The 57,671-nt window shown below is 45.9% G+C and carries 46 protein-coding genes (1 of these 46 running past the window's edge); 17 read left to right on the plus strand and 29 right to left on the minus strand.

Features of this window, described 5'->3' with window-relative positions:
- Positions 1-178 precede the first annotated feature (178 nt).
- The gene (locus LZZ85_RS20550) at positions 179-1,150 is read right to left on the minus strand and encodes an aldo/keto reductase (RefSeq protein ID WP_237875238.1); all 972 of its coding nucleotides are present in this window, start codon (positions 1,148-1,150) and stop codon (positions 179-181) included.
- A 213-nt stretch (positions 1,151-1,363) separates the two neighbouring features.
- On the opposite strand from LZZ85_RS20550, the gene LZZ85_RS20555 reads away from it, so the two are divergent.
- Positions 1,364-2,905: a S10 family peptidase gene (locus LZZ85_RS20555; RefSeq protein WP_237875239.1), complete on the plus strand. Its 1,542-nt coding sequence runs from the start codon at positions 1,364-1,366 to the stop codon at positions 2,903-2,905.
- A gap of 243 nt (positions 2,906-3,148) precedes the next feature.
- Here LZZ85_RS20555 and LZZ85_RS20560 read toward each other — a convergent pair whose 3' ends face one another.
- On the minus strand, positions 3,149-5,116 hold the full coding sequence (locus LZZ85_RS20560; protein ID WP_237875240.1) for a sialate O-acetylesterase: 1,968 nt from the start codon (positions 5,114-5,116) through the stop codon (positions 3,149-3,151).
- Positions 5,117-5,270: 154 nt separating this feature from the next.
- On the opposite strand from LZZ85_RS20560, the gene LZZ85_RS20565 reads away from it, so the two are divergent.
- Positions 5,271-5,705 (plus strand): NUDIX domain-containing protein, encoded by a 435-nt coding sequence (locus tag LZZ85_RS20565; RefSeq protein ID WP_237875241.1) that lies wholly within the window; start codon positions 5,271-5,273, stop codon positions 5,703-5,705.
- A gap of 55 nt (positions 5,706-5,760) precedes the next feature.
- A complete protein-coding gene (locus LZZ85_RS20570) occupies positions 5,761-6,612 on the plus strand; it encodes a polysaccharide deacetylase family protein (protein WP_237875242.1) in 852 nt (283 codons plus the stop codon).
- Positions 6,613-6,692: 80 nt separating this feature from the next.
- Here LZZ85_RS20570 and LZZ85_RS20575 read toward each other — a convergent pair whose 3' ends face one another.
- The 7 genes from LZZ85_RS20575 to LZZ85_RS20605 all read right to left on the minus strand — a co-directional run bounded on the left by LZZ85_RS20575 (position 6,693) and on the right by LZZ85_RS20605 (position 18,326).
- Entirely contained in the window at positions 6,693-9,692 is a 3,000-nt protein-coding gene (locus LZZ85_RS20575; RefSeq protein ID WP_237875243.1) for a triple tyrosine motif-containing protein, read from the minus strand.
- Positions 9,693-9,900: 208 nt separating this feature from the next.
- The gene (locus tag LZZ85_RS20580) at positions 9,901-11,418 is read right to left on the minus strand and encodes a RagB/SusD family nutrient uptake outer membrane protein (RefSeq protein ID WP_237875244.1); all 1,518 of its coding nucleotides are present in this window, start codon (positions 11,416-11,418) and stop codon (positions 9,901-9,903) included.
- 19 nt (positions 11,419-11,437) lie between these two features.
- On the minus strand, positions 11,438-14,608 hold the full coding sequence (locus tag LZZ85_RS20585; protein ID WP_237875245.1) for a SusC/RagA family TonB-linked outer membrane protein: 3,171 nt from the start codon (positions 14,606-14,608) through the stop codon (positions 11,438-11,440).
- Between the two features lie 481 nt (positions 14,609-15,089).
- Positions 15,090-15,659 (minus strand): DNA-3-methyladenine glycosylase I, encoded by a 570-nt coding sequence (locus tag LZZ85_RS20590; protein ID WP_237875246.1) that lies wholly within the window; start codon positions 15,657-15,659, stop codon positions 15,090-15,092.
- A 127-nt stretch (positions 15,660-15,786) separates the two neighbouring features.
- Entirely contained in the window at positions 15,787-16,686 is a 900-nt protein-coding gene (locus LZZ85_RS20595; protein ID WP_237875247.1) for an ROK family protein, read from the minus strand.
- A gap of 180 nt (positions 16,687-16,866) precedes the next feature.
- On the minus strand, positions 16,867-17,232 hold the full coding sequence (locus LZZ85_RS20600; protein WP_237875248.1) for a VOC family protein: 366 nt from the start codon (positions 17,230-17,232) through the stop codon (positions 16,867-16,869).
- A gap of 110 nt (positions 17,233-17,342) precedes the next feature.
- Positions 17,343-18,326 carry a pectinesterase family protein gene (locus LZZ85_RS20605; RefSeq protein ID WP_237875249.1) on the minus strand — a complete coding sequence of 328 codons (984 nt, stop codon included), beginning with the start codon at positions 18,324-18,326 and terminating at the stop codon, positions 17,343-17,345.
- 294 nt (positions 18,327-18,620) lie between these two features.
- Here LZZ85_RS20605 and LZZ85_RS20610 point away from each other — a divergent pair, with 294 nt between their 5' ends.
- The 4 genes from LZZ85_RS20610 (at position 18,621) to LZZ85_RS20625 (ending at position 25,302) form a co-directional block, all read left to right on the plus strand.
- On the plus strand, positions 18,621-21,668 hold the full coding sequence (locus LZZ85_RS20610) for a glycoside hydrolase family 2 protein (RefSeq protein WP_237875250.1): 3,048 nt from the start codon (positions 18,621-18,623) through the stop codon (positions 21,666-21,668).
- A 301-nt stretch (positions 21,669-21,969) separates the two neighbouring features.
- Positions 21,970-22,308, plus strand: a complete 339-nt coding sequence (locus LZZ85_RS20615; protein WP_237875251.1) for a hypothetical protein — start codon at positions 21,970-21,972, stop codon at positions 22,306-22,308.
- A gap of 64 nt (positions 22,309-22,372) precedes the next feature.
- Positions 22,373-24,700: a TonB-dependent receptor gene (locus LZZ85_RS20620; RefSeq protein WP_237875252.1), complete on the plus strand. Its 2,328-nt coding sequence runs from the start codon at positions 22,373-22,375 to the stop codon at positions 24,698-24,700.
- A 32-nt stretch (positions 24,701-24,732) separates the two neighbouring features.
- Positions 24,733-25,302, plus strand: a complete 570-nt coding sequence (locus tag LZZ85_RS20625) for a hypothetical protein (protein ID WP_237875253.1) — start codon at positions 24,733-24,735, stop codon at positions 25,300-25,302.
- A gap of 105 nt (positions 25,303-25,407) precedes the next feature.
- Here LZZ85_RS20625 and LZZ85_RS20630 read toward each other — a convergent pair whose 3' ends face one another.
- The 9 genes from LZZ85_RS20630 to LZZ85_RS20670 all read right to left on the minus strand — a co-directional run bounded on the left by LZZ85_RS20630 (position 25,408) and on the right by LZZ85_RS20670 (position 34,496).
- Entirely contained in the window at positions 25,408-26,583 is a 1,176-nt protein-coding gene (locus LZZ85_RS20630; protein WP_237875254.1) for a BamA/TamA family outer membrane protein, read from the minus strand.
- 56 nt (positions 26,584-26,639) lie between these two features.
- Positions 26,640-27,170: a hypothetical protein gene (locus LZZ85_RS20635; protein WP_237875255.1), complete on the minus strand. Its 531-nt coding sequence runs from the start codon at positions 27,168-27,170 to the stop codon at positions 26,640-26,642.
- A gap of 53 nt (positions 27,171-27,223) precedes the next feature.
- Complete coding sequence (locus LZZ85_RS20640) at positions 27,224-27,577, minus strand: TlpA family protein disulfide reductase (protein WP_237875256.1); 354 nt, start codon at positions 27,575-27,577, stop codon at positions 27,224-27,226.
- 168 nt (positions 27,578-27,745) lie between these two features.
- A complete protein-coding gene (locus LZZ85_RS20645) occupies positions 27,746-29,248 on the minus strand; it encodes a DUF4394 domain-containing protein (protein WP_237875257.1) in 1,503 nt (500 codons plus the stop codon).
- A gap of 395 nt (positions 29,249-29,643) precedes the next feature.
- Positions 29,644-31,680 (minus strand): 5'/3'-nucleotidase SurE, encoded by a 2,037-nt coding sequence (locus LZZ85_RS20650; protein ID WP_237875258.1) that lies wholly within the window; start codon positions 31,678-31,680, stop codon positions 29,644-29,646.
- An 88-nt stretch (positions 31,681-31,768) separates the two neighbouring features.
- Positions 31,769-32,650, minus strand: coding sequence for a LytR/AlgR family response regulator transcription factor (locus LZZ85_RS20655; RefSeq protein ID WP_237875259.1), 882 nt, complete (start codon positions 32,648-32,650; stop codon positions 31,769-31,771).
- Between the two features lie 89 nt (positions 32,651-32,739).
- The gene (locus LZZ85_RS20660) at positions 32,740-33,192 is read right to left on the minus strand and encodes a hypothetical protein (protein WP_237875260.1); all 453 of its coding nucleotides are present in this window, start codon (positions 33,190-33,192) and stop codon (positions 32,740-32,742) included.
- Between the two features lie 39 nt (positions 33,193-33,231).
- Positions 33,232-33,825: a M23 family metallopeptidase gene (locus tag LZZ85_RS20665; RefSeq protein ID WP_237875261.1), complete on the minus strand. Its 594-nt coding sequence runs from the start codon at positions 33,823-33,825 to the stop codon at positions 33,232-33,234.
- A 209-nt stretch (positions 33,826-34,034) separates the two neighbouring features.
- A complete protein-coding gene (locus LZZ85_RS20670; RefSeq protein WP_237875262.1) occupies positions 34,035-34,496 on the minus strand; it encodes a hypothetical protein in 462 nt (153 codons plus the stop codon).
- Positions 34,497-34,612: 116 nt separating this feature from the next.
- Here LZZ85_RS20670 and LZZ85_RS20675 point away from each other — a divergent pair, with 116 nt between their 5' ends.
- Both LZZ85_RS20675 and LZZ85_RS20680 read left to right on the plus strand, forming a co-directional pair.
- The gene (locus LZZ85_RS20675; RefSeq protein WP_237875263.1) at positions 34,613-35,212 is read left to right on the plus strand and encodes a hypothetical protein; all 600 of its coding nucleotides are present in this window, start codon (positions 34,613-34,615) and stop codon (positions 35,210-35,212) included.
- 107 nt (positions 35,213-35,319) lie between these two features.
- Positions 35,320-36,129 carry a CHAD domain-containing protein gene (locus tag LZZ85_RS20680; protein ID WP_237875264.1) on the plus strand — a complete coding sequence of 270 codons (810 nt, stop codon included), beginning with the start codon at positions 35,320-35,322 and terminating at the stop codon, positions 36,127-36,129.
- A gap of 120 nt (positions 36,130-36,249) precedes the next feature.
- On the opposite strand, the gene LZZ85_RS20685 is transcribed toward LZZ85_RS20680, so the two are convergent.
- The 4 genes from LZZ85_RS20685 to LZZ85_RS20700 all read right to left on the minus strand — a co-directional run bounded on the left by LZZ85_RS20685 (position 36,250) and on the right by LZZ85_RS20700 (position 40,572).
- Complete coding sequence (locus LZZ85_RS20685) at positions 36,250-37,728, minus strand: TolC family protein (protein WP_237875265.1); 1,479 nt, start codon at positions 37,726-37,728, stop codon at positions 36,250-36,252.
- An 80-nt stretch (positions 37,729-37,808) separates the two neighbouring features.
- Positions 37,809-39,152, minus strand: a complete 1,344-nt coding sequence (locus LZZ85_RS20690; RefSeq protein WP_237875266.1) for an HlyD family secretion protein — start codon at positions 39,150-39,152, stop codon at positions 37,809-37,811.
- Positions 39,139-40,140, minus strand: coding sequence for an ABC transporter transmembrane domain-containing protein (locus LZZ85_RS20695; protein WP_237875267.1), 1,002 nt, complete (start codon positions 40,138-40,140; stop codon positions 39,139-39,141). Before LZZ85_RS20695 ends, LZZ85_RS20690 begins: the two co-directional genes overlap by 14 nt.
- Positions 40,141-40,221: 81 nt before the next feature.
- A complete protein-coding gene (locus LZZ85_RS20700; RefSeq protein ID WP_237875268.1) occupies positions 40,222-40,572 on the minus strand; it encodes a hypothetical protein in 351 nt (116 codons plus the stop codon).
- A gap of 387 nt (positions 40,573-40,959) precedes the next feature.
- Here LZZ85_RS20700 and LZZ85_RS20705 point away from each other — a divergent pair, with 387 nt between their 5' ends.
- The 3 genes from LZZ85_RS20705 to LZZ85_RS20715 all read left to right on the plus strand — a co-directional run bounded on the left by LZZ85_RS20705 (position 40,960) and on the right by LZZ85_RS20715 (position 44,218).
- Entirely contained in the window at positions 40,960-41,301 is a 342-nt protein-coding gene (locus LZZ85_RS20705; RefSeq protein WP_237875269.1) for a HopJ type III effector protein, read from the plus strand.
- A gap of 135 nt (positions 41,302-41,436) precedes the next feature.
- On the plus strand, positions 41,437-43,488 hold the full coding sequence (locus LZZ85_RS20710) for a glycoside hydrolase domain-containing protein (protein WP_237875270.1): 2,052 nt from the start codon (positions 41,437-41,439) through the stop codon (positions 43,486-43,488).
- 118 nt (positions 43,489-43,606) lie between these two features.
- Entirely contained in the window at positions 43,607-44,218 is a 612-nt protein-coding gene (locus tag LZZ85_RS20715; RefSeq protein ID WP_237875271.1) for a hypothetical protein, read from the plus strand.
- 11 nt (positions 44,219-44,229) lie between these two features.
- Here LZZ85_RS20715 and LZZ85_RS20720 read toward each other — a convergent pair whose 3' ends face one another.
- Positions 44,230-44,802, minus strand: coding sequence for a hypothetical protein (locus LZZ85_RS20720; protein WP_237875272.1), 573 nt, complete (start codon positions 44,800-44,802; stop codon positions 44,230-44,232).
- 175 nt (positions 44,803-44,977) lie between these two features.
- Between LZZ85_RS20720 and LZZ85_RS20725 the strand changes: the two genes are divergently transcribed.
- A complete protein-coding gene (locus LZZ85_RS20725; protein ID WP_237875273.1) occupies positions 44,978-45,526 on the plus strand; it encodes a nuclear transport factor 2 family protein in 549 nt (182 codons plus the stop codon).
- Between the two features lie 107 nt (positions 45,527-45,633).
- On the opposite strand, the gene LZZ85_RS20730 is transcribed toward LZZ85_RS20725, so the two are convergent.
- The 4 genes from LZZ85_RS20730 to LZZ85_RS20745 form a co-directional block, all read right to left on the minus strand.
- Complete coding sequence (locus LZZ85_RS20730) at positions 45,634-46,077, minus strand: hypothetical protein (protein ID WP_237875274.1); 444 nt, start codon at positions 46,075-46,077, stop codon at positions 45,634-45,636.
- Between the two features lie 27 nt (positions 46,078-46,104).
- Entirely contained in the window at positions 46,105-46,872 is a 768-nt protein-coding gene (locus LZZ85_RS20735; protein ID WP_237875275.1) for a methyltransferase domain-containing protein, read from the minus strand.
- Positions 46,873-46,895: 23 nt separating this feature from the next.
- On the minus strand, positions 46,896-47,702 hold the full coding sequence (locus LZZ85_RS20740; protein ID WP_237875276.1) for a helix-turn-helix domain-containing protein: 807 nt from the start codon (positions 47,700-47,702) through the stop codon (positions 46,896-46,898).
- 140 nt (positions 47,703-47,842) lie between these two features.
- Positions 47,843-48,838, minus strand: a complete 996-nt coding sequence (locus tag LZZ85_RS20745) for an SDR family NAD(P)-dependent oxidoreductase (RefSeq protein WP_237875277.1) — start codon at positions 48,836-48,838, stop codon at positions 47,843-47,845.
- A 269-nt stretch (positions 48,839-49,107) separates the two neighbouring features.
- Here LZZ85_RS20745 and LZZ85_RS20750 point away from each other — a divergent pair, with 269 nt between their 5' ends.
- Both LZZ85_RS20750 and LZZ85_RS20755 read left to right on the plus strand, forming a co-directional pair.
- The gene (locus LZZ85_RS20750; RefSeq protein WP_237875278.1) at positions 49,108-50,895 is read left to right on the plus strand and encodes a metallophosphoesterase; all 1,788 of its coding nucleotides are present in this window, start codon (positions 49,108-49,110) and stop codon (positions 50,893-50,895) included.
- A gap of 237 nt (positions 50,896-51,132) precedes the next feature.
- The gene (locus LZZ85_RS20755; protein ID WP_237875279.1) at positions 51,133-52,008 is read left to right on the plus strand and encodes a ChaN family lipoprotein; all 876 of its coding nucleotides are present in this window, start codon (positions 51,133-51,135) and stop codon (positions 52,006-52,008) included.
- Between the two features lie 137 nt (positions 52,009-52,145).
- Here LZZ85_RS20755 and LZZ85_RS20760 read toward each other — a convergent pair whose 3' ends face one another.
- Complete coding sequence (locus tag LZZ85_RS20760; protein WP_237875280.1) at positions 52,146-52,580, minus strand: response regulator; 435 nt, start codon at positions 52,578-52,580, stop codon at positions 52,146-52,148.
- Between the two features lie 636 nt (positions 52,581-53,216).
- Here LZZ85_RS20760 and LZZ85_RS20765 point away from each other — a divergent pair.
- Together LZZ85_RS20765 and LZZ85_RS20770 are read left to right on the plus strand one after the other, a co-directional pair.
- On the plus strand, positions 53,217-54,530 hold the full coding sequence (locus LZZ85_RS20765; RefSeq protein WP_237875281.1) for an AAA family ATPase: 1,314 nt from the start codon (positions 53,217-53,219) through the stop codon (positions 54,528-54,530).
- A gap of 1 nt (position 54,531) precedes the next feature.
- Positions 54,532-55,788, plus strand: coding sequence for a tetratricopeptide repeat protein (locus tag LZZ85_RS20770; protein ID WP_237875282.1), 1,257 nt, complete (start codon positions 54,532-54,534; stop codon positions 55,786-55,788).
- 112 nt (positions 55,789-55,900) lie between these two features.
- On the opposite strand, the gene LZZ85_RS20775 is transcribed toward LZZ85_RS20770, so the two are convergent.
- On the minus strand, positions 55,901-57,671 hold the 3' portion of the coding sequence (locus tag LZZ85_RS20775) for a M13 family metallopeptidase (protein WP_237875283.1). The gene runs 248 nt beyond the window's last position; the window shows 1,771 of its 2,019 coding nt (coding positions 249-2,019); its start codon lies off the right edge, out of view; it ends in the stop codon at positions 55,901-55,903.

The raw sequence follows: 57,671 nt of genomic DNA on the forward strand, positions 1-57,671 counted from the left end.
CCCGCCGCCTTCCTTCGGGGCTACTAACTAAACGACATTGACTTTAATATACTCAACTTTCCTGGAGCTGTGCTGATTGACCCATTTACGATTCTGGCGGCTAAAACCAAACCGCGACGGAATGTCTATCCGTAAGCTAAAGTGTCCGATGTATGCCTTGCCGGCAAGCGTTCTGTTGTTATTGAGACCATTCCGTCGGTGTTCTGTCCCAACGATGTGCCTTCAACTCCTGCAGCAAAGAAGAGTTCAACCCCTTTCCATCACTGGCGGCCATGTTGGGTTCTACATTTTTGATGCTTCGCATGCCGGGAATGGTGGTGGCTATATCAGGATTGCTCAATATAAAACGCAATGCCATTTCAGGCATCGTCATTCCCTGCGGAATGACCGGTCTCAAAGCATCGGCATGATCAACACTCTGGTAAAGATTTTCGGGCACAAAGTAAGTCGACCTCCAGTCGTCAGAGGGAAATGTGGTTTGCCTGGTGAATGTGCCGGTCAATGTTCCTTCATCAAACGGAACACGTGCGATCACTCCGATATTGTTCTCGCGGCAGAGCGGTAAGAGATTGTCTTCGGGGGCCTGGTCGAAAATATTATAGATCACCTGGATCCCGTCGATCAAACCGGTGCGGATCGTCTCGAGACAGTTATCCGGCTCCCAGCGATTTACACTCAATCCCCATGCCTGCACTTTTCCCTGGCTGGTAAGTTTCGTGATAGCTTCTTTCCATTCATCCTGATCAGCCCAGCTATCTTCCCAAACATGGAATTGCTGAAGGTCGATGGCCTCAACGCCCAGATTTCTAAGACTTTTTTCCGTGTATTCAATAATATAATCAGCGGGGAAAACATCTTTCAGTAAAAAACTTCTCTGAGAGGGCCACTTACGGTTCTTCGGAGGGATCTTTGTTGCAACGTACAGTTTTTTTTCAGGATGCCGGAGAAGGGTTTTATTCAGTATTTCTTCGCTTAATCCGTCACCATAAGCCCAGGCTGTATCAAAGAAATTACAGCCAAGTTCAATAGCGCGATCCAGTGCGGCATTCACTTGCTTTTCTTCCGAGCCGGTCCATCCGGCCATTCCCCACATACCATAACCCACTTCACTTACCTTCCACCCGGTTCTGCCAAATGTTCTGTATTGCATGTTTGTGTTTTGATAAAGGTACGGAGGAAAGGACGACGGACCGCAAGGAACGGACAGCAGATCAGTTGTTATGAACCCTAAGGCAATACTAGATAAAACAGCCATTCGTTCTTTTGACCATGATAACTTATTTCTCATGATCATCTGCTATCCATCTTCCCCGGTCCATCCCAAAAATTTCCTATCTTGTCGCTCCAGTTACAACTAACAATTATGAGACAAATTCTTCTTTCCCTTTCTCTTTCCACTCTCACAGTGGCCGGCGCAATTGCGCAGGCTCCGAGAGGAGGAGGTGGTGCAGGTGATGCACCTGTAAAAAATGATCTGCCCGTTTCGCCAAGCCGGAAGCTTTTACTTGATTCAGCGATTACGACCAAGCACGAGGTAACGATCAAAGGACAGCGTATTCCTTATACTGCACAGGCAGGATCGATGCCCGTGTGGGACGAAGAAGGCCGTCCGGCAGCAGGTGTATTCTATACCTATTTTGAGCGTGATGATGTCAGCAACAGGGCAAGCCGCCCATTGGTGATCTCATTCAATGGTGGTCCGGGTACTGCCTCCGTATGGATGCAGATCGGGTATACAGGGCCACGCTTACTGAACATCGATGACGAAGGATATCCTGTAATGCCCTATGGTTTGAAAGATAACCCGCATTCTATCCTCGATGTTGCAGACATCGTTTATGTAGATCCGGTGAATACAGGGTACTCCCGGCCGGCAAGTAAAGATATTCCGACTTCACGCTTTTTTGGAGTGAATGAAGATATCCGATACCTGGCCGAATGGATCAATACGTTTGTAACCCGCAAAGGCCGTTGGGCATCTCCCAAATTTTTGATCGGTGAGAGTTATGGCACGACGCGTGTATCAGGTCTCGCTCTTGAATTACAGAGTGCACACTGGATGTATTTCAATGGGGTAATACTCGTATCGCCGACAGAACTCGGCATCGACCGCAGTGGTCCCGTTGATGCAGCACTAAAGCTTCCTTATTTCGCGGCAACAGCCTGGTATCACAAAAAACTACCGGCAGACCTGCAACAAAAAAAACTCACCGCAGTCCTTCCTGAAGTGGAAGATTTCACGATCAATGAGCTGCTGCCTGCCCTGTCAAAAGGCGGCTCACTTACAGAAGCACAACGCAAAACCATTGCTCAGAAAATTGCGCGCTACAGCGGTTTGAAAGAGCAAACGGTGAATGAAAACAACCTGGATGTTTCGACCAACCTGTTCTGGAAAGACCTCTTACGTGATCAGGGCTATACGGTTGGCCGTCTTGATTCAAGATATAAAGGTATTGATAAACAAAACGGGGGAACGGGTCCTGATTACAATGCAGAACTGACATCCTGGCTACAGGCATTCACTCCTGCGATCAATATCTATCTTCGGGATGAACTGAAGTATAAAACGGATCTGAAGTATTACATGTTCGGCCCGGTCCGTCCATGGAATAATAACGGAGATCGTACGGGCGAAAACCTGCGGCAGGCAATGGCGTCGAACCCTTACCTGCATTTACTGGTTCAATCAGGATACTATGATGGCGCTTGTGACTACTTCAATGCAAAGTATAATATGTGGCAGCTTGACCCCAGTGGCCGTTTGAATTCCCGGATGAAATGGGAAGGCTACGAGAGCGGTCACATGATGTATTTGAGAAAAGTAGACCTGGCTTCGTCAAACGAAAATCTGAGAAAGTTCATAGCAGAAGCAACTCCTGAAAAAGGACAGCCGGCAAAGTATTGATGCTATTTTTTTTGATAGCAGAAACGGGAGCGAATGCTCCCGTTTTTTTTATTCCCTGTTTCTTTGAAAACTTTATTAATAGTTGCTGGCGGTTGGCGGATCCGAACAGACACAAAAACAATTTACCCGATCAGCCAGGTCTAATAATCAATTTGCCAGCATCAATGTCCATTCAAAAAATGTCGGCCCCAATCACTACGAGCAGGCAGGATCTGTAACAAAATCTGCTGCTACGTTTTCCTGTTACTGTATAGTATATTTAACAGCCTCTGTGATCCCTTTCCAGTTATCGGTTCTGAACGGACCGGCGGGAAATCCTTCTTTATTATATAGATTATCATCGACCGCGTCATCAGCCCAGCCAAACCTAACGGCCACAGGTTGTCTTACGTTCGGGCTTTTAACGATAACTTTATTGCCTTCGATCGTTGCCGTGGCAAAATAGAACTTCTGGTCGGCACCGGCGATCTCAAAACCTTTTACATAGCCATACTTATCTTTTGCCATCAGCCCATTGTCTGCATGAGAAAAAGTAAGCACTACCCGATCGCCTTCTGTTTTGAATGACTGGTATACGGGTCCGCTGAATGCGTTTCCTTTGTTGTAGGTCTGATTCAATGCGATAGCAGCAAGACGTTTTCCTACATCCTGTTTGTTCTTCGGATGAATATCTTTTGTATCTCCTATGTCTGTAGTTACAGCCATACCTGTATTGGGAAGCGACAATGTCTGCAATTGCGCTTCGCGAAGTTCGGCCCAGCCACTTCCTTTTTCGCTATCTCCATTGTTCGCGCGGAAGCTGGCCAGTTGAACGAAATAAAAAGGGAAATCCCCAAGTTTCCATCTTTGTCTCCAATCCGTGATCATGAGGGGGAATGACTTCCGGTACTCATAAGAACGTCCCGCATTTGTCTCGCCCTGGTACCAGATCGCACCCCGGACCGTGTACGGAATAAGCGGATTGATCATTCCGTTAAACAAAAGTGTTGGATAACTATTAGGCGTAACACCAGCCTGCTCCTGGCTGATCTTTTCAATGCGATAAGTCCATTTACCCTTCAGCGGAATAACATTGCTGCCGATCGTCAGTTTCAGATCTGCGGCATCTCCATAAATGCCACCACCGCCGCCGCCATCTGTTACACGTACGGCGATCACGTTCTTTCCGGCTGTTAAGATCCCCGCTGGAATTTCGTAAACACGCTTTGCATTGTATAAAGCAGTGGAGCCGATCAGTTTTCCATTCAGATATGTTTCATCTTTATCATCGATCATTGCGAGTTCGATCACTGCTTTTTTCCCGGCGTCTTCGGCACTGATCTCGATCGTCTTTCTCAACCAAACGATTCCATCGAGTTCACCGGGCTCCTGTTCTTCCCAGACACCGGGTGCATTTAACGTGCCCCAGTTATTGTCGTTGAAAGAAGGTTGATTCCAGGTTTTGATCTCCCCGGGATTCGCCGGCCCTCCCTGCAACTTATTCAGCTTAGCCGTTGCCTGTGTTGCTCTTGCGCGTTGAAGTTCTGTCAGATCGACCTTTGGCATACGGTTGATCATTTCTTTGAATTCAGGGCTGTTTTCATAGGCTTCACGACTCGTCCATGTCTCCACCATTGTTCCACCCCAGGTCGTATTGATAAGCCCTACAGGCACTTTCAATTCATTGTACAAATCGCGGGCGAAGAAGTAAGCGACAGCAGAAAAAGCAGGAGCGTTAGCAGAATTACACACTTTCCATCCATCACCTTCCACATCAGCTTGTGGCTCGAGAGATACTTTTTTCGGAACGGCAAACTGCCTGATCTGAGGATAATTTGCATTTGCAATTTCCTGCTGATAGTTATTGATAAGGCCCCAGCCGCCGATTGGCATTTCCATATTAGACTGACCGGAGCAGATCCATACTTCCCCTATCAGCACATCATTTACTGTGATGGTATTTTTCCCTTTGACGGTAAGCGTGAAAGGCCCGCCAGCAGACTCGGCCGCAAGTGTAACAGTCCATTTTCCCGCTTTATCGGTTACCGCTGCTTTTGATTGTTTATTCAGGATTACTGAAACCTTTTCTTTGGGATCAGCCCAACCCCAAACAGTAATTGTTTTATCTCTTTGCAGAACCATTCCATCTGTAAATAGCTTTGGAAGTGTCACAGTCGCCTGGGAGATCACTGTGATCAATACTGAAAGTGACAAGCATGTAATTTTTTTCATCGTCAAGATTTTAGAATAGGTCGGTTGTAAGCACTTATCTGATCCGCCAATACAAGAAAGGAAAGATACTCATTTTAGTCAAATCCGCACAAACCCGGGGGATCGGCCAGTCTGAACATTTCATTAACTTTACTTCTCATCATTTTTCCTGGATATGTCACAACAAATATTACCCGCCGTTGCCGCTGCTATCTTTAATAATAAAGGAGAAGTTCTTTTGCAAAGAAGAAAAGATGTTGACCAATGGTGTGTTATCAGCGGTCATGTTGAATTCGGGGAAACCGTCGAACAGGCGATACTCAGAGAGATCAAAGAAGAGACCGACACCGATGCTCAGATCACGAGGTTCATTGGTGTTTACTCATCGCCTGAATCACAAACCTATCATTATACAGGGAGAACGGTCCAGTATATCACCACCTATTTCGAAGCTCATTTAAACGGATGTATCGCAACAGGTTTTTCAAACAATGAAACACATGAACTTCGTTTCTTTAAACCAGACGAGATCCCCGGAGAAATGGCACTTATCAATAAAAACTGGCTGACCGATGCCCTGGATAACAACAATACCGTTTTCCTCCGGTAAGGGTATCACTTGATCACACTGATAACGGACCGACAAACTTAAAAGATCAGATACAATGTCTTCAAAAAAAAGCATGCTGCTTGCAGCCACCACTTTCCTCAGCCTTGCGTTGTTCGCCCAGCAGCCTGCCCGCCTGATCATCCGCGGCGATGACATGGGATTTTCGCACAGCGGTAACCTTGCGCTGATCAAAGCATTTAAACAAGGTATCGAACGTTCAGTGGAAGTGATAGTCCCGTCTCCGTGGTTCCCGGAAGCCGTGAAAATGCTTGAAGCAAATCCCGGTATTGACGTGGGTATACATCTTACACTAAGCAGTGAATGGGAAAACATAAAATGGAGACCAGTATCCATTTGCCCAAGCCTGACTGATTCAGACGGATATTTCCAACCAATGATCTGGCCAAATAAAAACTATCCCGGAAGATCGCTTTCTGAAAACAAGTGGACGATCACAGATATCGAAAAAGAATTCCGTGCACAGATAGAACTGGCGATCCGGAAGATCCCACGGATCAGTCATATTTCCACTCACATGAATTGCGCCGGCATTACACCGGAAGTGAGTGCGCTGGCAAAGAGACTGGCTGAAGAGTATAACATCGACATTGATCTCAGGGAACTCGGTGTAACTTATGTTGGCTTTGACGGACCGCATAAAACACTTGTTGAAAAGAAGAAGAGTTTTATCAGTATGCTGAATAAACTGGAAGCGGGAAAAACATACCTGTTTCTTGAACATCCCGGCTTAAATGATGCAGAGTTGCAGGCGATCTATCATATCGGATATGAGGATGTGGCAGCGGACCGACAGGGCGTTACAGACTTATGGACAGATCCCTCAATTATGACCCTGATCAAAAGCAGGAAGATCGAACTGATCTCCTATAGAGACTTGAAGAAATAATGTACCATGCAAAGTGGTATTGCCAGGTAAACGCAGCGACGCACGGAGATCTTCGCACCCATCACATCCCTGCGATATTTCTACGCCGGATCGCCCCCGGAACTATTTCCACCAACTTTCTCAAGGTATTCCAGCAAGCTTACCTCATTCGGAAGCTCCAGCTTCTTTCTCAACCGGTACCGGCTGCTTTCCACTCCTCTGACTGACAGGTTGAGCAGGTCTGCAATTTCCTTAGTGGACAAACTCAATCTAAGGTATGCACACAGCTTCAGGTCTGCCGGGGTCAGGGAGGGGAACTTTTCTTTAAGTATCTTAAGAAAATCATTGTTCACCCGATCGAAATACACCGTAAATCTTTCCCAATCGTCATCCATTTCCAGCTGATCATTGATGACTTTTATGATCCGCCGGACATTCTTTTCTTTCTTATCGTGATCCGCCTCCGATTGCACTTTGATGATCTCATCTTTGATCCTGTTCAGCAATTCTTTCTTCTGCAAAAGGCTCATTGTATTCGAAGCAAGCTCAGCATGATTATGTTCGATCTCCGCTTCGAGCTTAATATTCTTCAACCGGATGATCTCTTTCTCATTCATGTCCAACTCATGCTGATGCTTATCCTTCAAACGCTGTTGGGATTCTTTGAATTCCTGCTGTTGTGCTTTTTGCCTGGCGGCTGCCTGCGCAATATACTTCCGCTGCTGTCGCTTGTAGAACCAGTATATCGCCGCAATGATCAGTAACGCATATAGAAGATAAGCCAACACCGTTCTGTACCACGGTGGTGATACTGTAAAACTGAACCTGTTCATTGCTGACTCAGGAACCCAGCTGCTTTTCGCCTTCACCTCAAACACATAGTCACCCGGAGGCAGATTGGTGTACGACCGTTCCGTTTTCCTGGACCAGGGCGAAAACTCCTCTTCATAACCAGCAAGACGATAACTATACTCAACAGTTCCACCATAGAAAGGGGCAGAAAAATCAAAGTGTACAGAGTTCCACTTATAACTCAACTCCCGCGCAAGTGTGTACGCCTGGGCTGTATTCTGCGTATCGCAATCCATCTGATATCCACCAAACAAAACGCTGTCCTTCTGGAAGGAAGAAGTCACTCCCCTCAATAATACACGCAGTTGTTTATGGGAATTGGTGTAACGTTCATAGTCGATATGATAAAGCCCGATATAACCTGAAACAAGAATATTGTTCTTATTGATCGGATAAATAAACTCTTCATCATTTCCCAGTACGTGATTATTCAATTCCGGGAAATATACTATAGTGGGTTTAGCAGGCTGCGACATATCGATCACACCAGGCCTTTTATCCTGGATAAACCAGATATTACCACTCGCATCCTCGCGCAGATAGGAGACATATGCTGATGGGAAGAACTGGTTAAAGAAAGACGAGACCGAAAACTTTTTAGTCCTGATATCATATTCATACACCCCCTTTCTCGTAAGAAGCGTCATCTTATTTCGGACTTTGAATAAATGATTATGTCCGTCCGATAAAATATGATCGACATCCTTATACGGCGTATTCGTGATGCCTCCGGTGTCGGTGAGATTGATCTTATACAATCCCAGATAAGGATGCACGACCCATATTTCATCACCGATCGTTACAGTGTATTTAGCCGATTCAAACAAAGTCTGTTTGAATGTACTGGAAAATCTCCCATTTGAGTAATCATACAAATTGATCCCGCTATAGGTACTGCCGATCATTCTTGGGCTGGGCTGCTTCTCTCCTACCGGGTGAAAAGACCAGAAGCCGGTGGTGGTATCGATCGGAATACATTCATTATTGATCACCCGAAAACATCCGTCATTTTTACCCATTAACAGCTGACCATTCACAACAGAAAGTCCCCACACGATGCCGTTGCTATTCCTGACAAGGGAAAAGTCGCCCTTCATCATCCCACTGCCAGCAGCCGGAGAAAGCGGCATGCTGTATAACCCGACATTTGTTCCTACAAACAGACGTCCGTCAAAAACCATGGCGCTGTAACCAGGGCTTTTATTTTCGTAATTGGGATTCAGATGATTGATGGCGCTGTTATTGATGATCAGGTCGATCCCGTTCTCCAGCCCAAGCCATATATTCTGTTCACGGTCTACAAATGCGTTATTGATCGTATTGGTTTGAAGGCCCTCTTTCTTGGTGATCTGCTGGAGAATGTTTCCCTTGCTATCGATGATGTAGTACCCTCCAAGCTTTGTTCCGATGATCGTTCTTCCTGTATCGATCGCTGCGGAAGTATGGATCAGATCGCTGGACATTTTTGTAACAGAAGGATGGTCAAATTTCGAAAAGCTGTTTGCATCCATCAGGTAGATCCCTGTACGTACTGTTGCTACCATTGTCTTATCTGAACCATAATCAGATACAGATCTGATGATCATTTTATTTCTCGAGAAATCATAATCGGTTTTATATGGCCGCCATTGTCCGCCGGCAAACATCATCAGGCCATTTTCATATTGCTGGGCAAGTAATACGCCACGGCTTGTTCCCAAAAAACGCCAGTCAATGCTTTTAAATGCAAAGATCTTGTTGTTTGTATAGCGGAAGATGCGTTTGCTGGACCGGAAGAAAATATCATTCTCATATTTCACCACGTGCCATACATCTGTAAAATCATCCTCACCGGGAGGTATCAGGCCTTTCAAGGAACGGTAAGCCATAGAGCCTTTCCCATCGAAATAGAAATAGCCGATCTCCTGCTGACCACCCACATATATTCTATCACCATCAACCAATACAGCGCGGACCATACTACGGTTAGGCAATGAATACAATTTCCAGTAAGTACCATCATAAACGAGGAGTCCATCGTTATTGGCAAAATACATCAGGCCATTGCTGCCCTGCGCCATCACACGGTTCTGCGTGCCTGCGTCATAAGTATTCTTGGTAAAATTGATGATCTCGGGTACAAGTACTGTATTCTGTGAAGATGCACACACAGCAATGTTCAATAACAGCAGCAGGAGGATTGCTTTGGAAAGCAGCCGCTGTTTCATTCTCTCATAAAACATATCGTTCAAAAAAAATAGTCGCCTCATTCAGCTTCTTTGTATATGGCAATACAAATAATAATATAAAAAGATACGGAATGGAATTCATTCCGGAACATTTCAGGGGAATCAGGTGTCGATCAGGGCATGAAGATAAAAAAACAAAAGCTGCCGCGTAGAAACGCGGCAACTTGATTTTAACGATTGCTATAACTGCTTACAGATAGATTGTCTTGCAATCATTCCAGGGAAAAAATTACCAACCTGGGTTTTGTTTGAGCTTCGTGTTATTCAGTTCATTTTGAGGAATAGGGAAAAGTTCATGACGGCCTGCAACGAATCCTTTAGAAGCCAGCACAGTAGCGGCTTTACCCCAGCGGCGGAGATCCAGCCAACGCTGGCCTTCACCGGCAAGTTCAAGACGGCGTTCGAGTTCGAGATTGTCCTGCGTAAGCGCTACCTCAGGCAGACCAACGCGGGCACGGACAGCATTGAACAGCTTGTATGCCCTGCTGCCAGGTGCAACAGAAGCTCCGGCACGCATCAGCGCTTCAGCTTCTAACATAAAGGCATCCGCCAGACGCATTTCATACACATTCTGCCCGAAATTCAATTCGGGAGTGGTAGGCGCACGGTTGGCTACCCGCGCGATATACTTGTTAAGGAATACTCCTGTGTTGTTATAACCCGCCGTGTAATTGGCTTCCCCCGCCGCTTTGAGGCTGTCCATATCCATTGCGGTAGCATTTCTTCTTGGATCATTTCTGATGATATTGAAAAATGCCCGGGTGAACACGAGGAAGCTATAACCCGAAAAGTAATCAGGAGCAGTAGGTTTGAGTGAAGAATATCCCCTTGGACCTGTGATAATGCAAAGAAGATTTCCTTCGCTTGCGCCAGCATCACCCCATCCCCCGTTCGACAGGGCACTGTGCGCAAACTCAATGATGGACTCTGAATTGAACTTATTGTTGGTTTTCCATAAATCAGCAAAATTGGGCAACAGCTTATAGCCATATACAGATGCCGCTACTCCGGGATCAGTTCCGTTTACCGTAGCAAACTGATCTGCTGCCGGCTGCCATTTCTCCTGATAAAGCAATACTTTACCCAGCAAAGCCTGTGCGGCACCTTTCGTCAGGCGGCCTCCTTCTGTTGCGATCGGAACAGTGTTAGGCAGGTCCGGGATCGCTTCATTCAAATCTTTCTCAACGTAGGTATAGATCTTATCCGGCGTCGTTTGTTCAATATTGAACATATCCTTTACTTCCACGATGCCTTCAATGAGCGGAACGTTCTTAAAAAATGTTACAAGGTCAAAATAAAATGCAGCCCGCATGGTTTTTGTTTCTGCAATAAACCTTGCCTTCTTTGCCGCATCCATTTGTATATTCCCAATAACAGATAATAACACGTTTGCGCGATAGATCCCTGAATAACTCCGATTCCAGATATACCCCTGCGGGCCAACGTTGGCATTGTGTGTATACGTAGACATCACCTGCAGATCGTTGATATCTGTCGGACCACCACCACCGGCAAGCTGATCATCACCAGCCACATCCATGATCGCGATCTTATCATACAATCCGCCGGCCTGAAATCCGAACCGGTCATACACCGAAACAAGGGCAGCAAAAGCATCTGCTTCTGTTTTATAATAACTATCGAATGGAACACGCTCCTGCGGGTTTACATCAAGCTCCTTCTTGCAACCATTCAGTAAAGGAATACTGAAAGCAAGCAGGGCGGTATATAAGAATTTATGTTTCATGATTGAATTTTTAGGTTGATTAGAATCCAAGGTTTAATCCGAAAATGATTGACTTGGGCTGAACGTATGAACCACGATCAATACCAAACTGTGCACCACCGCCGGAGTCCGGGCTCACACCGATCTCAGGATCGAAACCGGAGTAACCTGTGAAGGTGAACAGGTTCTCTGCCATCAGGTATACACGCAGGCGGCTCATGCCGATACGTCCGATCACACTTTTCGGAAGATTGTAACCAATCTGCAAGGTGCGCACTTTGAAAAACGTTCCATTTTCCAGGTAGAGATTGGTCAGCCTTGAATAGTTACCATTCGGATCTCCATTTACAATACGCGGTAGGCTTGCACCGGTATTGGTGGCAGTCCATGCGTCAAGATATTTTGTCTGATAGTTTGCTGCTGCGATATCAAGTCTTCTCAAACCCTGGAAGACCTGGTTCCCGCCAGAGCCACTGCCAAATACGCTGAAGTCAAAATTCTTATAGCCAAGATTAATGGTCAGACCATAGCTCACGGTCGGGTTAGGATTTCCCAGGTACATACGGTCGTCTCCGTTGATCACGTTGTCATCGGTACGGTTCGCAAATTTCAGGTCACCTGGTTTTGCATTTGGCTGAAGTTTGGTGGTCTTATCAGCACCAAGATGCGCATCTACTTCCGCCTGTGACTGGAAAATGCCCAGGATCTGGTAACCGAAGAACCGCTGATACGGTGTATTCAAGGCAGTACGTGTCAGGTTACCCATTGTCTGGAAGGTCGCACTGTTGTCTTCGATGAAAGTTTGACCAGGCAACAGTTTCGTTACTTTATTCTGATAGAAGGAAACGTTTCCATTCACACTGAAATTAAAATCGCCGATGCGCTTGCGGTAACCGAGTTCGATCTCAAGACCTTTGTTCTCCACATCATTATTATTCTGGGCGAAGCTTCCATAACCAACATAACCAGGAATGGAAGGGTTTTGAAGAATACCCGTTGTTTTCTTTTTGTATACGTCAACAGTCAGGCTGAGGTTATTGAAGAAGATCGCATCAAAACCGATGTCCAGCTGACTGGTTTCTTCCCATTTAAGATCAGGGTTTGCAGGCGCACCCGGGCTGTAACCAATATTCACCACATCGGTTGTTCCGAAGGTATAGTTACGCTGACCGCCGGCAACGATCAATGGTACGAATGCGAAGTCCGCAATACCGCCATCATTACCGGTAACACCATAGCTACCGCGGATCTTCAGGCTGGTAAGTACATTGCTTTTAGGGAACCATGATTCCATTGTCGGAACCCAGCCCACTGATACAGATGGGAAATATCCGAATTTGTTATTTGAACCGAAGCGGGATGAGCCGTCACGACGCATCAGGGCCGTCAACAGATACTTATCGTCATAGTTATATTGCAGCCTGGTGAAAAGCGAATTGATCCGGTGGTCAGTTCCGTCTGAACCGCTGCTGGTCTGTCTGTTTGCAGGAAGTGCATTAAAACGGAAAGATGCTTCATCAAATGTCCGGGCAGGTATGTTCTGATAAACAACGGTTGCACCGCGGGCATTTCCATCCTTGTACTCTCCCCAGCCTGCTAGCAACGTAACATTGTGCTTGTTGAATACACGGTTATAAGACACCGTGTTCTCAATATTCCAGTTCACAACATAAGTTGTGCTGCGGTTAAGGCTTGACTGGTTGATAGCGGTGGCCGTGTTATAGAAAGCTACCGGCGTAAAGTTCTCACTGCCATAGAAGGCCAGCTTGCTACCAACGGTAGAGCGGATCATAAGGCCTTTTACAGGAGTGAGTTCAAGGAATGCATTACCAACGAAGTTGTGGTCCCATCCATAGTTCCCCAGCCTGTTCTGAATTACAGCAAGCGGGTTTTTCATTTCCTGTAGTACATAAGGAGAGATGCCATAAAGTTGTCCGGCAGGGTTTCTTGTAGCAGCGGCGAGGTTGGTCGCACTGGCTGGAACATAAGGTGCCTGGGCAACCGGGTCTGTGATGATGGTCGGTGTGGTCGGATCAAGGTTGATCGCTGAGCTGATAATACCGCCAAACTCGCGGTTAACTTCACCGATCCCGCTATTACGTGCATTACTATAACCAATATTCTCACCAAAGCTGATCCATTTAGCCGGTTTGAAAACGGTATTGATCCGGATATTTGTCCTGCGCCATTTTGAGATCGGCGTTGCTACCACACCCTGGATGGAATTGTATCCGAATGAAGTGAAGTAGCTCATTTTTTCTGAACCACCACTTACGCTGAACTCCTGGTTATATTTGGATGCACTGGTATTAAAGATCTCATCCTGCCAGTCCGTTCCTTTACCAAACGCATCAGGATTGGCAAAAGCAGGAGCCTGACCAGCTGCTACCAATGCCTGGTTACGCAGGGTTGCATACTGCGTGCCGTTCAGCAGGTCGATTCTTTTGCTGGGTCTTTGTATACCATAAAAACCGGAGTAGTTGATCTTGGGAGCACCGGCTTTTCCTTTTTTAGTAGTGATCAGGATAACGCCGGCAGCCGCGCGTGTACCATAGATTGCCGCGGAAGCTCCGTCTTTGAGCACTTCGATAGACTCAATATCATCCTGGTTGAGATAGCCGATCCCGCCATTATCTATTACCACACCATCGATGACCCAGAGCGGCTCATTTTTTCCATTACCAAAAGAGGTGAAACCGCGCATACGTACGGTAGATGCCGCACCTGGCTGACCTGAATTGGAAGAAATGGTAAGTCCTGAAGTGCGGCCCTGCAGGGCTTGCTCCACCCGGGTGATCGGCTGATTCTCAAGGTCAGACGCTTTTACACTGGAAATGGCGCCCGTTACCACACTTTTCTTTTGGGTACCATACCCGACCACTACCACCTCGTCCAGTGAGGCGGCAGCCGTATTGTCCAGCTTTACGCTGACAATCCCGGATGAAGGGATATCCAGCTCCTGTGTGGAATAACCAATATAAGATATAACGAGTTTTTTAGCGGTCGATGGAACAGTCAAACGGAAGTTACCCGAAGCATCCGTGGTGGTTGCATCGGATGTCCCCTTTACAGAAACAGTCGCGCCCTCCAGCGCCTGACCAGTAACTGACGTGATTGTTCCGGAGACCGACCGGCTCTGGGCCGCAACCCCGAGATAGATGAGTTGAAGTAGTAGCATCGCGAAAAGTCGATGCTGAAGAATTTTCTTCATGACAAGCAGTTTTAATCGTTTTGGGTTAATAGGGAAGTAGGCAGTTGACAGAAGTGAATCTAGGTTCACCCCGCACTTTTTTCAAAAAAGCCCCTACTGCATCACTACTGCATTTGAAAAAAAGTGTATAAGCCTAAAAAAGTGCATGGATAATACAATATTTATCAATGACTTAACGGCATGTTTTTAAGTAATCAAAAAAAGGCAGGTTTTGCGGCTTTTTGCCACTACTGCATGATTTAAACCGATTACTTCGGGAACGTTTCCGGAACCAATCGGTACCATACATAAAAAAGGAAGTTGATAAGATGGATAAAGTAGAGGGAAAATTCTAAACCAGGACGGGAAGCAGGGATTTACGAAAACGTTTTCTTTTACCGGCGCAGAAGTGCTGCAAAGCACGGCGAATAAAATGCAGCGGGCGCTAAGGGATCTTACCGCCCGCTTCGATACGTCTACCCTAATTGATTTTAAGACTGTGTTAAGCCGAACGTCCGGCTCTTTGTTTCGCATTCCAAAGCGGTTTTGCCTTTAGTACTTTCTTGTGCACAGGGCAGTCTTCTGAATGCGCTCCTTTCAGGTAGCCCGCGCTCATCAGGAATTCATTCACGATCTCGCCTCCGGTGAACCGGAAGGTTTTTTTGAACAGTTTAACCCACTCATCCTTTGTTTTCGGATGATGGTGCTCTATCCATTTTTCAAAAGATCCAAATTCTTTCTGGATTCCAAGGATCGTTTTCGCGTTCTCTATTGCCGCGTTGATCTTTAACCGGTTCCGGATAATCCCTGCATCAGCCATCAGCCGCTCCCGGTCTTTTTCCGTGTACCCCGCCACCTTCTTTATATTGAAGTTGTGATATGCTTTCCGGAAGCCCGCCTCCTTTTTCAGGATCGTCTCCCAGCTCAGCCCCGCCTGGTTGATCTCCATGATCAGCCGGCCAAAAAGTTCATTATCATCATGGATGGGGAACCCGTAATGTTCATCATGATAAGGTTTATGGATCGCTTTCTTCTCGTCTGTCATCCCGATGATCGCGTTACAGTAAGACATGCTATTGGTTTAATTATATATATAAGAAATGAAACCCGGCCTCAGTATCCGGAAAGAAGATCAGCCCGGTCTCCCATGACCTGTTCCTGTTTGCTTTCATGCGAAGGTCGCGGATCAGGCGTCCCTCCTACCAGTTGGCAAGGTCGCCCGCTTTTGTATACGCATGCCAGCTGCCTACAGCACCAAGCAGGGAAGCTTCTTCGCCAAGTGATGAAAGATGGATCTTTACTGATCGGTCATGACCATCTATTGCAGGCTCCAGTACTCCTTTGAAAAGGTCATAGGCTTTGGAGATATTTCCTCCGATCACAATAGCTGAAGGTGATTCGCGGCGAATGAACTCCAGCAGGAATTCCGAAAGATTCTTTCCGAATTCATTGAATACGGCCTGAGCGTTTTCCTGCTGTCCAGCCTGGATCGCTATATCCTTCACTCCATTTACGCGTTGACCCGTCAGCTCCTCAAAACGTTTCAGGAACCAACGGGTCGATAAAAAATCTTCCGCTATTCTATCCTTGAACGGCAGATCCCACAGATCTGCACTAAAAGCACGTCCCTTATTGTAAACAGCAGAGCCAAGTCCTGTGCCCAGCGTAATACCGATCACCTTTTCATCATGATAGCTTCTTGCATTACCCGCAAATACTTCACCATGCAAAAAACACGCTGCATCATTATCCATATAGATCGATGAAGGAGGCAATTGCAATGCTTCACCCAGCAGCTCCTTCACGTTCAAACCAAATAACTTCTCGTATTTAGCCTGCCCCTGTATCCCGGAAATACCTTTGACATAATCAAATGGACCGGGCATTGCCAGGCAGACCTGCTCTATGTTGACATCGTGCTCCGACTGCCGGATGCATTTACTCCAGGTATCCATGATCTCTGCTACCCCGCCCCCGGCATTGATCGACAAGCGCGCAAGTGTGGATGATACGATCTTTCTTTCAGAAATATCAATTAAAGCTGCAGTGATATGCGAGCCTCCGATGTCTACGCCCGTTACAAATTGCCCTTCCTTCATTAAAGAAATTTTATTCGGTGTTCTACCGCAAAAACAGTCGTTGTTTCTACCCCACCGCAAATTTGCGGGCTCAGGTCGAGAATGCAAAACTTTATCAGGGAAAATGCCGCTCACTGGCGATGGACCTGAAAGTTACAGAAGGGCGATAATCCATATTAGAGTGCATCATGCACAACAAGATCATTTTTTGAACTCTCCAAAATGCCACAAAATACCAGACGGATCATGCAGGAAACATTCCCGTCCCCAGGAATCTTCGCGCACCGGCAGCAGACGAACATTTTCATATTTTGAAGGAAGATCGAGCGCAACCAGTTCGTTCCACTGCTTATCGACATCTTCCACTTCCCAAAAAAGCATGGTATTATCTACCCAATCCTTTACATATGCATTCTGAAGATAAAAGCCGAAACCCTGCGAACTGAAATAAGAGAGATGGGGATCGATGACAACTTCTGTAAGCCCAAGATCGCGATAGAAACTGCGGCTGGTAGCAAAATCTTTCGCCCCTACAAAAGGACGAATGGAGTTGACTTTTGTCTGCATAAAAGATTCGGTTCAGCGGTTAAAATTAATTGAACGTGTTCCTGAAGCACAAAGGTCAAGCCAGAACAGATCTGTTCGTAACATAGACATATTAAGTTTTCTGAACCGTCTTATTTCGCCGAAGGAAATGATTGGAACGGATCCCAATCACCCAGGATATTCGCAAGCGTGTACTGCGCTTTTACAGAATCGGATAATTGCTTCGCCCAGGGAACACGCCTGCCGGTTGCGCTTCCTTCACCGGTATTGCCCGCCTCTGCGTAGAAAGTTGTTTTCTCATTTGCAATGTTACCCCAATTATTCCACCCTTTCCCTTCTACGATCTTACCGATCTTACAATCGATGAATACCGTCTTCGCATATGGACGCCATGGACGACCCAGCAAAAATGAACCAGCCGCGCCACTTCCGGTCAATTCGCAATGACGGAATACATATCCATGTTTGCGGCTCTCCGGCGTGGAAGCAGCGGTGAAGTAACCGGAATTCTTTCCAAACAAGACACAACTGTCAAACAAGGCAGTCGAGGAACCGAATATAAAATCGACCGTTCCTTCTATATAACAATGATTGTAGTACTGCCGGCTTTCTTTTCCATAAGTGTATAATGTATCCTGGAATCCAAGGAAACGGCAATGGTGAAACTGAACCTTGTCGCCTGCCACAAATACCGCCACTGCCTGGCCGACCGGACCGGAGGTATTCTGGAAAGTGATATCTCTGAACGAAATGTTGATGCCATAAATATAGAATCCCGAAGAGCCTGAAGTTCCCATCTCTTCTCCAAACCGGTTCTTTTTGCTGGCGTAATCATCATTTGTAATAAATACACCTTCACTCGATTCCCCTTCAAACCGGATATTCTGCTTGCTTTCAGGGAGAACGATCTTCTCTTTATAGGTTCCTTTTTTTATCAGGATGGTGGTAGGTACTTTTCTGAAGTTGGGGACCGCATTAATAGCAGCCTGGACTGAGGTGAAGTCTCCACTTCCATCAGCAGCAACAACAAAATCATACGCAACAGTAGAATCACCGGATCTGAAGGACGTGGTCATGCCCGCGAGCAACAGGCAAACGATCGTTATAAATTTCATACCCAAATTTAACGTACCGGATACTCCGTAAAAGCAACAAAGACCAGAAGGCTAAAAAAAATCATGCAATCGTTCCCGGCCATTGAAACACCAACGGATCACGCAGCCGGGATCGATTGCGCAAAATCATTTTCATCGCCAGTTTTTTTGATGTACTTATGCTTCCGGCAATTAACGATCGCAGCCTGTTGACGTATGAAACCTACAACACTTCATTCATGTGCGAATCTGCACACCACCCAAAACTCTATACCCGAATACGCTACACCGCATTTGTTTATCGATACATCCTGCATGAAAAAAATCCTTTTCACCATAGGCATCCTCGTGTTTCTATTACCATTTCACACCTTCGGCCAGAATGGAAGAACAGAGACTGATATCTCCCAGCTCAACTGGAAACTCCTGCCCGATACGGAAGCTAAATGGTTAGACGACACCCTGTATACGCCACCGGTCAATCTTGAAAAATTAAGCACCAATTATCCGACTGGTGGCTGGGATGAGCTAAAGAAACAGAAAGCAATATCCGTTACACTACCGGCCACCGTAGAACAATACTTCTGGGGAACCAACGGCAATAGCTTTGGTGTGTCGGGGAATTACGTTGGCGTCTCCTGGTTCTATACAGACCTGGATATTCCTGCTTCTATGCAGGGTAAACGTGTGACATTGCAATTTCAGGCCGTAAGATTTCGTGCAGAGATCTACGTAAACAGGAAACTGGCAGGATATGATCTTGTCAACAGCACTCCATTTGAAACAGATATTTCCAGATATGTAAACTACGGCAGCAGCAACGAGATCGCGATCCGCATCACAGATCCGAATGGGAATTTCGACTGGCGGGATTCGCAAACATTTATGTGGGGGAAATACCGGACCAATCCTACACATGGTTTTGGCGGCATCACTGGGAAAGTAAAACTTGTAAGCACTGATCAGGTTTATACATCCGATATCTATATAAAAAACAAGCCGGTTGTCAATGAAGTTGACGCAGTCATAACTCTCAATAACACAACAACAGCCAACGCTAAGGGATCGCTTTCGCTTGTTGTGAAGGAAATAAAGTCCGGAGGAAAGCAGGTTTATCAGAAAACCTTCCCCAATATTTCCCTCAAACCAGGCGAACAAACACGAACGCACACTATCAAGATCAACAACGCATTGCTTTGGGACACTGATAACCCCAACCTTTATACGATCGAAGCGCGCTGGCAGTCTGACAGCGCAACAGATCTTGCCAGCAGACGCTTTGGCTTTCGCTGGTTTGAAATAAAAGACATTAGGGGAGATAAACAGTTTTACCTGAACAATAAAAGAATTGTCGCCATCACCTCAATCTCATGGGGATTCTGGCCGGTAAATGGAATTGCACCTTCCGATGAACTGGCGAGAAAACAAGTTGAAGACGCAAAGCGTTTAGGGATGAACATGCTGAACTTCCATCGCACCATCGGCAACGAAAACGTACTTGATTATGCAGACGAATTCGGATTGTTGTATTACGAAGAGCCCGGTGGCAACCAGTTTCCGGCAAACCAGTTCAACCCGGCAGATGAGAAGGGAAAGCTACAAGCCGATTTTTATTTTGCGGCAAGAAATGAAAAACTGTTCAGGATGATCCGGCGTGACAGGAGCCATCCTTCACTTGTCATCTACAACATGCATAATGAACGTGGCGCTCAACCGCAGCAACAGGACAGTGCGCAAATGCTGGCAGCTCATCAATTGGATGAAACGCGGATCATCACCTATAACTCGTCCAATGGCGATATCAGGCAGGGCCCGGATACACGTTTCAAACTACACCTCCTCCCCTATGACCATACTTTCAGGGATTACGGATGGTTCGATCAGCATCATGCAGGCGGACCAGGTACATACCATGATAACCTTTACAAAAAGCCCACCGAATACGCTAAATATTTTGATCACAAAGACGAGATCATCTATTATGGAGAAGAAGGTGCGATCGGAACTCCTCCCCGGCTCCAACTGATCCGGGAAGACATTTTGAAAAGAGGAAAAAACATCGGATGGGAAACGGATGCTTATCTGAAATGGTATGATGCTTACAATGATTTCATCCATACAAAAGGTTTTACCAAAGCATTCCCAAATGTCGACAGCCTGACGAAGGCCATGGGCAATGTTGCTTACTATTACCAGGGAAGAGTGATCGAGAACGTACATATCAGCAATCTTATTGACGGCTACGCGATCAACGGATGGGAAAGTATGAAACTGGAAAACCATTCCGGCATCGTTGACAATTATCGAAACCTTAAAGGAGACCCTGACCTGATCGCCCGGTATAACCAGCCGTTGTATGTTTCTGTTAAGCTCAACAGGAAAGTTATGGCAACAGGCGATACCTCCACTGCGGATTTCTTTATTGTAAACAGGAAAGAACTGAAAGGAAAATTCCTGCTGAAAATAAAGGCCGTTGATCAAAACGGGAATACCTTGATCAGCAAAACTGAGATCGTCTCTGTGACCGGAGGAACCACGTACGGTGAACTTTTACTGAAAAGCATCGCCATTCCGGCCACCAGCGAAGGATACACAACGGTGAGTGCAGCGCTATATAAAAATGATCAATTGCTAGCCTCAGGCGCTGATAAACTTTACGCAGTCGCCTTCAATATGAAAGACCTGCCTGGAAAAGGAATGATCGCTGACACAAGTGGTATTCTCGCTAACTATTTCCGTTCCATCAATCTTCAAACCGCGGAATATAAAACAGGCAGGCCGGAAGGAAAATATCTGATCATCGGCGCCTTTCAGCCACAGCAAACAGGAAATCCGCTGGTAACAGATATCCTGGAGTGGGTTAACGAGGGCAACACATTGATCGTTGTGAGCAACACTGAAGCATGGGCAGCACATCTCGCAAAAAAAGAAGTGATCGATTACAGGGGAAGCCAGACAATGGGCACCACCTGGTATGGCGGCAATTTCTTTTCAAAACAGCATGAATTATTCGAAGGATTGCCGCAGGCACAGGTGTTTAACTGGGAATATCAGTGCTTCGCCACGTATAATAAAAGCCGTGTCGGTTTACGGATCTTAAATGGAGATCCTGTAGTGGCAGCGGTTTCTGATCATAAGCCGGAAGTATATTCCGCTTTGTCCATTATCCCACACGGGAGAGGTAAGATCATTATTTCTACACTGGATATTTTTTCCTGCCTGAAAGACGTGAAAGTAAACCGCCTGCCGGAGGGTGATGGAGAAAACGCATCGATGAGCACGTTCAACAATGCACAAACGAATAAGGCAAATGTGGTTGGACAGCAATTACTGATCAACATGATCCGGCTTGCCGGGAAATAAGGGAGACCAGGTGAGAGCAGTTCACCGTTGTCCGTTGGCCGTTGACCGATGGCCGCATTTGGATGAAAGCTTTGCTGATAAAGTATAGGGTATTGCGACGGAGAGCCTATGTATTTCAGCCATCGGTCATCGGCCATCGGTCAACGGACAACGGTCAACGGACAACGGACAACGTTCATCGAGCTACTACACGAAGACTTCTTACCTAAACAACATTGCATTAAAAACCGGTGAGACCTCCAAATAAAACTTGCCTGTAACACCGAATCCCCTAAATTTGCGACATTGTTGCAATTAGATCTTGCGTAAAAATCAGACCATACGGGCAATTCTGGGCAGTTTCCTGCTGCTGATCTTCCTCACGGGCATCACGCCAAAAAGGTACTGGCATGACCTGCTGGCGGATCACTCAGACGTCCTCGCTTCGGTAAATCAAAGCGATGAGCTCCAGATCAACCAGGCCGGGTTTAATTGCGATTGCAATACACTGGTTGCTACATCGCCTTTTACAGAAACGATCGAAACATTCCTGGAGATCCCTTTCCTGGTTCATGAGCAACATCATCTCGTTTCCGCATCTCAGCTTTATCATTCCGATCTTACTTATTATTCACTTCGCGGTCCGCCTGCAATTGTATAAACTATTGGGTTAAGCGAAAGCCTCGTTGTGCTTTTGCCATTCTGTTTATTCAATCCTTAAGAGAGTGAAACGTCTATTCGCAGTGGCAGCATTGATTGTTGCCCCATTCCTACTGGTTGCCCAACCGTGCAACCTGTCTTTTTCCGGTCATGTTGAAGATGCCAGTACAAAAGAAATGCTCGCCTCGGCTGTCGTTTCCATACGCGGCACATCGTATCAAACGATCACGAACGAACGTGGTGATTTTCGTTTTAATGGCCTCTGCGTGGGAAGATACTCGGTTGTGATCAGTCATGTGAACTGCGATTCAGTGATCCGGGAGGTCGATCTCCAGAAAGATCTTCATCTCGATATCTTTCTTCCGCACGCCTTGAAAACACTGGGAGAAGTAGTCGTTGAAGCAAGAAAAGGAACGCCAAATACAGGATTTAAAAAAGAACTATCCGGTCAGCAACTCGAAGAGACCCGGGGTCTCTCTCTTGCAGAAGCATTAAGCAAAATGAATGGTGTAACGATGCTGCAAACCGGGTCCACCATTTCAAAACCTGTGATACACGGTTTGCACAGCAGCCGGATCCTGATGATCAATAATGGTGTAAGGCAGGAAGGGCAGCAATGGGGAAATGAACATGCCCCGGAGATCGATCCTTTTATTGCCAACAGGCTGACCGTGATCAAAGGCGTTGATGAACTGAAATATGGCTCTGATGCAATCGCCGGGGTGATACTCGTTGAGCCACGTACGCTTCGCGTCTCGCCAGGTTACAATGCAGAATTCAATACCGGTTATTCAACCAATAATCGACAGATGGTCGTCTCGGGCATCTGGGAACAACAATTGAAAAGTCTTCCCGCATTTACTTATCGGATCCAGGGAACGTTCAAAAAAGGCGCCAACGCTGCAACCCCGGATTATCGTTTGAATAACACTGGTTCTGAAGAACGTAACTTCTCTATCACCACAGGATGGCGCAGACAAAATTTTCAAACCGAACTTTTTTACAGCCAGTTCGCAACTAAGCTTGGCATCTTCAGAGGGTCACATATCGGCAATCTCACCGATCTGCAACACGCGATCGATGCCCCCAAACCTGCGGATGTTTTTACCGGAGAGAATACTTACAGGATCGACAGACCTTATCAGCAGGTGATGCATCAACTGATCAAATCAAGATCAACATTACGCACAGGTCAGCATAAATTCAATCTTTCTGTTGCAGGTCAGTTCAACCAGCGGAAGGAATTTGATATCGTCCGCAGTAGCACGAATGATCGCCCGCAATTAGATCTTTCTATCTATACCATCTCTGAAGACCTGAACTGGGAACACCCCCGGAAAAATAATCTGACGGGAACAGCAGGGATTGCCATGTCTCAACAACAGAACCGGTATAGCGGACGGTATTTTATCCCAAACTATGAAGCTTATACGTTTGGCGGTTACTGGATAGAAAAATGGAGCCGCCATAAATGGGAGCTTCAGGCGGGTGTGCGTTACGACTATAAAATGATCGAAACCAGAAGGCTGAAGTTCAACGGAGATACACTTGACCATGATTTTAGCTTCTCCACGCTGGCTTCTTCTTTGAACGCAAATTATAAAGCTTCCTCCAATTGGGATTTGAATCTCGGAATAAGCTTTTCCAGCCGCGCACCTTACGTAAATGAGTTGTTGAGTGATGGCCTTCATCATGGTACTGCCAACTATGAAAAAGGCGATATCAATCTAAAACCAGAACGGTCAGTTTCGCTTTCTTCCGGTATACGCTTTCACAATAATGAAAACACGTTTCACGCGGATGTATTGCTCCATGCAAACCTTATAAAAGATTTTATCTATCAGCAGCCAGTACCGGGCAGTCCGGTACTAACCATTGCAGGTGCATTTCCACTGCTCGAATATCAGCAAACAAACGCAATGCTTACAGGTGTTGACCTTTCCACATCATGGATGCCTGCAAAAGCTATTCAATTCAATACAAAACTGGCTATCCTCTACGGCTATAACCGAACTACCCGTGACTGGCTGATACTAATGCCGGCAAACAGGCTGAGTGGTGAGATCAGCTATTCGTTTGCAGACAGAGGCGCTTTCACGGGTAACTATATTTCTGCTGAATGGATTGGTGTGGACAGGCAACGCCGCACACCAGACGAAACAAATGGCAAACAGGATTACAAAGCACCGCCAGCTGCCTATCAATTGGTGAATCTGCAGGCGTCGACCACCTTTCAACTGGGCGGCTGGCCTTTTACATTGGGTGCGGGAGTCCGCAATTTGTTCAACACACGCTACCGTGACTATCTCAACAGTATGCGTTATTTCACAGATGAGATGGGGCGCAATGTCAGTCTTCGCCTGAAGATCAGCTTTGAAAAAAGCGCACACTGACATATTCATTCGTAATCACTAAAAACAAATAAATGAAAGCACAACTGACAAAGATCGCCTTTGCGGCGTTTCTCACGACCGGCCTTTTAACTGCCTGCAGCAAGGATGATGATATCGTGGAAGAGAACCACGAAGAAGTGATCACCACGCTGAAACTCACGTTTACGCCCGTGGGCGGTGGCACCGCAACGAACTTCCAGTTCAGAGACCCGGACGGTCCGGGTGGCGCAGCTCCCACTCAGGACGAGATCGTACTTGCTCCATCTAAAACTTACACAGTAGCCGTGCAGTTGTTGAATGAAACCCATACGCCTGCTGAAGACATCACAGAAGAAGTAGAAGCCGAAGCTGATGCTCATCGTTTCTACTATCAGCCATCCGCTGGCAGTAACATCACTGTAAACAATCTGAATAATGATGCGAATGGTATACCCCTGGGTCTTACAAGCACATGGACCACTGCAGCAGCAGCCAATGGCACCGTTAAAATAACGCTTCGACACTACCCTGGCAACCCTCCCGCCAAAGCAGCAGCTGATGCAGTTGACAGTAATAAATCAGGAACGGATGTGGAGGTGACGTTTGTTGCGAAAGTGCAATAAAAGTAAAAATTCAAAAGTAAAAAGTAAAAAATATTACCCCTTGGGCAGAACACTGTTCTGCATGTTGGGTAATCTTTTTACTTTTTACTTTTGAATTTTTACTTTCTAAAAAGCTTCTCCGCTATAGATATAAAAACTGGACCCTTCTGTAGTGAATCCGAGATCAAATCGCAGGTAGATATCTTTTTTCGGGAATAGCAGGTAGCGTAACCCTACTCCTCCTGAGTAACGTACATTTCTTGCATGGATATGATTCAGTTTTGGAGCCACTACTGCAGCGCCACCAAAAACGGCAGCTCCAATTCTTTTTGAAAAGGATAAGGGCAGCATCCTGAATTCAGCCTGCGTACCGACAAGATTCCTGTCCCGGAAACGTCCCTGGTAATAGCCCCGCATCCCCATATCCCCGCCCATTAAAGCCATCTGGTTAAAAGGTACTTCACCGTGCAAAAATGTTGCGTACATCTGCCATGCAAATACGTTGCGCTTGCTCACGCGGTGAAATGAACGGAGATCAGCATTGATACTGTTGAACCTGTACTTACTCCCCCAGCCCGGCGAATACTGAAGAAACGCCAGCTCCGCAAAAAGCCCCTCGCGAACATTCAGGACATTATGACGATTGTCATACACAACAGCAACACCCAGGCCCAGGTTGGTAGAGCCATTACTCCCTGTGGGCAACTCATGCGGATCCTGGTCAGGTTGTTTGAAATTCACATCAGACAAGAGCTGGAAATCAACTTCAGGTCCGATAAAGAAATTGGGTTTTATCTTACGTAAGATCCTTTGCCGGAAAATGATATTATTGGCATCCACAACGGCATAGTTATGCGGCTTTGTCTCCGATCCGATCCCATAATAAAAAAGGGGAAACCGCTGCAGCCTTGTTCTTCCCAGGAAGAACCATTTATCCTTATCTCCGTAGATGGCGTTATCGATCCATAGTCCATATTGAGAGTTGAACGTAAAAAAAGCAAAAGCCTGTATCTCGCTCAACCTGTTTGCAGGATCTTGTTTTGCGCGGAATAGTTTTAATATAGATGCACCCAGTTCAATTCCTGTTTCAGGGGCATAAGCGAACGAAGGATAATAAGTCAAACTGGGCTGGTTATCTGCAGCAGTATCATTAAAGATCCTGTTCACCTGCCTCATGAGAAAGTTAGGACGCTTTTGAGCGGGCGTTTCATCCTGCGCAACGGCAGTATCATTGAAACAGACTGCCAGCAGAAGCAGGCTGCTGATCTTTGCGAAGAAAGGTTTCTTAAGGGTTTGGTTCACGGAGTGAAGGTAGGCCTTGCGATGGAAATTCAGCGCGGAAATAACCGATTTGTGCACTAAACTTTTCCGGCCTGCACAAGGGTTTCCAGATGGGCCAGCCTGCCCTCAAGCCGTTCCCTGAGTTTTCTGTCAATGATCATAAACTCAATACTTTCCGCTTTGTATCTGATTCGTATTACTATGGGATAGTAATTCAATGACCGCTCTTTTCTCATAATCATTTCGGCAACTTGCCTCGTTTCTATGTCCACATACCGGGAAACGGCAAAAGGTGTAAGAAAATGGAGACGGGTGATCTCTCCAGTATTTTCCACCTCAGTAAGATATCGAGTATCATCCCTTAAGAAAAGTACAAAGGCATAAAAGCTGAACAGGCCCACAAACATGATCAGGCCATTTAAGAACTCCATGTCAAGATATAATACAGCTGCGAAAAGAACAATAAAGACGCGAAGGAACGATCCCAGGACTGCTTTTATTTTTACAGTGAATAGCTTGCTGCTAAACCTTGTCCCTAAAAACACGGAAATCAGCAGTGACAGTGCCAGGTAGCCCAGTGCAGAAAATAAATAGCCCCAGTAACTCATAAGGAAAAAAATTAAGACACTCCGATAGTTATCTTATCAGGAAACAACTCTCTTCATTTTAACAGATCCGACAGCAATTTATCCAGGGCACTCATATCTTCCTCAAACCGGCCAATTATCTTACCCGATCTATCTACAAGGATCTTTGTGGGATAAGAACTGATACCATAGGGAACGGACGGATCTGTTGGCGTATTTCTTCCCGGTAACACCTGTTTCCATGGCAACTTATCATCCACAATGGCTTTTCTCCACGCATCCTGCGTGTTATCATCAGCGGCGACGCCAACGATCTCTAACCCTTTATTCCGGTATTTTTCATAAAGATCTATCATATGCGGATGGCCTTTTCTGCAAGGCAAACACCAGCTACCCCAGAAATCGATCAATACATAACTGCTACTCAATTTAATGTTTGGCCTACAAAGCACTTCCAATATAAAACTATTCTCTGGAAAGACATTGTAAAATGAACTGTACAATGCACAAAAAAACGTACCGGAAGAGCTGAATTATTTCTTTAACAAAAAATAGTTCAGCTCTTCCGGTACGATTCAATTGATTGGTAGACCTGCTTAGAAACCAAGTCCTACAGCAAACCCTTTCACCGCAGAAGGGAAATTCACCGGCTCCGTCAATGCACCGGTTCCTGTATTCACAGTATAGATCCTGGTTGTTCCACCGACAGTAGCAAGCACCCATGCTTTATTACTGGTGCCACCTATATCAAATCCGTTTGCACTGGTGATATCAACTCCAAGGGCGCCGATCTCTACCAGCACACCATTGTTAGGAGGATTCTGCTCATACAGTTTATCGGTTGTATGATCTATCACAAACAACCTGGTAGCGGTTGATCCGGCGAAATTGTTTGTGTAAGCTGCCGCACTTACCGCTGGTGTCCCCGGATTCAGCACACCATCCGTTCCGGCGACAACACCATTATCGGGATTCAACCGAAGGTTCTGCCCGGCATTGCTTACAACACGAATACGATCAACAGTTGGATTGAAATCGAAGCCAAAATCCGTTCCGCTTAACGCAGGAATGAACGGAATGGCACCAACCTGCACAGCGGCGCCTGTTCCCAGGTTCAATACATACAATCTGCTGGTACTGCCTAATGCGAAAAGCTGACCTGTTGCCGGACGGAAATCGATCCCATGGATCGTTTCTCCCGGCTGCAATCCGTCTATGCTTTTTGTAACAACTGTTGGAGACGCGGGATTGAATATATGAAGTTTGTTTGCCGCATCTACAGCATAAGCTACAGGATCTGTCGGGATCGCTATATCCAGTAATGTCTGTGAAAGATTGCCGATACCGGTGGTTTTACCTGTATTCAGATCCAGCGTATACAATGGATTGGAAGTACCGGATTTCACTGCAACCAGCGCTACACTGTTATCCGGGTTGATATCAAACGCGGCCTGTCCGGAGAAAGTAAAGCCGAGGCTCCCTATTTCAATAAGCACTCCATTATTAGGAGGATCCTGCTTGAACAGTTTGCCGCTTGCAGCATCGAGATCATACAAAGTGGTAGAAGATGCGCCTCCTTTACTATTGGTATAAGCGATACCGCCGATCGCAGGAGTGCCTCCGCCGTTGATAGCAGCATCCGTTCCGGCAGTCACACCGGTTTCAGGATGAAGGCGTAGGTTCTGTCCATTATTACTTACCAATCTTATGCGATCGAGGGTCGGGTTAAAATCGATAGAGGCTACTGTACCCGACAAAGCCGGTGTGAATGCAGCAGATCCAACCGTACGCCCCGCAGCTGTGGAAGTATTCACCACATAGAGTTTGCTGGCATTTGATAAAGCATATAATTCTCCAGTTGCCGGACGAAAATCTATACTCATCAGCTTTTCGCCAGAACCAATTCCGGTAATTGCTTTTTTGGAAGAGAACATCGACGGACTTTTCGCATTGAATGAAACAAGTTCATTCGATTCTGTAAGACCATATACCATAATATCCGGCCCGGATACATTTTGCATATCGTCATCATCTTTATCACATGAGGTGAAGAATACGGAACCCGCCAGAAGCAGGCAAAGGGTTGACAGTTTGGTCATTGGGTAATAGTTAGGTTAATAATTTAAAAAGGCCTTAAGCTGACATTGCATAGATGTACGTAAGCCACCACGTGACTGGATTTAAAAAGAAATTAGAAAGAGTTAAGATTTTGCGGAAAAGAAACCAGGTCGTAAAAGGAATGCTTATGTCAACATGATCATCAATACAACTTAAGAATATCCATTGGCCAGTTGATCAAAATACCTGCCGTAAGTGCCGATCCGATTATTCTATTGGACACTTTTCCTGGTTTAAGAGGAATAAATAAAAAATAGTCTGTCATTATTCGTAACCCTCAGGTGGATGTTTCAACAATGACAAATAAATATGAGCAAAAGATTTCCCACCATCCCCATCGGTAAGACAGGGACGGGAAATCATTGAAAGCTGTTCGCTACCGGAATGCGGGTGGTTGAAACTTTTGTGTTCTCCACTTTGTCAATAGTGCTGAACTATTCTCCTCAATCGTCATTGGAGTGATCACGATGTAATTCTTTTCGATCAACGCATCATCATACATCTTTTTCATGTTACGTGGGTCGGCGCTGAAGCCCATCTTCCAGGTAGTCACATGTTCCGCCGGATCGTTTTCTGGATCATCGGCGCGTTGGGCGATGATATACTCCGGCCATTCACATGCAATGCGTCGCTCAGCGATCTTCACGCCTTCGATTTCAGTCCCTTTTCCAGGAAAACCTACGGTGAGAAACTGTTTATCTCCGATCGTTGCCACCAATGGGGAATTGATCAGCTCAGCGATCCAATTGAGGATCCTGCCAAATAGCGGGCTGTCTTCGTCACAGCCTGAAAATGCAACCGACCTTACGCCAAGAAAAGCAGCCATCCTTGCGGCACCTATTGTTCCTGAGCCAAACCATTCGGGCCCGGCATTAGCGCCTCCGTTTATTCCTGACAATACAAGGTCTGGTCTTTCATTTCCAAAGAAGCCTGTCAACCCGAGCAACACACAATCTGCCGGATAACCATTCGTTGTATAGACCGATATATTCATGAGCGTATCAGGTGAAAGCTTTTTAACCGTTATGTTCTGTTGATCCTGCCCCATCAACGATTTGTTCGAAAACCCTGAACGATCTGTATCTGACACGAGGATCGAAACACGTTCTGCGGATGTCTTTACGGCTTTTGCCAGTGCGATCAATCGTTCCCTGTCGCCAATGCCATCATCATTCGTGATCAGGATATGTTTATAGCGAACATCAGCAGCAATGACCGGTAATGCGAGAGATACTACCAGAATGATCAGCGAAGCTTTCTTTATCGCTTCCGGACCGGCCGCCACGATCTTGCTGCGTGTTGTTTTTTGTTTTAGTCCGAACAATGGTCTGATCAATTTCCATCTGCGGATCAGCAGTTCATAGATCAGCAATGATCCGGCAAAAGTTCCTGCAACGAGCAACACGAACTTTACCACAAAACCATACGACTGATCTATCAGGTAATAGGCGATCACCATCATCACAGTCTGGTGAAGAATGTAAAAAGGGAATACAGCTTCATTTGCATAAGCAAGAAACCTGCTGCTCCTTGTCAGGTAGACCGATGCATACCCAAACAAAACAAGGATCCAGCTCCAGAAATTGAATACACTTACAAAGGCTTCCGTAAAATGAACAAGATAAGAATCGTGAAGAAATGATTTTCTTGCCATCAGTAATAAAAACGCCACGATGGCAAAGACAAGATTACGGCGCCGGTGATCACGAACTACCTTCCAAAAGATCTCCCCGGATGAGATCAGGAGAAAACCAAAGAAAAACAAGGTGCAGGTATTGATGATTGTAAACCAGTCACCGGTCAGTGCATGCGTTACCGGGAAGAATGGCTCGATAAAAGCCTCGATAAGATACAATGGGATGATAAAAATGTACATCCCCCAGGACTTTGCCAGTTGTCTAGAAGTAAAAGCAGACAGGGCATTCCCCCGGTTTTTCTTTACATATAAAAAAGCCGGGATCAGTACAAGGGAGAACAGCAACAGGTATGGCAGGAACCATAGATGGTGCCAGCTCAGGTTGCCCATGGGGTAGGCTTCGCTGGCCAGGCTTGCAGGCCAGAAATCCAGGTAAGAACCGCTGAACTGATGTTTCGCAAGGCGTTCTGCGTAGATCTGGGGTGGCACGATCACCGCCATTCCAAAAAGAAGCGGTAGCAAAAGACGTTTGATGCGCTCGCCGGCAAACTGACCTCCCGTTCTGTTTTGCAGGGCAAACCATGTCCCCATCCCGGAGATCACGAAAAGCAGGGGCAGGCGCCATTGGTTCAGAAACAGCATCGGATACACCAGCCAGTCGTAGATCCGGTTATTTTTCAGATGAAATCCCCAGGGAACGAATAGCATTCCGACATGGTAGAAGATCAATAACCCAAAGGCGATCACGCGGAGCCAGTCCAATTCATATCTGCGCATAAAATGATTTTGTGCAAACCTATCGTTCTAACTCCTTATTTACCAGTGAATGGGATCAGCAACATGGTTTTGGGACGAACAACAAAGCTCAGAGGGACTTTCGCTTTTCTTCAAACGCGGCGATCAGGTTGCGGGAAACCGGGATCGCTTCATCACACTGTTTCAACCGAAGACGATAACCCTGTGCATTGCCACTCACCTCTTCAATGACGAGCAGGTTGACCAGATAAGAGCGGTGTGTCTTCAATAAAAAAGGAAGACCGGCCAACTGCGCCTCCAGCTCCTTCATACTGATCCGTTTCAATAATTTATGGACCAGTCCGTCATTGTCGAGATAGATCTCCACGTAGTTCTTTTCCGCACGGGCAAACAAAAGAGCGCCTGCATCAAGCAGAAAATCGTCACTTCTTACCTGGGTCTGGATCGGAATGAATTTACCTGTCACAACATCCTGCGGCAACCTGACTTCCGGCAACGCCTCAGCATGGGACCGGTTAAGACGATAGAGGCGGTTAAAATTTGCCGGCACAAAAATGCAGCTGAAAAGGGCACCGACGAGCAGCGCATTGCGGATCTCTTCATAAAAATAGCGCCACGACCAGTTATTGGGATTGTTATAGATCACATCCCTGATCAGGAATTGAACGATTCCTATCAGTAAAAGCAGGCTGACTATAACAATTATTTCGCGGCCTACATTCCAGCGTTCATCCAATCCCGGGATCTTTTGCAATCGTGAAAAGCACAACCAGTAAATTATCGCGGGGATCAATGCATGGATCAGGCAGATGAACACAAAGGGCATTCTATGCTCCTGTACATTCACCTCAAAAGGCTCAATCAGGTAATTAAAAAGGAACACCGATATGAACAGAATAAGCGAGCTTGTTATTAACAGCCGGCCCTGGTAATAAAAAGGGTAAGGCTGTGAAAGGAATTTCTGTAAGCGGTTATAGATAGTGATCAGCATGGATGATTGCAATAAAATGACGATTCGATATTGTTAGCTGGCCGTTGATCATACGCAGCAGATTGCGACCGGGCCGGCTTATGACAAGCTTATCCATCAAGTGTTATATCACCCGGAGCATCTCCGGTCATCTGGATAGTAAAAACATGCCCATCATGAATAGTAGTAAAGCTGATCTCCCAGTCAGGAGTTTCGCGTGTGATACGGGGGACGGTAAGACTATCCAACGAAAATTCTTCCCTGAAGTTTTTGATACTGAAATTCTCCTCGTACTTCCTGAACTCCTCTTCCAATCGTGGAATGATCTTTAAAAGATATTGATCATAGTTTCTCTGAAGGTCGAGATAGAAATCCCGCTGACTCTGAGAGGGGCCTTGTTCACTTGCTTCAATCAGGTGTTCGATCTCTTTTTCTGCCGGCGCAAAATATCCCGCACCGCTCAAAAATGCCTTTGAGGGATCACCAGGCTTTATTAAAGTAAGTGTCCCGAAAAATTCATCTTCGATCTTTTTCGGTTTTTTAAAGAGGTCGAATAATCCCATAACAGCGCATTATTATTCAGCTAATATACAAAACCCCGTTCACGGGCGTTCATACTTCCGGCCATTCCTGGGAATCAACACTCCTTTACTGGTTTTAAATTTCGTTTGAACAAACGAATCTTTATCATAGGTCAATCTCCTCTTTACTGAAAAATGAAGATGCGGTCTGATAACAAGCCCTGTTGCACCACTCAATGCAATTTCCTGCCCTTTCGAAACGCGGCCTTTTTTTACCAGCACACCATTTTTCGCCAGATGCCAGTAGCAACCAAAGCTGCCATCATCATGTTTGATGATAATATAATTTGCACTACTCTTATTGTCTTCGAACATACCGCCTTCATCACTATCATCTTTATAACTGTACATAATTCCTTCGCGCGCTGCGCGAACAGATGTACCAACAGGCATTGCAAAATCGATCGCTGCCACGTGAGCGTGCGAGAAGAGGCCGCCATATCCCTGCACAACCCTGAAACTTTCTCCTTTTTCAAAAGGAAGCCCATATTCATAGGGATCGATTTGATCCGTTACATCCGTTTGATAAAAGAACAGGATACAACCGACAGTAACCAGCACTGCAAATACAGCCAGCAACCATTTAGACATCTTTACTATTCGCGATGCTCTCATCTTTACTTAGATCATACATTCTTTTAAAACAATATCAAACACTTTAACCCTACGATCATTTATGACAAGGGAATACTTTTGTAAAAGTATCACAACAATCCGGAGAAGTTAAAAAAGAAACGCGAAGAAAACAACAGGTGTTATCGTTTTCTTCGCGCCAGCCAGTTCAGATCTGGTATCACTTTATTTAAACGGAGCACTCATCAACCTCAACTTTTTTTGAGTAGCAACTCCATTTGCTTTTTTAACTGATCGATCGCTTCTGTCTGCTGCCTGATCATTTTTTCCTGACTTTCTAAAGCCTTTGCCTGTTTCTGCTGTTGTTGATCCTGTTCAAGAATGTAAAGGGTCAGCTCTTCGATCTTTTTCAGGAGCGTTGCCTGGTTATCTCCAAGGTCCAAACCATTCTTTTCAACTTCCGCCGCGGAAGGTACACCAGGGAGATGTTTATTTTCCTTAATGAAGGCAGCTACTTCATGTAATGCCGGTAGCTTGTAAGTTGGCTCGAAAACATAATCGGCCCAGGGTTGCAAGCTTACTTTTACCTTTTCTGCTATAATGTTTCCTCCAACGGAAAGCTTGTATCCGGTTGCAAAGGCTGATATGCCGATACCTACCTGTCCATTTGCATCGATAGCCAGGGCATTGGATCCGGAATTGGTAAAGTCCATCCCCCTGGACATCCAGTTTTGAAAAAGCTACAGTTCAGCTCCAAAAAAGTCAGTTCATAACAGCCCCATCCTGACACGAATGGCCAGTGCATTAGTTTTACGCAAACAATCACCAAATGGTATCACGTATTATCACCGCTGCCTTACTGACCGCAACGCTTGTATCATGCAAGACGGATAAAGAAGAAATCATCATTCCACCTGCCACCCTGGAAATGACCCGGACGATCACCCTCCCATTTCAAAATAATCTTCGGAAAACAGCTTCCTACAGCCAGACCTCCGGCCTCGTATCATATGCAACGCTCGAAAACGATCTGTTATCACTCAGTTTCGTTGCGGAACCTGCAGCTGATCGTAGCATGGCTGATGGCATCACGTTCCAACTGCATACAAAACATCTGGCATCACCGGTAAAAACCTATTCGTTCAGTGACCCGGCAAATAAGATCGAACACGCGAGATACACATTCAGCGACCACCAGCAGGCAACCAGGATCAGGATCATAGATACCAAAATGGGTTCGTCTTTCACCGGAAGGCTGACTATTACGGCTTACGATCCCGCAAATCACCTCATCAGCGGATACTATTCGATCGAGATCCCGGACCTGATCTACGATCCGAGCAACCTGCAGGCGGGAGTTCCAGGAGATCCAAAAGACCAAAGCTATCTTCAATTGACCGGTAGCTTCGAAAACGTACGGATCAAATAGCGTATCCTTTTTGATGGTAAAAAATTTAATACAGGCAATGCCCGGTTCTGGCGCATTGCTTGTATCGTTTACAGGCGGTTTGATCTACTTACCTGAAAATATCCCAGATGACCAGAAAGGAACTCCTTGATATCACCAATGCTCACTACCGTAATATGGAACACCATATCTCCGGAATGAAAGAAATGGACGAAGAAGCCATTCACCAGTTCAGGGTTGAATACAAAAAACTGCGCGCACTCTTCAGATTACTGTCCACATTGCCCGGTATACAGAAAGAGATTAAACCCGCTAAAAAATTAAAACAGTTGTATTCAATATGCGGAAAGATCCGGGACCTTCAGCTGGAGCAACAACGGATCAGGAAAGCTTCAGCAAACAAAAAACAGACACAAGCTCATTGTACCACCTTAGAACGTTCCATCCTCACGCTTGTACCTGAACTGAAAAAACAACTGGATAAAGATCCTCTATCCGCCAGTGGAAAAAAAACAGAAAGCCTTCTGCCTGCTGAATTCAGCTTACACGATTTTCACCGGTTTGCCCGTTTACAATGGACAGCTATCAAAGCAATTCTTAGATCCGGGATCAGTGCAGATGATCATCTTCATACCATCAGGAAATACTTCAAGGATCTTTATTACAACCTGAAGATCTATGACGGTGCTGAATACCGGCTATTGCACAAAAAAATACTACGAAAAATGACAGACAGCGAGGTTAAAGAGCTGCTGGATCAACTGGGCGATTTCCAGGACAGGAGTACATCACTGGAGTTGCTCAAAAATTACTGGTTAAACAGCTACCCGATCAATACACATCTTGTACTCGACAGTATTCAGCAAGAATGGATAACAGACCGTGAACAATGCTTCCGTGATCTTGGAAAGAAAATGAAAACCTTACCACTTAAATAGTGACACACTGTGACGGCTCCCTGCACCTTCACCTGACGGGTGAAAATAAACAGGTCTGGCGAGGATGGAAATGAAGTATTCGCAATGCGGTAGTGCTTACACGTGTTATACCAGTCAACATCATCGTGTACCAGCATTGTAATATAGCTTTGCCAGTGACTTCTGGTAACCTGCGATCATCTCAGCCCGTTTGATCTTCATGTCTATCAGCTTTGTTTCCCTGCTATTGATCAGGAAAAGTGTACTCTCCCCCAACGCGTACTTCTGTTGTTCCGCATCCAGCAACTGTTGCTGATAGCCGATACTGGCCACCTGTATCTCCAACTGATCCCGGTATGCCAGCAATGTATTGTAAGATGTGATGATCTCATTACGGATCTCCCTGTCTGTTTGCTGCAGGTCGAGATCCAGTTGATCCTGCTGAATTTTCACTGCCCGAAGTTTGCCACGTTCTGCGCGCAAAAAAAGCGGGAGGGAGAAATCAACCCCAAACTTGTAATTGCGCCATGCAAGATCATAGTAATGCGGGTTGAATGCACCAAAGCGATCTCTCGCTGTGATCAGTGAGCCGGTCAGGTTCAGTCGCGGCTTCAGCAATTCTCGTCTATAGGAACGTTCCACTTCAAGCCTGGCCGCCCTGGCCCTTAACATTAAGAGATCAGGATGTTGTGCTGAAGCAAAATGAACCAGTGTATCCACCTGTTCACTCTCGGGTTTCAGTTTGTTCTCATCAGGATGCTCGGGAATTGCAGCGTCGGGAAGCTCCAATGGTGAGAATGCACTGTCCCAAAGATGGTTGCTCAGGATCAGTCGCCGGTTGCTCAGCTCTATTGAAAGCTTTGCCAGTTGTATTTCGCGATCCTGCACGGTAATACGTGCTTCTATTGTATCGATAGGCGGCTTATCTCCGATCATTGTTTGTCCGCGTAACGCTACAAACCTTGTTGTGGCCAGGTCAACCCCTTCTTTCAGCAACACATACTCGGTGAAGGCAAGATACCAGTTCCAGTAATCGCTTACAGCGGCATACCAGACAGACAGGATCTGTTTGATCCGTTCCGCTTCTGCATACCGCATCATGATCTTACTTTGTCGAAGGACATTTCTTCTTGCATCGATCACAAAACCCTGGCCGATCGGAATGGAGATCCCAACACTGCTCAATCCCTGCTCCGGTGTGATATACTGCGGATTCACATTTTCTCCGGTGAAATGATCATACCCGACCTTAAGATCGGCGCCCGCCAGCCAAAGCGGCACTTTCAATTGATTGCTCCAGTTAGCATAATAATCCGTATTGCCGAATTCTTTCCGGTCGAAAGTACTTTCCAGAAGGGGATCAAACTTCCCCAGCGCCTGCATAAAATCAGCCCTTGCAGCGGCGCTCAGCAATACCGCCTGTCTTACTATCGGATGATTCTTCAAAACCATTTGCTGGAACAGCCGGACCGAAAAGATCTGACTGCTGTCAATCGCCGTTTCATTTTTTTTATTGACCGATGAGCTATCCGCAGTTCCTGCAGGCCGCAATTGAGCGGATGCTGTAAAGGTGATGCCGGACATCAGTAACAATATTATTTGGAGAATTCTTTTTTTCACTTGTTTCGGATTTACCATGAAGATTCTTTCAGATTGCTTAGAACCATTGACAATCTGCGGAAACTATATGCCAGACAACTTTATTTCCCGGGTTCTTTTTCAAGGCTCGGTGGGAATCCGTTCAACTGTCGCCAGATCTCATACCATAGGGGAACCGAACGAAGGATCACGCGGCCATACACACCTGAGCCCTGCCTCAATCGATCTGGCCAGGCTGCATCACCTTTAGGAACCGGGGTGGTCTGCCTGATCAGTAAACGATATTTACCATTCGCACTGCTGACACGATCTATCACCGCTACCTTTCCGGCAAACGTTCCTACCGCAACAGCGGGCCATCCGGAGAACTGTACCGACGGCCATCCTTCAAATTGCAAACGCACATCGCTTGTGTCTTCGATCAGCGGAACATCCATCGCATTCACATACAATTCCACAGCAACCTGCGGCTCCCTGGGCTGAAGCGTGGCAACAGACTCTCCTTCCCTGATATTCTCTCCCACACCTGCTTTCAATGTTTTTACAACAAATCCGCTTTGCGGGGCACGAACAACATACAAGCCCCGGCGGATAGCAACATTGGAGATCTCGTTACGAAGCCTGGCTATATCTCCCTGCGCTCTTACCTTACTCGAGAATGCAGAACTCAGGCTCGACTGCGCTTTCGCCTGCGCCTCCTGGTAACTCACCCGTATATTATCCAGCTCGATCTTTGCATTCACCAGATCCTGTCTTGAATTACTCAATTTGTTCTGCGCACTCACCACCCTGGCATAATCCTCCTGCAATTTCAAACGACGGGTTTCAATATCCGTTAACGAGAACAAGCCATTCTTATATCCTTCTTCATAGCGGATAAGACGTACCCGGCTTGTTTCATAAAATTTTTCAATGGCCTGCAGATCTGCGCTATCGATCTTCACTACGTTCTCCCGCTGACTGACCTTATTTTCCGCAGAAGCCAGCTGAAGCTGTAAGCCGCTTGCGAGAGCCGACATCTGGCTGCGGACCGCATTCATTTGTTCATCCGCTGCCAGCTCCGTTCCCTCTACCGAGTTAAGCTGCTCGGTCAGGCGCTCAGGCAATTCCGGGTTGAAATATGATTGACTGGTTTCGGAAATAACAAGGATCGTATCACCCTGTTTCACTTCCTGCCCGTCCATCACTGCCCAGTATTCGATACGACCACCGATCTGGTTCTGTATCGTCTGGCTTCTGTCTTCCGGACGCAATGCGGTTACGACACCGCGACCGGGAATTGTTTGCCGCCATGGTAAAAAAAGCATCAGGATGAACAAGGCCAGCGATAGCAGCATCAACCTGCCGAACCGTCTTGCACGCCGTGGACTCATCAGCTCTTTGCCGGAACGGGTGGCCAGGCTTTCATAATATCGCCCATCGGGCATAGATCTAGTGAGCTTCATGATTGATATGCTTTTCGTCAATTTCAAGATCAGTTACGGCAGCAAGTTTTTCAGCGCCGGTAACCATATCAAATATTGTATCGAGACTCGTGAATAGCTTTTCAATAGCATAACCTATCTGCACGATGATGACTTCCGCTGCAACAAATTGCCCGAGGGTCATTTCCCGCTCCACCACAAACCAGGACCCAAGCAGTAATAATGCACCCATCATTACGGTCCGGATCACCACGGAACTCTTAAAGAATTTACGGAGTACACGGAAATGATCATTCCTCGCACGCAGGTAAGACGCATTCAATCTATCCGTATCCTGTATGATCTTTCCCATCGACTCTTCATTCCGGTGTGCATCAAGATCTCCCGCTACACTCTCCAGGTAAGCCACGAGATTGTACTTATATGCAGACTCCTGTACGCTGGTATTTACTCCGCGCCTGAAATAAAGCACTACGATCACCGTCATAATGATCAGGGTGAATGCCCCCATCGCGATAAATACGGGATGATAAAATGCCAGCAGCACGACACTGAATACCATCGTCACGCCAGACGTAATGATATTCACCAGGAATTTGCTTAACCCTTTTTGAATTGTAAGGATATCAAAGAAGCGGTTAACCAGCTCCGGAGGGTAACTTCCGTCCAGCTCACTTTTCCTGATCCGGGGCAAACGATAGGCAAACTCCATTGCGGTACGCGTAAAGATCTTTTGCTCAATTGCTTCCACGAGTGTTAACTGGCTGATCAGCATTATTCCGGCAATCACAACACCGATCACTACCACCGCAATCAGTATATAGGTTGAGCTGTAGATTGCGCCATTCAGAAGAAGATTGAACACAGCTGTTATCCCTAAGGGAATACTTAAACTGATCAATCCACCCAACAGGGCGTATATAAAGATGTAGTTGATATGCACACGTTCAGGATGAAGCATGCTGATCAACCTGCGCCAGGGCGCTGGTCCTTTACCATGATGATTCATGATCACAAAATTTTGATCCGGCCGGACAGAAGGTTATCCGCATCCCTCCGGCAGGAAATACAGTAAATAATTGGAAAAAGATTATGCGACCGGCTGAAGCGGCGGCGGGGTTGGAACCCGTTGATAAAGCCGGGCAAGAGCAGAACACTGATGATGCGTCATCATATCAGCCATCGCCCATTGCAAAGGACTGGACGGAATGATCATCTGCCCATATTCCATTTCAACCCATGATTTCTTGCAGCTTTTGACCGTCCCCTCTTTTTCATTCTCACCATCCTGCGAAGACCCTTCGCCATATTCCTCCGCACTCACATACTGAGCACTGAATACAACGGACTTCACGCAGACAATTGATCTGCCGTACAAAACAGACAGCATCAATACCGCAATGAAATACTGAGAATATTTTTTACAAAGTAGTCGCATCATTTTACATACAAGAGGCACGCAAAACTATATAAACATGTTCCAGCAACCGGGATTTACAGATTAGAATGTTCTAAAATTATACGGGAGTTTTTGGTGATGTATTATCATTTTATTAACGAAGTGGGGTGAACTGGGCGGAGGGAGGAGGATTTATAGTTTGGTAGGTTTCATAGGTTCATGAAACAGAACTAATAGTTTAAATATAAACACAACTGTTCTCCGGGCAAGATATGGGTCCGCTATAACACTGAAAATTATAAACCCCACGCAACCTATCAAACCTCCCAAACCTTCCAAACTTTTTAAACCTTTTAAACCTTAAAACTATTCCACTTTAGAACCCGTTTATGCTTATCTTCGGGATTGTCCAAAAAAGATATATATTTTATGAAAGAACAACTTGCCTTATTACTCAATGAGCTCAGAAATGATTCATCTTCATTTAAAGAAGTAATCGAATTCATTGAAACGTATTACCAGCATCAGCCGACGGCTTTTAGAAACACTGACGCATACAACGAAGCGACGCAGAACCAGGGAAGCGCAAAAGTATTCGCTTTCGCTGAGCTGAATAATATGAGTAAAGAAGATACGCTTTACCTTTTTGCAGAGCATTACCAGGCAGTATTAAAAAGCCCGATCGGCAATGATCACCAGAACATCCGTCAGTTCATGATCAATGGCTGGCCAGGGATCGCCTTCGAAGGACGACCGCTGGTAGCAAAATGATATCCCGCTGCATCAATAGTACTATGCCGGGTATTTCAGCCAATGCTGCGATACCCGGCATAACGCAAAAATAACATAGCACCGCGCTGCCATTGGATCTCCTCCGTGACCTTTGCACTCAAATCAACTTTTACCATGGCCGCTCTCGCCCGAAAAGCTCTATTCGCCGCTTTCCTTATTGCATCAGTACAGATCTGCACGGCACAAAGTTCATCGGATGATGTAAATGTCTTTCTCGGCTCTTCCGGCGATCATGGCCAGCTTTCACCCGCAGCCTCCTACCCTTTCGGCCTGCTTAGTATTGCGCCACAAACATATCCCAAACTACATACAGGATATGAACATAAAGCCAGAACATTTCTCGGCTTCACGCACAATCGCGTCGAAGGTGTCGGCTGCATGGGCAGCGGCGGCAATATCCTAATCACACCTTTTATAAGCGACCCATCTCCACTCATAAAAACTACTGAAAAAGCTTCTCCGGGATCGTATTCCGTCGCCTTTACCAATGGGATCAATGCTGCTTTTGTGGTTAACGGCAATGGAGGCCTGGAAGATTATCATTTCCCCGAAACAACATCAAAAGGATTTAAGATCGATCTGAGCCATACGCTGGCCAATAGATTCGTTGCGGAAGAACATACCTCCGCTCACAACTCCATTAGCGGCTGGATCGATTCAAAGACCACCTGCAATGCCGGAACATACAGGGTTTACTACTACATCACATTTGATAAACCTGTAAACATCTCCGACGCTGGCGATCATTCCCTTTCTGTTGTAATTGAAAACCCTATCACTGCCATACAACTGAAGATCGCCTTCTCGTCCGTAGACATTGCTCACGCGCAGAAAAACATCCTTACCACTTCAGCAACAGTTGCCCGTCAGCAAACAAAGGCCGACTGGAGCCGTGAACTGGATAAACTGAAAGTAAGAGGCTCCAGGGACGAGGAAAAAAAATTCTATTCGTTTCTCTACCGTACGATACAGTCACCTTTCCTGGTCTCTGAAAAAGACGGCAGCTACCGCGCAACAGATGGAAGCCTTCAGCAGAGCAATACGCCCGTATACAATGGATGGGCTATCTGGGATAATTACCGTACACAACTTCCACTACTTGCACTACTGGATCCTGCCCGCTATCAATCGATCATTAATTCGATAGCCGCTTTATATAAATATGGCAAAAAGGATTATGCCACCCAAAACGAACCGTCAAATACCGTAAGAACTGAACATGCTATAGTCGTGCTGCTCGATGCCTACCGTAAAGGCTTCCATGTAGATTTCAAATCAATCCGTGATTCGCTCATCGCAGAAACGGACAAACTGGATTTTACCCATCCGGATAAAGCGCTTGAAAGTAGTTACGACACCTGGGCCTTGTCGCAAATACTGGAGATCACCGGCGACAAGCAACTGAGCGATCGATACAAAGCAAAAGCTGCTCAGTGGAGAGCATACTGGACTAAAGATTTTAAGGATCTTACAAAGAATGATATCGACAAAGTTGGCGCCCGCGGTATGTACCAGGGTACGATCTGGCAATATCGCTGGCTCGTGACCTTTGACTTTAAAGGACTCATTGAGGAAACAGGTGGCGAAACTACCTATCTGAAAGAACTGGATGCATTCTTTCAGAACGATTACTACAATCACGCAAATGAAACGGATATTCAGGCACCGCTGATGTACAATTTCACCAGTCAGCCGTGGAAGTCGCAGGACATGGTGCGTAAATACGCTGCTGACACTGTTGTCCAGTATTATTTCAATGATAACAGCCGCGGCATAGACCCGTTCGTCGGCCGCATCTATGAAAACAAACCGGATACGTACGTCCGCACTATGGATGACGATGCCGGCGCCATGTCTGCCTGGTATGTGCTTGCGGCTACAGGTCTCATGCCCGCCTGCGTTGGCTGGCCGGTATATTATCTGAGCGTACCGCTTTTTGAAGAGGTACGGATTGTGAACGGGAAAAACCCCTTCATCATACAAACAAAAAAACCGTTTGCCGGAAACAGATATATCCAGTCAGTGACATTGAATGGAAAAGCATTACTGCGGAACTGGATCTCCCATGAGGAAATTGCCAAAGGAGGAACACTTGTTATCGTCGCGGGAGATAGACCAAATAAAAACTGGGGCGTAAAGGATCAATGGATCACCGAGATCAAATAAAAACCCTTCTGATCGATCCCATGCTTTCCTTTTTCATCCTGTTTCCATTTTGTTAAAGAACATCAGGGAAAGTATTTAACAACAATGGCCAGGTATCAGGGTACGTTAAGGCTAAAGAATGACGCAAATATTAATCCTTTGCACACTTTTATGTCTTTTGCAATTACAAGCACCCGGCCAGCGATCAGGCAGGCGTCCGTCAAGTAGCCCCACCGACCCCATTCCATGCAAGTATCCCGGCCGCTATTTCAACCTTACGCTTTCAAACAATGATAGCGAACCGATCTTACTTAAGCTTGGCCCAATCACGCAGATCGAAGACGACGATACACTGATCCTTTTTAAAAACACTAACTGTAATTTTTCAAACAAAAACTTTTACTATGATTTGCACGACGTCCAGGAATGGGAAACCTCCTGCATTACATGGTATACACTTCAACTCATTCAACCCGGTCAAACAATCAGATTTGTAGTAAAACTGAACGATTTCGATTCATTGGGAAGCAGCAAATTATTCTACTGCTATACACGGCAAATTATCGCTACCGACCAACAACTTGGGATGTATGCAGACCGGAGCAAGATCATTTTGCAAAAGTGCGAAGGCCGTGATTTTGAAACAAGCTACCTGGCATTGAACAAAAACATACATTCAGATGATCATTTCATCAACTTAAAATCATCAAAAGCAAGCACTGAACGATCGATAATACACGCTGGCCAATGAACGCTGTTCCCTTAATCCATTGCCTCTCTCCAATGAAATTCCATCTCCACCATAAACAGGAGAACAAATAAAAGCAGGTGATTCCCCGGATTGGTCATACTGATCTCTCCTTCACGGGGAAGATCCGAAACTGCTTCGTTGAAGTACAACTTTTCTTTAAATTCCCAGGACACGGCGGCCTCTTCATGTCCGTTCACTAGTGCACCGGAAAAATCAATCCGGCGACGCTTGAATAATGAAGATGAATAGAAAGACTTCAGCTTCCATTTATATGGTTCCTGGTGAATGATATCTATATAGGCCCTTAATGAAGGGGCTAGGGTTTTGGAGATCCCTAATTCGCCAAGGTGTCCTCCGTTATTAAGATTTCTCAATTCATAAAAATGATCATAGTTTTTATTTGGACGTGCCTGTATCAGGATCCTTGAATCAAGAAAAAAACCCACAGACTGTTCCAGGCTGAAATAGAAACTGCCGGCTTGCAACTGCGGATCCACAAAAGAATAATACCGGGCACGGTCGATCCTGATCCCTGATTCGATCTCTGTAAAAGTTTTGCGGCTATTCTTTTTAAATAAAAACATGCAGAAATTTTCCTGGTTTCTTCACAAGTTTAAGAAGAATGGACCAATGTTTTACATCTAAAAGGAAGTTGGGAGTATCTCGTTCAACTGGAAGACATGTCAAATCCTTTGCCGGATATTGCTTCAATTTAATATATTGCGTCTCAACAATTCTTCAACAATCAAAACTGCTCAGATGAAACCTGCTATCAAGATCCTCTTTCTCATACTGGGAAACTTCCTTTTGCTGGCCTTCGCGCTTCCTTCCTGCAAGGAAAGAGAACAGGCTGCCACCAGCGTTGACACGAAAGCAGAAGAAAGAGCCATCATTGCAACACTGGACTCTTTCAATCGCGCAGCGGCACGTGCCGACTTCGACCGGTATTTCGGATTCTACACCGATGACGCCATCTTCGCCGGCACAGACGCCACAGAACGCTGGGACCTGCCGGCATTCAAAGTTTGGTCGAAACCATATTTCGACCGTGGGAAAGCCTGGGATTTTACCGCCATCGAACGCCATATCTATTTCGACAAAACCGGTAGCCTTGCCTGGTTCGACGAACTGCTGAATACCCAAATGAAGATCTGCAGGGGTTCAGGCGTACTGGTAAAAAAAGGAAATGACTGGAAAGTAGCTCAATACATCTTATCAGCAACTGTACCTAACCCGGTCCTCGACTCGGTGATCACCATGAAAGCGCCTGTAGAAGATAGCCTGATTAACAGCCTGCTGAAAAAATAAACCGGACTTCGACCGCCTGTTTTATACTACTGATCTGATCAATAAAGAAAGCTGTACCAAATCCAGGGCAGCTTTCTTTATTGATCACCGGACTGCTCCGTCCTGGCTTATAACGTTAACCTGTTCATACGAACAGCATTCCTGAACCTCCAATAGCTAAGAACCAAGCCGACAACGAATGGAATGTTCAGGAATAGCACAAATAGCATCCCCTCCGTGGTATACTTAATGTCATTCTTCGTATTAAACTCACCTCCGGCTAAGGCCAGCACGGTGATCTCGCCGAAGGGAACTAAGAACCAGCTCAAAAAACTCAATAGCCTGTTTGACCGTATTCTTTCAAACTTGTTTAAGAATAAAGGAAGGCAGAGCACAGCCATCAGCAGACAGTAGATAAGAACAGCTGCAAGGGTGAAGGAAAACATCGCATCGCCCGGCATCAACTTTACTTTCGAGTATTGATCATCAATGATCCAGAAAATTGCCACGCCAAATAAAGTGATCAGTGATGGATAGATCAATGCATTCCGATAAAACCGGGCCAGTGTCATAAAAGTTTGTTTAAAAAAGTAATGTCATCACGGTCTTACTCCGTACAATAAGATCCTTTTAAATGCGTATACCGCCGGGAAAGTCTTAAAATAAGCCTTGATCCGCTTTTTGAACTCCTCTCTTAACAACTGCTTCCCGGTCTCATCCAACTTCTCCATATACGGTACAAGTGCGGATCCCGCAATAAAGCTATATAATTCCGCTTCGTCTTCCGCAATGATCGGATATACTTTCAAACTGATATCCAGGTCATTTAAACCACCACTGAACAGGATCCTGGCATAATCATCCACCTTTAATAAGGGAGATCTGCGAACAAAGCCATCCAGCATCCCGGCAAACGGATCTTCCTGTACAAGTCGCAGCAGGATCTCATTCAACACATTCTCTTGCTGAAACGGCATCTGCACCGCAAACTGCCCCCCGGGATTTAATTTTGATATCAATCCCGGGAACAGGACCTCATGATCATCCGACCACTGCAATGCCGCATTGCTGAAGATCAGGTCCCATTTCGAATCAGACAACGCGAATTTCTCAATCGTTGATGACTCGAAATGCAGGTTGGGTTTTACGAACTGCCTCGATTCTGCCAGCATTTCCGCAGAAGAATCAAGGCCAAGAAAATCAGTCTGCTCAAATTTCCCGGAAAGTATAGACGTCTGCTCTCCTGTGCCACAACCAATATCGACAGCCTTTTTCATTTCTTTATCAACGATCAGACTCATCAGGTCAAAAAATGGCCTGTAGCGAATTTGTTTGAACTGATTGTACACATCAGGATTCCAGGGCATACTCGTGTCTTTATATTTAGCACTTAACTGGCGGGAAGCGCCGTTGGCGCATAACCAAACTGCTTTTTGAATGCAAATGAAAAGTGGGAAAGATTTTCGAATCCAACTTCATAACAAACATCAACAGGCTTCTTTTTCTTTTCTGCAAGATGATAGTGCGCCAGTTCCAATCGCTTTTGCGTTAGCCATCGCTGCGGCGTTGTATCAAATGCTTTCTTAAAATCCCGCTTGAAGGTTGTCAGGCTTCTTCCGGTAAGATAACCGAATTTTTCCAGGGGCAGATTGAACATGAAATTCTTTTCCATATAGTCAACTAGACTGATCTTGCCGGGCTCCTCGAAGTTTGCCAGCACATTATCTATCTCCTTGTCAAGCGTGCGGAGAATGCTGATCGCTTCTGTGATCTTCAGAGAAGCTATATCATCCGGGATGTCCTTCATCTCAAAATATGGGATCAGTGAAGCAAGGCAGCTCTCTAACAAAGGATGAGCATTGAAAGCGAAAATTTTAGGAAACTTTAATGGAACCGGTCTGATATTCCGGTTAGAGTAAAATCTTTTCAGTCTTTCAACAGACAAATGCATCACGACCGTCTTATGCGGATGGCCACCTTTAGGATAGTTGATGATCGTTGCCAGCTGATTTCTCGGGATCAGGAATATATCTCCTTTCCTGAACATATAGGTGGCATTTGCCTGTATGATCTTTGTTTCCCCGGAGATAAACCAGACCAGCATGTGATGATCAAACATGATATCTGATTTGAAAAATTTATCATCATAGCTGGAAAGCTTTATGTCTTCGGTGATATATTTAGCCTTATACTCCATGCTTATGCTCTTTGTATTTTCGTAAAAAGGAAAATATTACTGTAAAAATAGAAAATATCATGTAGCTATTTTTAATTTGATTTTAGCTGCATATAAAGGAAAGGCAGCCTTGCAAAAGCCGCCATTTCCGATAATCAACCTTAACCTATATCAAAAGAGATCCCTGTCATTTCCTCGCTTAGCTTCCACAACTTTTTAGCGCTCGCTTCATCAACTGCATAGCTCTTTACCCCTTCTTCAATCTCCGTGTTCACAGACAGTGAAGCAATCTCCGCATTCTCACAATACACACCTCCAATATTGTTCAGTAAGGGGCTCGTTGCCGCCCACACAGTCGTTGCTGCACCCTGCGGAATTGTTTTCAGGCTCGCCGCTACTTCGGGCAATAACACTCCATCTGCATCACAATACCCCATTTTCTGGAACAATTCGATAGATGCCTCTCTGCCCAATTCTGTTCCGCCGATCGCACCCGGATGAAGGGAATAAGCTCTGACATTTGATGATTGGCCACGTTTATCCAGCTCGACAGAAAACAGGTTCACCGCCGTTTTCGACTGTCCATAGCCTGCAAGCGTTTCATACTTCCTGTTAAGAAAGTTCGGATCTTCAAAATCGAAAGCAGCAAACTGGTGCCCTTGCGACGATACATTTACCACCCTTGCTCCATTTGCTTTTTTCAATGCAGGCCATAACCGCGCTGTCAATTGAAACAATGCCAGGTAATTGGTTGCCAGTTGCGATTCAATACCACGTTTATCCCGGCGAAGCGGCACCCACATAATGCCCGCGTTATTGATCAAAAGATGTAAAGGCCTTCCGGAAGCCAGAAATGTTTCCACAAATGCATCCACAGATGCAGGATCCATCAGATCTAAATGTTCGATCTCCACGTTTTCGACACCCTGTAGATTTCGTTTTGCCTTTTCCACATCTCGTGCCGGTACGATTACTATGGCTCCGGCCAACGCGAGAACCTTTGTCGTTTCTAACCCGATACCTGTATTACCACCAGTAACAATGGCGATCTTCCCATTGAGGTTGATGCCGCTGATCACTTCGCTTGCAGTAGAGGTAGAATTAAAGCCTGAGCCGACGGGTCTCTGGAAAGTTCCCTGATAATTGTTCTGTTTCATTTTTATTGTTTTAATAGAACAAAACTATAGAGAGTTCCAGGGCATGGCTTTGTTCAAAAGGCCGAGTTTACTTTGTTAAGAAGGCCGGTAATTGAGCAACGCAGTGCAGCGGCCACCTACGCCTCCTGTATATAAAAACGGGGCTAATATCCGTGAACCGGCATCATTTGTATGTCCAGGTTGTTTTGCTGAAAAATGTACTTCTTATCCGCCAATAATTAATATTCCGGTAACACTCCCTTCCGCAGTTTTGCAAAAATTCCCAGCGAATGTCTATACCTGTCAGACGCTTGTTCAATCGTCTTGCCGCACCAGTTTCCTGTGTGCTGTTCGTAATAAGTATCTCCGCCACGATCGGAGCAAAGGAATTGCATGATGACGATAAATTTTCCATTGCCATTCTACCGGACACCCAGTATTATACCTCTGAAAAGAACGGTGGTAAAAAAGAAATGTTCTTTACTCAAACGGAGTGGATCGCACAGAACGCCACAAAAGAAAACATCAGATACGTTATACATCTTGGGGATATTACAGATGATGGTGAGAAACTTCCTCAGCAATGGGTAAATGCATCCGATGCAATGCACAGGCTGGAAAAACCACAAGCCGGCTACCCGCAGGGAATTCCCTATGGTATGGCGGTAGGCAACCATGATCAAACCAAAAGCCAGTATCCGATAAGCGGCACTACTGCTCACTACAACAAGTATTTTGGTATCGATCATTTTAAAGATAAAAAATGGTATGGTGGCCATTATCGTGACAACAATGACAGCCACTACGACCTCTTTACCGCTGGCGGCATTTCATTTATTGTGATTTACCTTGAATATGATTCTTATGATGAGGATATCGAGAATCTTAATAACTGGACCAGTGCGCTTCTTGAAAAACATAAAGACAAAAAAGCGATACTGGTAAGTCATTCCTTTATTCATTTTAACAAGACCAAAGGAACCAACGAAAAAGGTTTTCCTGCTTTCAGCAAACAGGGACAGCGCCGCTTCGACCGGTTAAAACGCTATCCTAATGTGATAATGACCCTGTCTGGTCACGTAGGCGATAACGGCGAAGGATACCGCCAGGATGGTTATGCTGGTAATATCATCAGATCATTTCTCTCAGATTATCAAAGCCGCAAAGATGGCGGACATGGCCTGATGCGCTTAATGACGTTCTCCAGATCAAACGACCTCGTCAGCGTACGTACCTTTTCTCCCTACACAGGGGAAGAAGAAACAGACGCAGACAGCAAATTCACGCTTCCTTTGTTTCATCACACAACAGTTGCCCGTTACAGCGATTATGATAACGATGGCGTTACAGATCTCGCTTTTTTCTCCAAAGGCAACTGGAAGATCAATGACCAGCCAGCCATTGAATTCGGTAAAGCAGGAGACGTTCCCGCGCCGGCAGATTACAACGGAGATGGCAGGACCGATCGCGCGTATTTCCGTCCTTCTGAAGGAAAATTCTATCTCGAAGATGGAAAGCAGATCACATTGGGCCAGCCCGGTGATATCCCTGTTTGTGGCGACTATGATGGTGACGGATTTGCGGAAGCCGCCGTATATCGCCCTTCCACTCTCACCTGGTATTTTAACGGGCTGGACAGCGTCCGGTTTGGCCACGCCAAAGGCATCCCCGTACCCGCCGATTATGATGGTGACGGCATTCTTGATCTTTGCTTTTTCAGAACTGATAACTCGCTATGGCAAAGCTCTCTCGGGAATATCCCCTTGCAGGTGAAACATACACCCGGAGATATTCCGGTTCCCGGCGATTATGATGGCGATGGACGCACAGAAATGGCCGTATATCGTCCCTCAACCGGCGAATGGATCATTGATAAAATGAAGCAGCCGGTAAAATTAGGCGGGAAAGATTATCTACCGGTCCCGGGCAATTATTATCCTGATGGCAAAACATATCCAGCGGTTTATAAAGACGGCAAGATCGTATTGCAGAATGGTAAAACATTTGAGGTTGCGGATAATAAGATTGAAGAGCTGGTTAATCTGCCGTTGGTGTTGCGGTATAAGCTGATAAAATAGCAACTGGCTCATAAAGAGCGCGACAAGCGGTGGGATACAGTATATCCCCAGGCCTGCTTTCGTCGCGTCCGTTGCGTATCGTCGCGTCCGCCGCGTTCCTTATACGCCAGTTAAATATTCAGGCCCTACCGACCATCTTCCGAAAAACGGAATTTCACTCCAGACAGTCATCTAAACACAGTACCTTTCGTCTTCCGGCAAAAGAGAACCGGCTTTTCAAACCAAACTGACTCTGCAATGATAAAAACCTTTCTCACGCTGATCCTCATTATTACATTTTACCACACCAGCCGGTCTCAAACACCCTGGTCCGATCACTATAAGATCTACGACACAAAAAACAAAAAGACCATCTCCATAACCGATCTCGTCGGATCTGTAAAAGAGGCGGACGTACTTTTTTTCGGAGAAGAGCACAATGACAGTATCGCGCACCGCTTACAGGACACATTATACCGCTCACTGCTCAACCAATACGGAACGGTCACGCTCAGCATGGAAATGTTTGAAAGGGATTGCCAGCTCGTACTGGACGAATACCTCCAGTCTTTTATAACAGATGAAAGACTGGTAAAAGAAGGCAGGGCCTGGAACAACTACAAGGACTACCGTCCGATCGTAAATACGGCAAAAGAGCGGCAGCAAAAAGTGATCGCCGCGAATGCACCCCGCCGCTATGTGAACATGACCAGCAGAAAAGGCCTTAAAAGCATTGACAGCCTTTCGAAAAACGCCAAAACCTATTTTGCAAAACTACCTCTCGACACGATCAATGCCCCTTACCAGGAAAAATTCAGCAAGATCATGGGTGGCCGGCAAACCAGCAGCAATGTCTATTATGCTCAAACAATGTGGGACGCGACCATGGCAGAAAGTATTTACAAATACTGGAAAAAGAACAGGAACACCAAAGTATTCCACCTCAATGGACGTTTCCATACAGATGATCAACTCGGAACGTTCACTCAATTGCAACGCAGCAACAAGAAAATAAAAATTCAGAACATCAGCTGCTTCCCTGCAACAGATTTCAATAACCCGCAATGGAGCCAGTATGAATCACTCGGCGACTATGTAATAATCACAAACCCGGATATCGCAAGAACCTTCTGATTCAAAAGCAAGTCTGATGCCCGACACCAATAAACCCTCAACATAACAAAAGGCCCGGCTAACGCCAGGCCTTCATACTTCTATAAAAGAGTTCAACACTTTTTCCACTTTGACTTATTCAAGAAATATCATCGCCTTCAAGCCCGCTTTACTTTCTCCTCCGGCATCTCCCCCAACGCAGGATCAATCTCTCCAAAACAAACAGCTCCGCTGTGAACCTGCCTGATGCAATGCACGATATTCTCCACATTCCCGCTATTCCGGTAAAAATACCCCATCGCTCCCGCTTCTTCGAGTTTGCTGCATAGCTTGAACTGGAAGGTGGTGGTTACGAAGATCGCCTTCAGAGAAGGAATGCGCTGATGAAGCTCCGCCAGAAACGATACCCCCCAGTGATCATCCTTATTCCAGTTCGCATCCATGATGATCAGGTCTGCTTCAATAGCCTCAATATATGGATACACTTTTTCAGGATCAGTTACCGTAACAATGGAAATGCCGTATGCGCGCAGCAATGGGCTGATGGAAGACGCAAAAAGTTCATTTTTACAGAGCCAGATCGTACGTATCATGACAAGGATTTTTGATCGATAGGTGATGGAAATTCAAGCGTCTAAGGTAATAGACCGGAAAGAAAATTACACCCGTTTTTACACCAGAATTTAATACCGTGAAAACACCTTTTCTCATGAAACTGAAGAAGATACACGCCGATCTGCCCGAACCAGGCCAATAACTGCCGGGAGTGGAACTGAGCGCCCGGTTAGGTCCTCGGCAACTGTGCGGGATGGTCGATGGCCGATGACCGCATCATCGGCCATCGACCATCCCGCACCAATCCTGATCCGTAAAGAAAACAGTCCCGTCATTTGTTCCACTCATCCTGCCAGTGTATCTTTCTGCCTCACAATCAGCGCTATTGATTGTAATCCAATTTCGTTTAGTTAAGAGATCGTCCTACAATAGCTCGATGGCCGATGGCCGATGACCGATGGCCGCATTTTGGATGGAAGCTATTGCTGCTAATTGGTTAGGGTATGACACTAGTAAGTATATCTGTTATCGGCCAATGGTCATCGGCCATCGAATGAACTTTCGGGGGAACTCATCATTGAACTAAACGACATTGGATTGTAATCACAGACAACCACATCTTTGCTTCACCGGTATTACCGGCAGCAATTCACGTATAAATAGTTATAGTTTAAATGAACAGTAACACTATTGACAGCCTGAGGGAAGCATTGAAACATTCCCCGGATAACTTCCATCTCCGCTTTTTGTTAGCTGAAACCTTGCTGGAAATGAACAGGCTTGAGGAAGCGGAAACAGAATTTTCCGTATTGGTGAGAAGCCTGAACGATACAAAAGCAAAAGTTGGTCTTGCCACAGTATTCTATCGCAAAGGCAACTATTCAGCCTGCAATGTGATCCTTGAAGAAGTAATTGACAGCGGGATAAAAGACGTTCAGGCATTCCTGCTTTATGCCAAAGCGCTGCTGAAGGAAAATGCTGTTGGAAAAGCTATCGATGCATATGGCAAAGCAATACAGCTTCAACCTGATCTTATGGATGAAGAGCTCGATAGCCAGCTCCGGGTAAGAGGAAACAGCCAGCCCATAGAACAGGATGAAGAGGAGTTGACTGATACCCGTTTTCTCCAGAAACCAACTATCAACTTCAATGACGTGGGCGGAATGGAGACTGTAAAAAAAGAGATTGACCTTAAGATCATCAAACCCCTCCAGCACGCCGACCTTTATAAAGCTTACGGGAAGAAAACCGGTGGTGGTATCCTGCTCTATGGACCTCCGGGATGTGGTAAAACGTTTATCGCGAAAGCTACTGCAGGCCAGGTGAATGCCAAATTCATCAACGTAAGCCTGAATGATATCCTGGATATGTGGGTTGGCAACAGCGAGAAGAACCTGCACGAGATCTTCGAACTCGCCAGGAACAACACACCCTGCGTATTATTCTTTGATGAGATAGATGCTCTTGGCGCAAGCAGAAGTGATATGAAACAATCAAGCAGCAGACACCTGATCAACCAGTTTCTGCAGGAACTCGACGGAGTAGAGAACGACAATGATGGTGTACTCATCATCGGCGCTACCAATACACCCTGGAACCTTGATCCGGCGTTCAGAAGACCCGGCCGTTTCGACCGCATCATATTCATTCCGCCACCAGACTCCACTACCCGTGAGTCTATCCTGAGGTTGAAACTGACTAACAAGCCCGTATCAGGCATCGATTATGAAAGCATTGCGAAAAAGACAGAACACTATTCCGGCGCGGATATAGATGCGATCATCGATATCGCCATTGAACGCAAACTGGAAAGTTCTTTTGAAGATGGCATTCCAAAACCGCTGGAAACAAAAGACCTGGTTGAAGCCGCCAAAAAACATAAAGCGAGCACACAGGAATGGTTCACTACCGCAAAAAATTTTGCCCTGTTCGCTAACGACTCTGGGCTGTATGACGATATTCTGGCTTACTTAAAAATCAAAAAATAATATGTTCGAGGACCACAGGCTATCAAAAGTCAGCATACTCATTCAACAGAAGAAATATGCGGAAGCAGAAAAAATGCTGGCCGATCTGTTAAGAGAAGACCCTAACAATACCCGGTTCCTGGCTCTCCTCGCTGAGGTGAATATCGGGCTCGGAAAATTTGACACAGCGAATACTCTTATTGAAAATGCCATCGGTCTTGCGCCCGACGACGCAAGACTTTTTTACCTGAAAGCGTTCACCTCTCTCCACCGCGATCAGTTTGATGATGCAGAGAACAGTATCCGCCAGGCAACAAAGCTCGATCCGCACGAAGCAGAATACGTTGCCTTACTCGCCAATCTCAGACTGGTGCGTAAAAAATATGATGAAGCACTGGAGCTCGCCGATCATGCACTCGAACTCGACCCGGAGAACCTCCTTGCACTGAATACCAGAAGCACCGCGTTGATCAAACTCGGCCGTAAGGCTGAATCTTTCGAAACGATCGAAGGTGCATTGCGCGAAGATCCCAATAATGCTTACACCCATTCCAACTATGGCTGGGGACTGCTGGAAAAAGGAGATCACCGGAAAGCACTGGAGCATTTTAAAGAAGCACTCAAAACCGATCCCAATAATGAATATGCACGGTCCGGAATGCTGGAAGCGATGAAAGCGTCCAACCCGGTATACCGTCTCTTCCTGAAGTATGCTTTCTGGATGGGTAACTTCACCGCCAAATATCAATGGGGCATTATCATCGGCCTCTACCTGGCCATGAGAGGAATGCAGTCACTTGCAAACAGTAATGAAAACCTGCGGCCTTACCTTACACCTGTGATCATCACCCTGATCATCTTCGCTTTTTCTACCTGGATCATCACTCCTGTCAGCAACCTGTTTTTACGATTCAATAGATACGGGCAGTTATTGCTCAGTCAAAAACAGAAGATCAGTTCTTCGCTCGTTGCCATAAGCCTGGCTGCCTGTCTGGCCGGTATAGCCGCTTATGCAATGCTCAGCGATGAACGTTATCTTTCTGTGGCAGCATTCGGCCTGGCTATGATGCTGCCTTTCAGTGTGATGTTCTCCCCATCACGTTACAAACATGCGCTCCTGGTCTATGCGCTTGCATTGGCTGCGGTGGGGTTAATAGCCATCGGAATAACTTTCTCCACCGGCGAATTGCTGCACGGTGTGAGCACCATCTTCATTTTTGGTTTCATCGCCTTCCAATGGATCGCCAATTTTCTGGTGATCGGTGCAGACAACCGGTAAAATATTTCTTCTGATCAAGGGGGAAGATCATATAAAAAGAAGCCGGCCTCCTGGATCACCAGGAGGCCGGCTTCTTTTATTCCCCGATTGAAAAAGGTTCATTACTCTTTATCTACCAGACCCTGATCCGTTCATTTTCCGGCTTGTACATTTTGTCGCCCGGTTGTACATTGAACGCGTTGTAGAATGGCGTAAAGTTCATCAGCGGGCCATTTACACGCCAGATCGCGGGCGAGTGAGAATTCGTATTCACATACATTCGCATGAACTCATCCGTTGTTTTCACTCTCCAGATCCGGGCAATAGAAATAAAGAAACGCTGATCGGGCGTGAACCCATCAAGCCTTGCTGTGTCTTTTCCCTGTTCTGTCAATTTAAATGCATCATAGGCAATGGCAATACCGGCGAGATCGGCTGTATTCTCACCCAGTGTCAATGCACCTTTTACATGCACCGAATCAAGCACGGTGAATAAATTATACTGATCAAGTACCTGCTGGGTCCGGCTTTTGAACTTCTCATAGTCGGACTTTGTCCACCAGTCAGTAACGTTGCCATCTTTATCATACTGAGCTCCCTGGTCATCAAAAGAATGCGTGATCTCGTGCCCGATCACCATGCCGATACCTCCATAGTTCAGCGCATCGTCAGCATTCATATCAAAATAAGGAGGCTGTAATATTCCCGCAGGGAATACGATCTCATTCAGCGGAGGATTATTGTAGGCAGTGACAGTAGGCGGTGTGGTATGCCATTCCGTTCTGTCAACCGGTTGCCCTACTTTAGCCAGCATATAATCGTAGTCATTCTTATTGGCTGACAATCTGTTTTCGAAATATGTATTGCGCTTAACTTCCACTTTTGAATAATCTCTCCATTTGTCCGGGTAACCGATCTTCTCGGTAAATGCCTGCAATTTTTCTTTTGCCTTTGTTTTGGTAGAATCACTCATCCAGTCCAGTTTGGTGATCCGCACTTCGAACGCTTTCTTGAGGTTATCCACCAGCATTCTCATCCGCTTCTTTGCTTCATCAGGGAAATATTTCTTTACATACAACTGTGCCAGCGCCTGACCCAGAGACCGGTCCACGGCCTGTGTCATCTCTTCCTTGCGGGGCTTCTTGTCAGCCTGCCCGGTAAGCACCTTTGTGTATTTGAAATTCACATCTGTAAATGGCTTACTTAAAAAACCTGAGTAATTCCGGAGCGTATTTGCTTTCAGATAAACTTTCCAATCGTTTACAGGCACGGAAGACAACATTGAATTGAGTTTGTCGTAATACCCAGGATGACGCATATTCACCGAATCTACTTTGACACCATAAGCGGTCAGTAAAGTTTGCCAGTTGAGATTCGGTTGTTTTTTTGACAGGTCCGAAACGGAGAATTTATTGTAGTTGGCCTTCACATCCCTGAGTTCAATATTGGTTTTATGGGCTGTAGCCAACTGCTTTTCTATGTCATACGCCAGTGCCGCATTTTTTGCTGCCGTAGCAGCGTCAGCGCCTGTCAATTCAAAATAAGAACCAATGGCAGTCCTGTATGCTTTCTGAATATTGACAGTAGATGAATCTGATTTGAAGTAGTAATCCCGTTCAGGCAATCCAAGACCGGCCTGTCCCAGGACAACAATGTTTGTAGAACTTTTCTTATCATCCGGGCCGACCGAGAAACCGATGAAAGTTCTGTTTCCCGTTTTTTGTTCATCCGCCACCAGCTGTAACAATGCAGGCAGATCCGCCGCTGCATCTATTTTTGCAAGAACAGGTTTGATCGGATCATAACCCCGCTGGTCAATGGCCGCGGTATCCATGCCCGATGCATAGAAATCCCCAACTTTCTGTTCAATGCTACCCGCGGGACTATTGCTTGCCGCAACACTG

This window comes from Terrimonas ginsenosidimutans, from assembly GCF_022012415.1.
GTDB classification, from domain to species: domain Bacteria; phylum Bacteroidota; class Bacteroidia; order Chitinophagales; family Chitinophagaceae; genus Terrimonas_A; species Terrimonas_A ginsenosidimutans.

What these genes read in the sequence shown, in the direction of transcription:
- LZZ85_RS20550 (WP_237875238.1), bottom strand. Translation starts at nt 1,150, where the DNA reads ATGCAATACAGAACATTTGGCAGAACCGGGTGGAAGGTAAGTGAAGTG.
- LZZ85_RS20555 (WP_237875239.1), top strand. Translation starts at nt 1,364, where the DNA reads ATGAGACAAATTCTTCTTTCCCTTTCTCTTTCCACTCTCACAGTGGCC.
- LZZ85_RS20560 (WP_237875240.1), bottom strand. Translation starts at nt 5,116, where the DNA reads ATGAAAAAAATTACATGCTTGTCACTTTCAGTATTGATCACAGTGATC.
- LZZ85_RS20565 (WP_237875241.1), top strand. Translation starts at nt 5,271, where the DNA reads ATGTCACAACAAATATTACCCGCCGTTGCCGCTGCTATCTTTAATAAT.
- LZZ85_RS20570 (WP_237875242.1), top strand. Translation starts at nt 5,761, where the DNA reads ATGTCTTCAAAAAAAAGCATGCTGCTTGCAGCCACCACTTTCCTCAGC.
- LZZ85_RS20575 (WP_237875243.1), bottom strand. Translation starts at nt 9,692, where the DNA reads ATGAGGCGACTATTTTTTTTGAACGATATGTTTTATGAGAGAATGAAA.
- LZZ85_RS20580 (WP_237875244.1), bottom strand. Translation starts at nt 11,418, where the DNA reads ATGAAACATAAATTCTTATATACCGCCCTGCTTGCTTTCAGTATTCCT.
- LZZ85_RS20585 (WP_237875245.1), bottom strand. Translation starts at nt 14,608, where the DNA reads ATGAAGAAAATTCTTCAGCATCGACTTTTCGCGATGCTACTACTTCAA.
- LZZ85_RS20590 (WP_237875246.1), bottom strand. Translation starts at nt 15,659, where the DNA reads ATGTCTTACTGTAACGCGATCATCGGGATGACAGACGAGAAGAAAGCG.
- LZZ85_RS20595 (WP_237875247.1), bottom strand. Translation starts at nt 16,686, where the DNA reads ATGAAGGAAGGGCAATTTGTAACGGGCGTAGACATCGGAGGCTCGCAT.
- LZZ85_RS20600 (WP_237875248.1), bottom strand. Translation starts at nt 17,232, where the DNA reads ATGCAGACAAAAGTCAACTCCATTCGTCCTTTTGTAGGGGCGAAAGAT.
- LZZ85_RS20605 (WP_237875249.1), bottom strand. Translation starts at nt 18,326, where the DNA reads ATGAAATTTATAACGATCGTTTGCCTGTTGCTCGCGGGCATGACCACG.
- LZZ85_RS20610 (WP_237875250.1), top strand. Translation starts at nt 18,621, where the DNA reads ATGAAAAAAATCCTTTTCACCATAGGCATCCTCGTGTTTCTATTACCA.
- LZZ85_RS20625 (WP_237875253.1), top strand. Translation starts at nt 24,733, where the DNA reads ATGAAAGCACAACTGACAAAGATCGCCTTTGCGGCGTTTCTCACGACC.
- LZZ85_RS20635 (WP_237875255.1), bottom strand. Translation starts at nt 27,170, where the DNA reads ATGAGTTACTGGGGCTATTTATTTTCTGCACTGGGCTACCTGGCACTG.
- LZZ85_RS20645 (WP_237875257.1), bottom strand. Translation starts at nt 29,248, where the DNA reads ATGACCAAACTGTCAACCCTTTGCCTGCTTCTGGCGGGTTCCGTATTC.
- LZZ85_RS20650 (WP_237875258.1), bottom strand. Translation starts at nt 31,680, where the DNA reads ATGCGCAGATATGAATTGGACTGGCTCCGCGTGATCGCCTTTGGGTTA.
- LZZ85_RS20655 (WP_237875259.1), bottom strand. Translation starts at nt 32,650, where the DNA reads ATGCTGATCACTATCTATAACCGCTTACAGAAATTCCTTTCACAGCCT.
- LZZ85_RS20660 (WP_237875260.1), bottom strand. Translation starts at nt 33,192, where the DNA reads ATGGGATTATTCGACCTCTTTAAAAAACCGAAAAAGATCGAAGATGAA.
- LZZ85_RS20665 (WP_237875261.1), bottom strand. Translation starts at nt 33,825, where the DNA reads ATGAGAGCATCGCGAATAGTAAAGATGTCTAAATGGTTGCTGGCTGTA.
- LZZ85_RS20670 (WP_237875262.1), bottom strand. Translation starts at nt 34,496, where the DNA reads ATGGACTTTACCAATTCCGGATCCAATGCCCTGGCTATCGATGCAAAT.
- LZZ85_RS20675 (WP_237875263.1), top strand. Translation starts at nt 34,613, where the DNA reads ATGGTATCACGTATTATCACCGCTGCCTTACTGACCGCAACGCTTGTA.
- LZZ85_RS20680 (WP_237875264.1), top strand. Translation starts at nt 35,320, where the DNA reads ATGACCAGAAAGGAACTCCTTGATATCACCAATGCTCACTACCGTAAT.
- LZZ85_RS20690 (WP_237875266.1), bottom strand. Translation starts at nt 39,152, where the DNA reads ATGAAGCTCACTAGATCTATGCCCGATGGGCGATATTATGAAAGCCTG.
- LZZ85_RS20695 (WP_237875267.1), bottom strand. Translation starts at nt 40,140, where the DNA reads ATGAATCATCATGGTAAAGGACCAGCGCCCTGGCGCAGGTTGATCAGC.
- LZZ85_RS20700 (WP_237875268.1), bottom strand. Translation starts at nt 40,572, where the DNA reads ATGATGCGACTACTTTGTAAAAAATATTCTCAGTATTTCATTGCGGTA.
- LZZ85_RS20705 (WP_237875269.1), top strand. Translation starts at nt 40,960, where the DNA reads ATGAAAGAACAACTTGCCTTATTACTCAATGAGCTCAGAAATGATTCA.
- LZZ85_RS20710 (WP_237875270.1), top strand. Translation starts at nt 41,437, where the DNA reads ATGGCCGCTCTCGCCCGAAAAGCTCTATTCGCCGCTTTCCTTATTGCA.
- LZZ85_RS20715 (WP_237875271.1), top strand. Translation starts at nt 43,607, where the DNA reads ATGACGCAAATATTAATCCTTTGCACACTTTTATGTCTTTTGCAATTA.
- LZZ85_RS20720 (WP_237875272.1), bottom strand. Translation starts at nt 44,802, where the DNA reads ATGTTTTTATTTAAAAAGAATAGCCGCAAAACTTTTACAGAGATCGAA.
- LZZ85_RS20725 (WP_237875273.1), top strand. Translation starts at nt 44,978, where the DNA reads ATGAAACCTGCTATCAAGATCCTCTTTCTCATACTGGGAAACTTCCTT.
- LZZ85_RS20730 (WP_237875274.1), bottom strand. Translation starts at nt 46,077, where the DNA reads ATGACACTGGCCCGGTTTTATCGGAATGCATTGATCTATCCATCACTG.
- LZZ85_RS20735 (WP_237875275.1), bottom strand. Translation starts at nt 46,872, where the DNA reads ATGCCCTGGAATCCTGATGTGTACAATCAGTTCAAACAAATTCGCTAC.
- LZZ85_RS20740 (WP_237875276.1), bottom strand. Translation starts at nt 47,702, where the DNA reads ATGGAGTATAAGGCTAAATATATCACCGAAGACATAAAGCTTTCCAGC.
- LZZ85_RS20745 (WP_237875277.1), bottom strand. Translation starts at nt 48,838, where the DNA reads ATGAAACAGAACAATTATCAGGGAACTTTCCAGAGACCCGTCGGCTCA.
- LZZ85_RS20750 (WP_237875278.1), top strand. Translation starts at nt 49,108, where the DNA reads ATGTCTATACCTGTCAGACGCTTGTTCAATCGTCTTGCCGCACCAGTT.
- LZZ85_RS20755 (WP_237875279.1), top strand. Translation starts at nt 51,133, where the DNA reads ATGATAAAAACCTTTCTCACGCTGATCCTCATTATTACATTTTACCAC.
- LZZ85_RS20760 (WP_237875280.1), bottom strand. Translation starts at nt 52,580, where the DNA reads ATGATACGTACGATCTGGCTCTGTAAAAATGAACTTTTTGCGTCTTCC.
- LZZ85_RS20765 (WP_237875281.1), top strand. Translation starts at nt 53,217, where the DNA reads ATGAACAGTAACACTATTGACAGCCTGAGGGAAGCATTGAAACATTCC.
- LZZ85_RS20770 (WP_237875282.1), top strand. Translation starts at nt 54,532, where the DNA reads ATGTTCGAGGACCACAGGCTATCAAAAGTCAGCATACTCATTCAACAG.